Annotated in this window: 40 protein-coding genes and 2 pseudogenes (1 of these 42 only partly in view); 22 read left to right on the forward strand and 20 right to left on the reverse strand. The window is 70.5% G+C overall.

Annotated elements, in window-relative coordinates:
• Positions 1 to 555: 555 nt before the first annotated feature.
• The 3 genes and pseudogenes from ACZ32T_RS31270 to ACZ32T_RS31280 form a co-directional block, all read right to left on the reverse strand.
• A pseudogene (locus ACZ32T_RS31270) lies at positions 556 to 1296 on the reverse strand (ISAzo13 family transposase); the annotation flags it as partial.
• A 207-nt stretch (positions 1297 to 1503) separates the two neighbouring features.
• On the reverse strand, positions 1504 to 2616 hold the full coding sequence (gene tal, locus ACZ32T_RS31275) for a transaldolase (RefSeq protein WP_467267691.1): 1113 nt from the start codon (positions 2614 to 2616) through the stop codon (positions 1504 to 1506).
• 260 nt (positions 2617 to 2876) lie between these two features.
• Complete coding sequence (locus tag ACZ32T_RS31280; RefSeq protein ID WP_467370420.1) at positions 2877 to 4832, reverse strand: helix-turn-helix domain-containing protein; 1956 nt, start codon at positions 4830 to 4832, stop codon at positions 2877 to 2879.
• 252 nt (positions 4833 to 5084) lie between these two features.
• Here ACZ32T_RS31280 and ACZ32T_RS31285 point away from each other — a divergent pair, with 252 nt between their 5' ends.
• The 18 genes from ACZ32T_RS31285 (at position 5085) to metF (ending at position 25013) form a co-directional block, all read left to right on the forward strand.
• Entirely contained in the window at positions 5085 to 5831 is a 747-nt protein-coding gene (locus tag ACZ32T_RS31285; RefSeq protein WP_467370422.1) for a methyltransferase domain-containing protein, read from the forward strand.
• A gap of 90 nt (positions 5832 to 5921) precedes the next feature.
• On the forward strand, positions 5922 to 8096 hold the full coding sequence (pabB, locus tag ACZ32T_RS31290) for an aminodeoxychorismate synthase component I (RefSeq protein WP_467370425.1): 2175 nt from the start codon (positions 5922 to 5924) through the stop codon (positions 8094 to 8096).
• Positions 8097 to 8388: 292 nt separating this feature from the next.
• Complete coding sequence (locus ACZ32T_RS31295) at positions 8389 to 9606, forward strand: IS701 family transposase (protein ID WP_467370427.1); 1218 nt, start codon at positions 8389 to 8391, stop codon at positions 9604 to 9606.
• Between the two features lie 145 nt (positions 9607 to 9751).
• On the forward strand, positions 9752 to 10804 hold the full coding sequence (locus ACZ32T_RS31300) for a hypothetical protein (RefSeq protein WP_467370429.1): 1053 nt from the start codon (positions 9752 to 9754) through the stop codon (positions 10802 to 10804).
• A 255-nt stretch (positions 10805 to 11059) separates the two neighbouring features.
• The gene (locus ACZ32T_RS31305) at positions 11060 to 11554 is read left to right on the forward strand and encodes a PhzA/PhzB family protein (RefSeq protein ID WP_467267682.1); all 495 of its coding nucleotides are present in this window, start codon (positions 11060 to 11062) and stop codon (positions 11552 to 11554) included.
• 52 nt (positions 11555 to 11606) lie between these two features.
• Entirely contained in the window at positions 11607 to 12779 is a 1173-nt protein-coding gene (locus ACZ32T_RS31310) for a 3-deoxy-7-phosphoheptulonate synthase (protein ID WP_467370431.1), read from the forward strand.
• Between the two features lie 34 nt (positions 12780 to 12813).
• Positions 12814 to 13437, forward strand: a complete 624-nt coding sequence (locus ACZ32T_RS31315) for an isochorismatase family protein (protein WP_467267678.1) — start codon at positions 12814 to 12816, stop codon at positions 13435 to 13437.
• Complete coding sequence (locus ACZ32T_RS31320; RefSeq protein ID WP_467370433.1) at positions 13434 to 15416, forward strand: anthranilate synthase family protein; 1983 nt, start codon at positions 13434 to 13436, stop codon at positions 15414 to 15416. Before ACZ32T_RS31315 ends, ACZ32T_RS31320 begins: the two co-directional genes overlap by 4 nt.
• 88 nt (positions 15417 to 15504) lie before the next feature.
• A complete protein-coding gene (locus ACZ32T_RS31325) occupies positions 15505 to 16341 on the forward strand; it encodes a PhzF family phenazine biosynthesis protein (protein ID WP_467267675.1) in 837 nt (278 codons plus the stop codon).
• A gap of 130 nt (positions 16342 to 16471) precedes the next feature.
• Positions 16472 to 17107 (forward strand): phenazine biosynthesis FMN-dependent oxidase PhzG, encoded by a 636-nt coding sequence (gene phzG, locus ACZ32T_RS31330; protein ID WP_467267674.1) that lies wholly within the window; start codon positions 16472 to 16474, stop codon positions 17105 to 17107.
• Positions 17108 to 17295: 188 nt separating this feature from the next.
• Entirely contained in the window at positions 17296 to 17676 is a 381-nt protein-coding gene (locus ACZ32T_RS31335) for a nuclear transport factor 2 family protein (RefSeq protein ID WP_467267672.1), read from the forward strand.
• Between the two features lie 93 nt (positions 17677 to 17769).
• Entirely contained in the window at positions 17770 to 18180 is a 411-nt protein-coding gene (locus tag ACZ32T_RS31340; RefSeq protein ID WP_467267670.1) for a YybH family protein, read from the forward strand.
• A gap of 48 nt (positions 18181 to 18228) precedes the next feature.
• Positions 18229 to 19041, forward strand: coding sequence for a methyltransferase domain-containing protein (locus tag ACZ32T_RS31345; protein ID WP_467267668.1), 813 nt, complete (start codon positions 18229 to 18231; stop codon positions 19039 to 19041).
• An 85-nt stretch (positions 19042 to 19126) separates the two neighbouring features.
• Positions 19127 to 20359 carry an MFS transporter gene (locus ACZ32T_RS31350; RefSeq protein ID WP_467267666.1) on the forward strand — a complete coding sequence of 411 codons (1233 nt, stop codon included), beginning with the start codon at positions 19127 to 19129 and terminating at the stop codon, positions 20357 to 20359.
• 196 nt (positions 20360 to 20555) lie between these two features.
• Complete coding sequence (locus ACZ32T_RS31355; protein ID WP_467267664.1) at positions 20556 to 21641, forward strand: transposase; 1086 nt, start codon at positions 20556 to 20558, stop codon at positions 21639 to 21641.
• Between the two features lie 195 nt (positions 21642 to 21836).
• The gene (metK, locus tag ACZ32T_RS31360; protein WP_467267662.1) at positions 21837 to 23060 is read left to right on the forward strand and encodes a methionine adenosyltransferase; all 1224 of its coding nucleotides are present in this window, start codon (positions 21837 to 21839) and stop codon (positions 23058 to 23060) included.
• Position 23061: 1 nt separating this feature from the next.
• On the forward strand, positions 23062 to 24099 hold the full coding sequence (locus ACZ32T_RS31365; RefSeq protein ID WP_467370436.1) for a carbohydrate kinase family protein: 1038 nt from the start codon (positions 23062 to 23064) through the stop codon (positions 24097 to 24099).
• Entirely contained in the window at positions 24096 to 25013 is a 918-nt protein-coding gene (metF, locus tag ACZ32T_RS31370) for a methylenetetrahydrofolate reductase [NAD(P)H] (protein WP_467370439.1), read from the forward strand. Before ACZ32T_RS31365 ends, metF begins: the two co-directional genes overlap by 4 nt.
• Positions 25014 to 25339: 326 nt before the next feature.
• Here the strand turns inward: metF and ACZ32T_RS31375 are convergent.
• The 7 genes and pseudogenes from ACZ32T_RS31375 to ACZ32T_RS31405 form a co-directional block, all read right to left on the reverse strand.
• A pseudogene (locus tag ACZ32T_RS31375) lies at positions 25340 to 25519 on the reverse strand (hypothetical protein); the annotation flags it as partial.
• A 109-nt stretch (positions 25520 to 25628) separates the two neighbouring features.
• Positions 25629 to 26708 (reverse strand): Rieske 2Fe-2S domain-containing protein, encoded by a 1080-nt coding sequence (locus ACZ32T_RS31380; RefSeq protein WP_467370441.1) that lies wholly within the window; start codon positions 26706 to 26708, stop codon positions 25629 to 25631.
• Positions 26705 to 27760, reverse strand: coding sequence for an MDR family NADP-dependent oxidoreductase (locus ACZ32T_RS31385; RefSeq protein WP_467370444.1), 1056 nt, complete (start codon positions 27758 to 27760; stop codon positions 26705 to 26707). The genes ACZ32T_RS31380 and ACZ32T_RS31385 overlap by 4 nt, the downstream gene beginning before the upstream one ends.
• On the reverse strand, positions 27757 to 29400 hold the full coding sequence (locus ACZ32T_RS31390; protein ID WP_467267963.1) for a phytoene desaturase family protein: 1644 nt from the start codon (positions 29398 to 29400) through the stop codon (positions 27757 to 27759). The genes ACZ32T_RS31385 and ACZ32T_RS31390 overlap by 4 nt, the downstream gene beginning before the upstream one ends.
• A gap of 11 nt (positions 29401 to 29411) precedes the next feature.
• Positions 29412 to 31097: a phytoene desaturase family protein gene (locus ACZ32T_RS31395; protein WP_467370446.1), complete on the reverse strand. Its 1686-nt coding sequence runs from the start codon at positions 31095 to 31097 to the stop codon at positions 29412 to 29414.
• Positions 31084 to 40407, reverse strand: a complete 9324-nt coding sequence (locus tag ACZ32T_RS31400; protein ID WP_467370449.1) for a non-ribosomal peptide synthetase/type I polyketide synthase — start codon at positions 40405 to 40407, stop codon at positions 31084 to 31086. Before ACZ32T_RS31400 ends, ACZ32T_RS31395 begins: the two co-directional genes overlap by 14 nt.
• 137 nt (positions 40408 to 40544) lie before the next feature.
• Entirely contained in the window at positions 40545 to 41450 is a 906-nt protein-coding gene (locus tag ACZ32T_RS31405) for a sterol desaturase family protein (RefSeq protein WP_467370490.1), read from the reverse strand.
• Positions 41451 to 42124: 674 nt separating this feature from the next.
• On the opposite strand from ACZ32T_RS31405, the gene ACZ32T_RS31410 reads away from it, so the two are divergent.
• The gene (locus tag ACZ32T_RS31410) at positions 42125 to 42805 is read left to right on the forward strand and encodes a hypothetical protein (RefSeq protein WP_467370452.1); all 681 of its coding nucleotides are present in this window, start codon (positions 42125 to 42127) and stop codon (positions 42803 to 42805) included.
• A 568-nt stretch (positions 42806 to 43373) separates the two neighbouring features.
• On the opposite strand, the gene ACZ32T_RS31415 is transcribed toward ACZ32T_RS31410, so the two are convergent.
• The 4 genes from ACZ32T_RS31415 to ACZ32T_RS31430 form a co-directional block, all read right to left on the reverse strand.
• Positions 43374 to 44900, reverse strand: coding sequence for a TIGR04141 family sporadically distributed protein (locus ACZ32T_RS31415; protein WP_467370454.1), 1527 nt, complete (start codon positions 44898 to 44900; stop codon positions 43374 to 43376).
• Between the two features lie 144 nt (positions 44901 to 45044).
• Entirely contained in the window at positions 45045 to 45677 is a 633-nt protein-coding gene (locus ACZ32T_RS31420) for a hypothetical protein (RefSeq protein WP_398087538.1), read from the reverse strand.
• An 8-nt stretch (positions 45678 to 45685) separates the two neighbouring features.
• Entirely contained in the window at positions 45686 to 47185 is a 1500-nt protein-coding gene (locus ACZ32T_RS31425) for a hypothetical protein (RefSeq protein ID WP_467370458.1), read from the reverse strand.
• A 14-nt stretch (positions 47186 to 47199) separates the two neighbouring features.
• Positions 47200 to 47679, reverse strand: coding sequence for a hypothetical protein (locus tag ACZ32T_RS31430; protein WP_467370460.1), 480 nt, complete (start codon positions 47677 to 47679; stop codon positions 47200 to 47202).
• Positions 47680 to 47783: 104 nt separating this feature from the next.
• On the opposite strand from ACZ32T_RS31430, the gene ACZ32T_RS31435 reads away from it, so the two are divergent.
• Complete coding sequence (locus tag ACZ32T_RS31435; RefSeq protein ID WP_279626903.1) at positions 47784 to 47915, forward strand: hypothetical protein; 132 nt, start codon at positions 47784 to 47786, stop codon at positions 47913 to 47915.
• A gap of 449 nt (positions 47916 to 48364) precedes the next feature.
• On the opposite strand, the gene ACZ32T_RS31440 is transcribed toward ACZ32T_RS31435, so the two are convergent.
• The 3 genes from ACZ32T_RS31440 to ACZ32T_RS31450 all read right to left on the reverse strand — a co-directional run bounded on the left by ACZ32T_RS31440 (position 48365) and on the right by ACZ32T_RS31450 (position 51077).
• A complete protein-coding gene (locus tag ACZ32T_RS31440; RefSeq protein WP_467267640.1) occupies positions 48365 to 49894 on the reverse strand; it encodes a helix-turn-helix domain-containing protein in 1530 nt (509 codons plus the stop codon).
• Between the two features lie 203 nt (positions 49895 to 50097).
• A complete protein-coding gene (locus ACZ32T_RS31445; protein WP_467267638.1) occupies positions 50098 to 50295 on the reverse strand; it encodes a DUF4236 domain-containing protein in 198 nt (65 codons plus the stop codon).
• A gap of 83 nt (positions 50296 to 50378) precedes the next feature.
• The gene (locus tag ACZ32T_RS31450; RefSeq protein WP_467370463.1) at positions 50379 to 51077 is read right to left on the reverse strand and encodes a GNAT family N-acetyltransferase; all 699 of its coding nucleotides are present in this window, start codon (positions 51075 to 51077) and stop codon (positions 50379 to 50381) included.
• Between the two features lie 292 nt (positions 51078 to 51369).
• Here ACZ32T_RS31450 and acnA point away from each other — a divergent pair, with 292 nt between their 5' ends.
• A complete protein-coding gene (gene acnA, locus ACZ32T_RS31455; RefSeq protein WP_467267634.1) occupies positions 51370 to 54084 on the forward strand; it encodes an aconitate hydratase AcnA in 2715 nt (904 codons plus the stop codon).
• Between the two features lie 69 nt (positions 54085 to 54153).
• A complete protein-coding gene (locus ACZ32T_RS31460; protein WP_467267633.1) occupies positions 54154 to 55383 on the forward strand; it encodes an ROK family protein in 1230 nt (409 codons plus the stop codon).
• 71 nt (positions 55384 to 55454) lie between these two features.
• On the opposite strand, the gene ACZ32T_RS31465 is transcribed toward ACZ32T_RS31460, so the two are convergent.
• The 3 genes in view from ACZ32T_RS31465 to ACZ32T_RS31475 are tightly spaced (each overlapping or abutting the next) and all read right to left on the reverse strand, a layout consistent with a single transcriptional unit that may run on beyond the window.
• Positions 55455 to 56282 carry an endo alpha-1,4 polygalactosaminidase gene (locus tag ACZ32T_RS31465; protein ID WP_467267632.1) on the reverse strand — a complete coding sequence of 276 codons (828 nt, stop codon included), beginning with the start codon at positions 56280 to 56282 and terminating at the stop codon, positions 55455 to 55457.
• The gene (locus tag ACZ32T_RS31470) at positions 56279 to 56941 is read right to left on the reverse strand and encodes a spherulation-specific family 4 protein (RefSeq protein WP_467267630.1); all 663 of its coding nucleotides are present in this window, start codon (positions 56939 to 56941) and stop codon (positions 56279 to 56281) included. The genes ACZ32T_RS31465 and ACZ32T_RS31470 overlap by 4 nt, the downstream gene beginning before the upstream one ends.
• Positions 56938 to 57671: the 3' portion of an NAD-dependent epimerase/dehydratase family protein gene (locus tag ACZ32T_RS31475; RefSeq protein WP_467370465.1), read on the reverse strand. Its footprint extends 193 nt past the window's final position; only the last 734 of its 927 coding nucleotides appear in the window; the start codon falls outside the window, past its right edge; its stop codon occupies positions 56938 to 56940. The genes ACZ32T_RS31470 and ACZ32T_RS31475 overlap by 4 nt, the downstream gene beginning before the upstream one ends.

Here is a 57671-nt window from a genome sequence, read left to right on the forward strand (position 1 = left end):
GCTCCTGGTTCGAAGCCCCAGAAAAGTCCCAGGGAATCCGTCACACCCCGCCTAAACTCGCATTTGTGCAGGTCAGAAGGGGTGTGACGGTGCCATTTTTGCGGGCTTTCAGATGTCCCGGAAGAGACCAGTCGCTCAGCTGACCTGCAGGAACGATCAACCATCAGCCTCTGACCTGGGGAAATGGCCTTTCGATTGTTTCACGCTTGTGCCCTTTGATGCGGCCGAAAGTCCCAGGAAAGTCCCAGAGGGCTCCCAAGGAGACCAGGCGTTCTTTCCAGGTCATGCGGGCTGTGCCGCGCGGCGTCTGCCGGCGTGGCGGCCGCGGCAGCGGGGCGCAGCAGACAGCGGCGGCAGGAAGACCTGCTGCTCCTCGTCGTGGGCGAGGCCATGGCCATAGGGGCGGTGTCGGCGGTGCTCTCCTGGCGGGTGACGAACTGGTGGGTGCTCGTCGTACTGGGAGCGTGCGCTGCGGTGGGCTGGGCCTGGTGGTTCCACCGGTTCCTGCGGCAACAGGCTTGGGAGCGGGTACAGCAACAGCCCTGCGCGACGCGCTGCCGCAGCTGGATGCCCTGCATCGGTGCCGATGCTGACCCAGTCGGTGTTCGCCGCCATGTCGTAGATTCCGTAGGGAATCGCCTTCTCGGCCTGGCCGGGGAAGTCGCGTGTCTTGACCCTCACTAGCTGTCCTGCGGGCTGCCATTCGTGCCCGGCGTTCCTGTAGTCGCCGATCAGCTCCTCCTTCTTGCTGTCCACGCTGATCACCGGGTCACCGGCGTCCCGGTGGTCTCGTGCCTGCTCGTTGAGTTAGCCGAACTGGGCGTCCCTGTCGGGGTGTTGGGACCCCTCGATGGTCTTGGCGTTGGCCTGCAGGCTGAAGCCTTCCTCTCGCAGCAGGCCGGCGACGGTGTCGGCGGAGACTCGATGGCCCTGGCGGGTGAGCTCCGCTGCCAGCTTCCGGGGCGACTTCGTCGTCCAGCGCAGCGGCGGCATCGGGTCGCCCCCCTCGTCGGGCTCGACCAGCGCCAGCAATGCCGGCCGCAGCCCAGAGTCCAGCTCGGCCGCCCTCTTCCGCCCTCCGCCGGGATGGCGCACCCGCCCCAACGGGTCCTGACCGGAGTCCAGCTCAGCCGCCCCACGCGAGACCGTGGCCTCCCGGGCTCCGGCTGCAGCGGCGACGATCCTGATGCCGCCATGCCCCAGCGACAGTGCTTCCGCCCCTATGGCCAGCCGACGCTGACGCTCGTCCAGATGCGGCAACAGCACCTGAAACTTCGCCGCCAGAACGGCCTCGATCCCCTCCGGTCTCCCCGTACCAGACCAACGAGCCCCACAGCTGGAAGCCACGACTTGTTTCCCGGCAAGCCCTTTGGGCGTATGCGTTATGCGCGCCGTGGGCGTTACGGGCGCTGTCTTGGCGTGTGAGGCGCGTTGCGGGCGACTTCTCCGCTGCCCGCGTGCTGCGGCGCCCCGGTAGACGGAGGAGTCGGTGCCGGAGTGGCTTCAGCGTGCGGTGAGGTACTCCTTCACAGCGGCGGCGACGACGTCGAGCAGGTGCTGCCACAACGCGAGGGAGTGGCGGTGTGCGGCGTCCTCGAGCCCGCTCGCGATCTCGGGCAGCGAGATGCCCCACACCGCCAGAGCGCCGAGTTCCCGCTCGTGCTCCTCGCCCGCCACCTCGTGCGGCAGGACGCGGCCGTGGTCGGCGATCGCCCAGAGCAACTGCTCGGAGACGATGCTGATCGTGTCGGGAGCGAACAGGCCGTCCGCATAGTGGGTGTCCCGGTAGCCGGTGTCGTTCACCGCCGTCGCGGCCCACGCGAGCTGCTGGCGCCTGGCTCCCCGCTGGGCGTGCGACTGCCAGGCATCGCCCGCGAAGGTCGCCCGGTGCCGTGCGAGTACCGTCCTGGCTACCGCCAGGGCCGTTCTGCCGCGCAGAGCCAGCGCGCGGTCCGAGCCGACGGCGGTCAGCAGCGGGTCCACCGCGTCGTCGATCGGGCTGACGTGGAACGACGCCACCGAATGGATGCGGGACAGCGGGAGGCCCGCCTCCGCGGCGAGGGAGAGACCAGCGAGATGCGCCTCGGTGACCTGCTGGTACCGCTCGGCCGAGAAGATCGAGGTCGCGTGAACGCTGATGCCCTCGGCCAGGCAGGAGGTGATCGCCCCCAGCCCCGCGTCGGTGGCCGGGATCTTCACCAGGACGTTCGGCCGGTCGACCGTTCGCCACAGCGTGCGGGCCATGTCAAGGGTCGCGTCCGGGTCGTGGCAGACCCGTGGATCAATGTCGGCCGACACCAGCCCTGCGGTGCGGTGCCGCGCCAGGTGGGCCGACAGCAGCACGTCGCAGGTCCACTGGATGTCGCGCACCGCCAGCTCCCGCACGGCCCGGTCGGGATCGCACCCGTGCCAGGCCAGGCTGCGCAGCTGCTCCGCGTAGGAGGGGCCGGTGGCCACCGCATGCTGGAGCAGTTCCAGGTCCGTCGTGGCCCCGGACACCTGCCAGTCGCGGACCAGCGCGGCGAGGGCGTCACTGCCCAGCAGGAAACGGCTGATCCCGTCGAGCCAGAAGGAGACGCCGTCCCTGTTCAGCTGAGCCAGCCGTACCGCCGTCATCGGGTGCGGCCGCGGCGGGCGGGGGAGGTTCGCGCGATGGGCGGTTCGGTAGGAGGTTGCGGCACGGTCACCGTTCGCTCATTGCTCCTTCGGTCGAGCGGTGGAGGGCGAGGTGCCCGGTTCGATTGCAGTCCGACCTTCGTCCACGATGTGGGAGATCGGAAGAGAGTTGCCAATACTTCGTCAAGTAAGCGACGTATCAGGACAGTTCGGCGTAAGCGCTGGTGTGATGGCCCCGTGGCGTGCGCCGCGGGGTCCCGTTATTCTGAGGCCGCCGACCGCGGCCCGGTGCCCAGCGTCGACTCCTGCTGATGACGCAGCACTCCGCGCGCCCGCAGTAGACGCAGTGCGAGCTGCACCTCCACCGCCCGCTCGCCCTTCTGCCAACCGGCGCCGAGCAGGTTCGTGATCCGGTCGAGGCGGCGGGCCACCGTGTTGGCGTGGATGTACAGGGCCTCGGCCGCCCGGGTAGGGCTTTGCCCCAACGCGAAGTACGTCTCCACCGTGGCGATCAGAGTGGTGCCGCGCTCCGCGTCGTGCTCCAGGAGCGGGCCGACGGTCGAAGCGACGAACCCGTCCACGTCCCGGTCGTCGGAGAGCAGCAGCCCGAGAAATCCGAGGTCGCTCATGGACGCGGAGGTGCCCGTCTCGCCCAAGACGGTCAGCGTGTCGAGACTCCGCTGCGCCTCAAGGTGCAGTCTGGAGACTGCGGAGAGCCCGGTGGCGGGACCCGCCGCGCCGACCGTGGCGGGTTCGGCCATCACGCGCGACAGCTCCTCGGAGACGGCGCGGGCGGTGGCCGAGGCGTCGGTGCCGGGCAGCAGCAGCACGATCCGGCCGTCCCGCACTGTCTTAAGCCCGCGGTGCCGGTGGCTGTACGACGACGCCCAGACGACGGCCTTGCCGTGCTCGCCGCCCTCGGGCCTCACCACCACGACCACGTACGGCTCTCCCAGGTCCACCTGGAGCCGCTGGGCGCGGTCGGCGAGCCTGTGCGGCACCCGCAGCGGCACAGCCAGCAGTTCGTCGAGGAACTCGTCACGGACCGGTCCGGCCGCGACCGCCGTGCTGCGCTGGATCACCAACAGCATCGCCACCGCCTGCCCGGTGAAGCGCAGGAACCGCAGGGTGGCGGCGTCCGGTTCGGCAGCCGAGTGCAGTACCACGATGCCCAGGTTCTCGGCCCCGGCGCTGACCGGAGAGGCCCAGACACCGGGGGAGAGGGCGACCGGGCCCCCCGCGGCCTGCGCCTCCAGAACCGCCCCGGCCGTCGTCACCTCGCTCAGCCCGCTCGCCTCGCCCGACGTCGCCAGAATCTGGCCGTAGGCGTCACTCACGGCCAGCTCGGCGTCGAGCGTTCTGGCCGCCGCGGCGGCGAGCTGCGAGAGCTCGCTTCCGTCGAGGACCATCGTGGTGAGCCGGGACTGGGCCTCCCCCAGGTCCGTCAGTCTCGCCACGGTGGCGCGGGACTGCGCGCTCAGGGACTCCAGGGCGGCGACCTGCGTCCGGGCGTGGTCGAGGAGTTCGGCCTTCTCCAGAGCGACCGAGGCGAAGTCGGCGAGCGAGCGCATCACACTGATCTCGTCCGGCGTGAAGTGCCGCACCACCCGGTTCGCCCCGTAGAGCACGCCGATGGTCTGGCCCGCACGCAGGATGGGTACCGCCATGATCGCGGAGAGTCCCTCCGCGCGGACGACCTCGTCGACTTCGGGCCAGTGCGGGATGCGGTCGTCGTTGAGGTAGTCCGTGCTCCAGAACGGTGCGCCCGAGGTGCGGACCAGCTCGCTCAGACCTCGTTGCTTGCGCACCACGAGGCCCGCGTTGAGAGCTGTGGTGTCGCCGTCCGAACTGTGGATGTACGAGTTGTCGTCAGCGTCGCGCAGGCTCACGTAGGCCATGTCGAAGCCGAGCAGTCTGCGGGCCCTGCTGGTGACGACCTTCAGCAGTGTGTCGGGACTGGAGGGGAGCGCCATGTCGTGGACGGTGTCCACGAGCCCGGTCATGAAAGTCTCGCGGCGGCGCAGCTGGCTCACCGACGCCTGGACGTCCAGGGCCAGGTGCGTCGCCCGCTGGAGTTCGGACAACTGGTCCGCCGACAGCCGCTGCTGTTGCTGGGCGTTCTGGAACATCTCGTGGAGCCGGCCCGGTGGGGAGTCCTGCGCCAGCAGTTCCAGAACGGCGAGTGCCGGGACGCCGATGGACTCCTCTCCCTTCACTGTCGCTTCTCCCCCGTAGACCTCCGACCGGCTGGCCGTTTGAACGTATGTGGCCCCACGGGTGAGGTCAAGGGAACGTCGTGCAAGTTCACACAGGACGTGTGCCTACAACATCATCCGGCGGCTGCGCAGTGTTGCGGCACCACCTTATGCGGCCCCACCGACTCGGCGATGATCATCGGAGGGGGCGGCGACGGGCCTCCCCCAGGGGGGCGTCGCACGCGCGACGCGCACTCGGAACACGGGGGCGTCATGTCTGCTGTCAAGCGTGCCATCAAGGACTACGAGCGCTCTCTGGAGCGCAGCAGAGCCTCTCTGCACCACGGAGACAGACCGTCGGCCTTTGCCCTGGCCGGTCGCGAATGGCATCTCCTGGACGGTGTGTTCGCGCCGCCGTTCTCCGCGTCGACCGGAGTTGCCATGGAACTGCTCGGCCTCACCGAGGCATCCCCGGCGACCTGGCGGGGCTCCTTCCTCGAAGTGGGCTCGGGCACTGGCACCATCGCGGTGGCGGCCGCGCTGGCCGGCTGCGACCGGGTCACCGCCCTCGACATCAACGAACAGGCGGTACGCAACACCGCCGCGAACGCGGAACGCCACTTCACGGCGGACCGGGTACGGGCCGTGCAGAGCGACCTGTTCGACGAGCTCGGGCCGAACGACCGCTACGACACCGTGTTCTGGCACTCGAACTTCGTCCTGGCGCCGCCGGAGTACCGCTACGCGACGGACCACGAGCGTGCCTACGTCGACCCTGGCTACCGGACCCACCGGCGCTACCTCGCCGAGTGCCTGTCCTACGTGACGCCCGGCGGACGGGCACTGCTCCACTTCAGCGAGCGGGGAGACCTCTCGATGCTGGAGACGATGGCCGCGGAGTGCGGCCGAGCCCTGCGGGAGGTGGACAGCCGCACGGTGAGTGAGGGCGCGGAGGACATCGGGTACGTGCTGCTGGAGATCACGGACGCCGCGACCCCGCGACGTGGAACGGCGTGCTGAACCGACCGCACGCGCGGGCCCCGCGGGTCCGGCGCACTCACCGACGAGGCCCTGCGAGCGGGCCGCCATCCCCGATGTGAGAGAAATTCCGTGCGGACTCTGCTGATAGACAACTACGACTCCTTCACCTTCAACCTCCATCACCACCTGGCCCGCGTCAACGGAGCCGAGCCCGTGGTGCTGCGGAACGACGACCCCCAGTGGGACCCGGCGATGCTCGCGGAGTTCGACAACGTCGTCCTGTCCCCGGGGCCCGGGCACCCCGGCCGCCCGGCCGACTTCGGCATCTGCCGGGAGGTCGTGGAACGCGGCAGGCTCCCGATCCTCGGTATCTGCCTCGGTCACCAGGGGCTGGCACTGGCGCACGGTGGCACGGTCTCCCGGGCGTCCGAGCCCCGACACGGGCGCCTCTCCACGGTGCGGCACACCGGGACCGACCTGTTCCGAGGACTGCCCGCGTCCTTCGACGTGGTGCGCTACCACTCGCTCGCTGTGACGGACCTGCCGGACGAACTGGAGCCGGTGGCGTGGACGGACGACGGCACCCTGATGGGGCACCGGCACCGGAGCCGCCCGCAGTGGGGGGTGCAGTTCCACCCCGAGTCGATACTCACCCAGTACGGGTACGAACTGCTCGCGAACTTCCGCGACTTGACGGACGAATGGCGATCCGTTCGCGGTACGGGACCGCGGGCGGTGACGCGTCCGGCCGCAGAACCCGGCCGGAGTGCCGTGCCCGCCGCCCTGGCCGACGCGGCGGGTTCGGGCGCCGGGGCCACCGCGCCCGCGCGGAGGGCCGAAGCCGCCGCACCCGTCGCCCGTCGCCTGCGGGTCCTCGCTGACCAGCTGCCGACCCGCTGGGACGACGAAGTCGTCCACCACCGCCTCTTCGGCGCCGCCGAGAACTCCTTCTGGCTGGACAGCAGTCGGCCCGACGCGGAGTCGGGCCGGTTCTCCGTGATGGGCGCGGCCGGCGGACCGCTCGCCCGGGTGGCCAAGGCCGACGTGTGGAGCCGCACGGTCACGGTCGTGTCGGCCGACGGGGTGGAGATCGTTTCGGGCGGGCTCCTCGACTGGCTCGACCATGATCTACACGCCACGCGCACGGAAGTTCCCTCGCTGCCCTTCCAGTTCGCCCTGGGCTGGGTCGGCTATCTCGGGTACGAACTGAAGGCGGAATGTGGTGGCGAGCCCGTGCACCAGGCGGAGGACGCGGACGCCGCCATGGTCTTCGCCGACCGCGCGGTGGTCCTGGACCACCGCACCGGCCTCACCTACCTGCTGGCCCTGGCGGAGGACGACGACGAGACCGCCGCCCGCGACTGGCTGGCCGCCACCGCGACGGAGCTGGAAGCGCTCGCGGGCATAACGGCCGAAGAGCCAGTTCTGCCTGCGGAGCCCCTCGTGGGGATACAGCTGCGCCACAAGCGCGACGACTACCTACGGCTGATCGACGCCTGCCAGGAGGAGATAGCGGCAGGCGAGTCGTACGAGATCTGCCTGACCAACCTGGCAGCGGCGGACCACTCCCTCGATCCCTGGGAGGGCTACCGGGCGCTGCGCCGCTTCAGCCCCGCCCCCTACGCCGCGCTGCTGCGCTTCGGTGCGCTCTCCGTGCTCAGCTCGTCACCCGAGCGGTTTGTACGGCTGAGCGCGGAGAGGGTCGCCGAGTCCAAGCCGATCAAGGGCACCCGACCGCGTGGCATGACCGTGCAGGAGGACGCGGAGATCGTCGACGGCCTGCGCAGGAGCGAGAAGGACCGGGCCGAGAACCTGATGATCGTCGACCTGGTGCGCAATGACCTCGGCTGCCATGCCGAGACCGGCTCCGTCGAGGTCAGCGGGCTCTTCGAGGTGGAGACGTACGCCACCGTCCACCAGCTGGTCAGCACGGTCCGGGCCAGGCTGCGCAGCGACCGCAGCCCAGTCGACCTGGTCCGGGCGGCGTTCCCCGCCGGTTCCATGACGGGTGCGCCGAAGACCCGCACCATGCAGATCATCGACCGGCTGGAGGCCGGACCGCGCGGCGTCTACTCGGGCGCCATCGGCTATTTCTCCCTGTCCGGCGCGGTCGACCTGAGCGTGGCGATCCGCACCGTGGTGGTCACCCCCGGACGCGTCCGGTACGGCGTGGGCGGGGCCGTGGTGGCGCTTTCGGACCCGGAGGCGGAGTTCGAGGAGACGGCCGTCAAGGCGGCACCGCTGCTGAAGCTCACCGGCGCCGATTTCCCCGGCAGGCGTAGCACGGACCCCGTGCGCGGCTGAAGCGCGCGCCCGCCTCCGCCGGCCGGGGCCGGGGCGGGCACGCACCGTCCCGGTGGGCTCTGTGCGCGGCCCGAGCGGGTGTGCGTATCTACCTGCTGGTCGCTCGCCCAGGTGGTCCCAGCACCGTCGCGAGTCGCTCCGGGCGGGTGCAAGCGGCCGACGGCGCGTCCGAGGGGTGGTGGGACCACCACCGGAGGTTGCGGGGAGAGAGCCGCCGCACCTCGTGCGAGGACACCCGACCCGGCCATGCTCGATGACGGCAGAGGGATGACAGCAGCAGAGGGGGAGACCCGTGAGTGTGACCGTCAGTGAAGCACGTGCGGTGCACGCACCACAGTCCTGGTCCGCTTACCGCCTCGGCGAGTTGTCGGATCTGCGCGAGTCGGTGGCTTCAGGAATGGGCGAAGTGCTGTTCACCTCGTTCGCACGTCGGGACCAGCGCCGCAAGGGCGAACAATACCTGCGTGGGCTGCTGTGCACACAGGGCCGCAAGTCGATCCGCAACATCGCAGCCCAGGTGGGCGGTTCGGCCACCGAGCAGAGCCTGCACCACTTCATCAGCAGTTCCACCTGGGACTGGCGGCCGGTTCGCGAGGCCCTCGCGGGATACCTGACGGAGTTCACCACACCTCAGGCATGGGTGGTGCACCCGCTGTCCATCCCCAAGGCGGGCGACCAGTCGGTGGGCGTCGACTACGGCGTCGACCCCTGCACCGGTGTCTTCCGGGGACAGCGGGCCTTCGGCGTCTGGCATGCAAATGGGAGGCTCAACACCCCGGTCAACTGGCGACTGTTCCTGCCCGACCCGTGGCTCGGCGATGAGGAGCGGCGACGCCAGGCGGAGATCCCGGAGGAGACGGGGCGGGAGACCCTGGAGCAATGCGCCACGAACGCCGCCCTGGAGATGCTGCTGTCCTGGAAGGTGCCCGTTCGCCCGGTGGTGCTCAATATCCATATCAACCGGATTGCCGAGACCATGGAGCGGTTCACCGCCGCCGGAGTCCCCGTCGCCGCCCGGGTCCGGGGCACCGCCCGGCTTCTGATGGGCGAACCTGCGCTACCCGGCTACGACGGAGGAGTCCTGGAGGCCCAGCGGATCCTCGAAGGCGTGCGCGGACTGCGCCGCCCGGTCAGGGTCCCCGGTCAGGACGGTGGCACACTGGCCGCCGCGGTGCGGGTGGCGTGCCCCGGCGAGCTGCCGCTCTCACGCAGGGTGGGTGCGCACGAAGCCGTCGGCGGTCTCACCCTCGTCGGGGAGTGGCAGGACGCCCGGGGACCGCTCAGCGCCCTGTGGGTCACCAACGCCACCGCGGTGCCCGCCGAGGCGCTGAGTCGGCTCACCAGGCTCGGCGGAAGGGCCTGCCAGGACCTCGCGGGAGCGGGGGAGGACGTGGGGCTGAAGGACTTCGAGGGGCGTTCCTTCCGCGGCTGGCATCGCCACATCACTCTGGCCTCCGCCGCGCACGCCGTGGCGGCCCTGGCGGGAACCGACGCAAGGTTCCGGCGGTGACCCCGCGATGACGACTTGACGGACTCCGGGCCACCTGACGTAGTGCCCGCCGCGCCATTGGCTGTGCCTCGAGAGTCCCGCACGATTCAAGCCATGGGGTACTGGGTCGAGACGACCGAAGAGACCCGAGGGGGGGAGTACGACCGTGACATTCACCGGCAGGCCGGGTGGGGCCGTCCAGCCAGAATCCACGAGCATCGAGAGAGTCCCGATAGACCGACTGAGACCGTCCGACTCGCCCCGCGGCGGGACCTGCGACGAGAGCCACGTCCTCGCCCTGGCCGGCTCGGGCCGGGAGTTCGAGGCGCTCCTGGTGCACCGGCCGACGATGCGTGTCATCGACGGGATGCACCGGCTGTCCGCCGCCCGGATCCGGGGCTATGACACCGTCGCGGTGCGCTTTTTCGACGGCAGCCAGGCGGACGCGTACGTCCTGTCCGTCCAGCTGAACGTCCGGCACGGACTGCCGCTCTCGCGGGCCGAGCGGCGTACCGCCGCCGAGCGCATCGTGCGCACTCACCCCCACTGGTCCGACCGCGCAATCGCGGAGCGCACCGGACTGAGCGGCAAGACCGTGGGCAAGCTGAGGGAGGGTGCGAGTGAGGAAATTCCTCAGCCACACGCCCGGGTCGGCCGCGATGGCACCGCGCGCCCGCTCAGCAGCCTCGACGGGAGACTGCGCGCGGCAGATCTGATCGCCGCCGACCCCACCGCGTCGCTGCGCGACCTCGCCCGCAGGTCGGGTCTCTCCACCGCGACGGTACGAGACGTACGCGACCGGCTGCGGCGCGGCGAGGCCCCGGCGCCCGAAAGTGTGTGCAGGGTCAGGCCCCCGCACCGGGAGACCCCGGCGAAAGCGCCGTGCGCCGGGGAGCCGGCCGCCACCCCGGGACGCCCTGGCCCCCAGCCCGCCCCGGGGACCGGCAGAGACAGGGGCGAGCCCCACCACGACTCCGTCGACGAGGCTGTGGGCAAACTGCTCAGGGACCCCTCCCTCAAGGGCAGTGAACCCGGCCGACAACTGCTGCGCGCCCTGGTCGCCACGGACCTGACCCCGCACCAGTGGCGGCGGCTCGCTGCAGTCCTGCCCGAACACTGCGCTCCGCTGGTGCGCACCGTGGCCACCCGGCGCGCCGCCGAATGGAACGCCCTCGCGAACGCGGTGAAGCCCGAGCGAGGGCGCCGGATGTCCGCCTGAGCAGCCGTCCTCCGCCCCATTCCCCTTCTCTTTTCCCCTTCCTCTTCCCCTTTTCTTGCCGGAGTATCCCGTGGCCGCGAGCTGCTCCGGCACGCCTGAACATCTGGTCGGGCGCCGAGAAAACTGGGTGTTCAATTTTCTTCCGTGTGTAGTGGCCGGTCATTAGGCTGCATCAAGTCCACTGCTGATCCAGGCGCTTGTTCCGGGTGAAAGCCTCCGCGCCTCCGTCCGTCGCCCGCCGAGAAAGGGACCACCATGTCCGAAACCGTGACCGAGGTTGTCGAGGGTTTCACCGACGCGACCGAACTGCGCCGAAAGCACCGGGCCGTCGTCGAGCAATACATGAACACCAAGGGGCAGGATCGACTGCGTCGCCACGAGCTCTTCACCGAGGACGGCAGCGGTGGCCTCTGGACCACCGACACCGGAGCCCCGATCGTCATCAACGGACGCGGCCGGCTCGCCGAACATGCAGTGTGGTCGCTGAAGTGCTTCCCCGACTGGGAGTGGTACAACATCCGCGTCTTCGAGACGGACGACCCCAATCGTTTTTGGGTCGAATGTGACGGGCATGGACTCATTCGATTCCCCGGTTACCCCGAGGGCTACTACGAAAACCACTTCCTGCACTCTTTCGAGCTGGCGAACGGGAAGATCAAGCAGAACCGTGAATTCATGAACCCATTCGAGCAGTTGCGTGCACTCGGAATTCCGGTGCCGGAGATCAAGCGCGAGGGAATACCCACCTGAGGTCTCGTCGGCAGTCGAGTCCGCTTCCTCCCACTCTTGGAGAGAGAACAGCATGGAAAATGCCCTGCACGCCGATGAGTCCCGGGCCGCCCTCCACCAGCCGCAATGGGGCGACCCGCTCCAGGTCCAACGAGTCCGGGAGACCCTGGAGGCCCGCCCGCCGCTTGCCCGGGCGGACGACATCCGCGTGCTGCGCGCACTGCTGGGCCGGGTCGCCGCAGGAGAGGCGCTGATGGTGCAGGCGGGCGACTGCGCCGAGGACGTCAACGAGCACACTCCCGGCTACGTGGCGCGCAAAGCGGCACTCCTCGACCTGCTTGCGGGCACCCTTCGGATGACGACGCACAAGCCGGTCGTGCGGGTGGGCAGGATCGCGGGGCAGTTCGCCAAACCGCGCTCCAGCCCCACCGAGTGGATCGGCGGAAGGGAACTCCCCTCCTACCGCGGCGACATGGTCAACGGCCCCGAGCCGGACGCCGAGAGCCGCCGCCCGGACCCGCTGCGCATCCTGGCCGGCTACATGGCCGCGAACGACATCGTGGAGAACCTCGGCTGGAAGTCTCGCACCGAGGGCCAGGGCATCGAGGCTCCGGTGTGGACCAGCCACGAGGCCCTGCTGCTCGACTACGAAATCCCGATGCTGCGCCGCCACGGAGGTGGCGGCACCTACCTCGGCTCCACCCACCTGCCGTGGATCGGGGAACGCACCCGACAGGTGGACGGCGCACATGTCGCTCTGCTCGCAGGCGTGTTCAACCCGATAGCCTGCAAGGTAGGCCCCGGAATGACGCCCGCGGAGCTCTTGGCCCTGTGCGAGCGGTTGGATCCCGCGAGGGACCGCGGGCGGCTCACGCTGATCGCCCGTATGGGGGCGGACCGCGTCGCCGACCGGCTGCCCCCGCTCGCCGAGGCGGTCCGTGCGGCAGGGCACCCGGTGATCTGGCTGACAGACCCGATGCACGGCAACACCGTCACCGCCCCTGGCGGCAACAAGACCCGCATGCTGGCGACGGTCGTGCGCGAGGTGCGCCAGTTCCAGCAGGCCGTGCTCGCCGCCGGGGGCGTCGCCGGCGGCCTGCACCTGGAGACCACCCCGGACGACGTCACCGAGTGCGCCACCGACGAGGCCGCCCTGGCCTTGGTCGGCGAGAGGTACACCAGCCGCTGCGACCCGCGGCTCAACCCCGGCCAGGCCGTCGACGTGGTCTCGGCCTGGGTCGGCTGACCCCCCCACCCCTCATAGCCTGGAGGCCAGGGCCATGCCCGGCATACCGTCCATCGAACCGTACGCGTTGCTCACCGTCGGCGAGCTGCCCACCAACACCGCCCGCTGGACCGTCGACCCCGAGCGCGCGGTCCTGCTGGTCCACGACATGCAGCGGTACTTCCTCAAGCCCTTCCCTTCCCCCTTGCGCGAAGGACTCGTCGCCCACGCCGCCCTGTTGCGGCAGTGGAGCATCACGCACGGCGTCCCGGTGGCGTACACCGCCCAGCCCGGTGGCATGGACGACGAGCAGCGCGGACTCCTGAAGGACTTCTGGGGCCCGGGGATGCGCACCGACCCCGCCGACCGGGAGGTCGTCGACGAACTGACCCCCGGACCGGACGACTGGGTGCTCACCAAGTGGCGCTATAGCGCCTTCTTCCGCTCCGACCTGCTGGAGCGCATGCGTGCCGCCGGACGCGACCAGCTGATCGTCTGCGGCGTCTACGCACACGTCGGCGTGCTCATGACGACGGTCGAGGCGTTCACCCACGGCATCCAGCCGTTCCTGGTGGCCGACGCCGTCGCCGACTTCTCGGCCGAGTACCACCGCATGGCCGTGAGATACGCCGCGGAGCGCTGTGCCATGGTGCTCACCACCAAGGAGGTCGTCGCATGAGCGCCCGGCCGACGTCGCTGCGGGGCGACGGCTCGACGGGGCCGGGGCTCCTCGACCGGATTCTGGGCGTCGCTCCGGGGCCGTTCGCGGTGCTGCACCGCCCCGAGGCGACGGGTGCGGGGTACCTCGACGTTCTGGTCGGCGAGGTCTCTCAGCCGGACACCCTGGCCGAGATCCCGTTGCCCGACGGGTCGCCGCCCGGCGGGGGAGTGCGGCACGACGTGCTCGCCGTCGTCCCGTACCGGCAGATCGCAGAGCGCGGATTCGCCGCCCCCGACGACGGCGCACCGCTGATCACGCTGAGCGTCACCGGCCAGGAGACCGTACGCGTGGAGGACGCGACCGCACGTATCCCCGATGTCCCCACCGAACTGCTCGACCCGCACTTCGACGTGAGCGACGAGGAGTACGCCGACACCGTGCGCACCGTCCTCCACGACGCCATCGGTACGGGTGCGGGCGCCAACTTCGTCGTCAAGCGGTCTTTCGTCGCCGACATCAGCGACTACGGACCGCACCGGGCACTCGCGCTCTTCCGCCGGCTGCTTGCCCGGGAGTCCGGCGCCTACTGGACGTTCGTCATCCACACCGGTGACCGCACCTTCGTCGGCGCCTCGCCCGAACGGCACCTCAGCGTCCGGGACGGGACGGCTGTCATGAACCCGATCAGCGGCACGTACCGTTACCCGCTGTCCGGACCCGAACTGCCCGGCATCATGGACTTCCTCGCCGACCGCAAGGAGACCGACGAGCTCTACATGGTCGTCGACGAGGAACTGAAGATGATGGCCCAGATATGCCCCGAGGGCGGCCGGGTCGTCGGTCCCTACCTCAAGGAACTGGGCAGCGTCGCGCACACCGAGTACTTCATCGAGGGGCACACCGACCGGGACGTCCGCGACGTGCTGCGGGAGACGCTGTTCGCCCCGACCGTCACGGGGAGCCCGCTCGAGAGCGCCTGCCGGGTCATCGAACAGTACGAGCCCCGGGGCCGCGGCTACTACAGCGGTGTCGTCGCCCTGATCAGCCGCGACGACCGCGGCGCTCGGCACATGGACTCGGCCATTCTGATCCGCACCGCGGACATCTCCGCGGCGGGCCGCCTGAGCATCGGCGTCGGGGCCACCCTGGTGCGCCACTCCGATCCCCTCGCGGAGGCCGCCGAGACCCGGGCCAAGGCCGCGGGCCTGATCGCCGCCCTTCAGACGCCCGCGGTCAGCCGCTTCGCCGAACACCCCACCGTCCGCGCCGCCCTGGGCAGCAGGAACGACACCATCGCCGACTTCTGGCTGAGCGACGTCGGGCAACGGATGCGACCGGCCCCCGACCTCCTGGGCCGCCGGGTCCTGGTCGTCGACGCCGAGGACACCTTCACCGCCATGATCGCCGGCCAGCTCCGTTCGCTGGGGCTCGTGGTGGCGGTGCGGCGCTTCGACGAGGACTACTCCTTCGACGGCCACGATCTGGTGGTCATGGGTCCGGGACCGGGCGACCCGAGCGCCGACGACCACCCGAAGATGCGGCATCTGCGCGCAGCCGTGGACTCCCTGCTGCGCGAGCGGCGGCCGTTCCTCGCCGTCTGCCTCAGCCACCAGACGCTCAGTCGGCGGTTGGGCCTACGACTTCGCCGCAGGGACGTCCCCAACCAGGGCGTGCAGAGGACCGTCGACCTGTTCGGCGCGGTGGAACGAGTCGGCTTCTACAACACATTCGTCGCCGTCAGCGACGACGGCTTCGTCGAGGTCGACGGGGTCGGCACGGTCGAGGTGAGCCGGTCCGCGGACACTGGCGAGGTGCATGCCCTGCGGGGGCCGCACTTCGCGTCCATGCAGTTCCACCCCGAGTCCGTGCTCACCCGGAATGGTCCGGACATCGTGGCGCGTGCGATACGCGACGTGCTCTTCCTGCCCGGAGACAGCGACGTGCTCACCCTTGCCGCGGAAGCGGAACCGGCGGACGCGCCGCGCGTCACCGTCTGACCGTGGTCCACCGCGTACGGCACCGCGGCACCGCAACCGTCTGGACCCGGAGCGCCACTCGCACTTCACCCGAGGAGAGAGACCCGATATGCACAGGTACGTCGTAGTGGATGCGTTCGCCGAGGAGCCCCTGCGCGGCAATCCCGTCGCCGTCTTCTTCGACGCCGACGACATCCCCGGCGAGCGCATGCAGAAGATCGCCAGGGAGATGCACCTGTCCGAGACCACCTTCGTGCTCACACCCCAGCACGACGGGGACGCGCGCATCCGCATCTTCACGCCCGTCAACGAACTGCCCTTCGCGGGGCACCCGATGCTGGGCACCGCCATAGCACTGGGCGCCGAGACCGACCGGGACAAGCTCCTGCTGGAAACCCAGATGGGAACCATCCCCTTCGAGCTGGACCGCGAGGCCGGCCAGACAGTCTCCGCCCGCATGCAACAGCCGGTCGCCACATGGGAGTTGTTCGATCAAACCGGTGAACTCCTGGCGGCGCTCGGGGTACGGGAGTCGACCCTGCCGGTGGAGATCTACCGCAACGGCCCCCGGCACGTCTTCGTGGGACTCCCGAGCGTCGAGGCGCTGTCCCGCCTGCACCCCGACCACCGGGCGCTCGCCGCGTTCGAGGACCTGGCCGTCAACTGCTTCGCGGGAGAGGGAACGCACTGGCGCAGCCGGATGTTCTCACCAGCCTACGGAGTGGTGGAGGACGCGGCCACCGGTTCGGCCGCCGGACCGCTCGCCATGCACCTCGGCCGCCACGGACTGATCGCGTACGGGCAACCGGTGCAAATCCTCCAGGGCGTCGAGATCGGCCGCCCCTCCCTGATGCTGGCCCGCGCAGAAGGCGAGGGAGAGCGCTTCGTGTCCGTGGAAGTCGGCGGCAGCGGCGCCCTGTTCGCACAAGGCACGGCACTCGTCTGACCGGCGCGGACGCGAGGCGCGCGCCCTATGGCGCGGCCCGTCTCGGCCCCGTGGGGGCCGGCCATCTCATGTACGTCCGCCACGTGATGCCCGCCATTCACCCGACCACCACATGACAGCGGAGGCAGCAATGAGTTCAAACAGGTCGGAAACGCTCACCGGAACCGTCGGCATCAGTTTTCCCGAATACGACGCGCCGCCGCCCGGTCCGGTGGGGATCGTCCGGGACTGGTGGAACACCGCCGTTCGGCTCGATGTACGGGAACCGAGGGCGCTCGCCCTCGCCACTGCCGACGAACGGGGGCGCCCGTCGACCAGAATCGTCGCGGTGAACGAGATAACCGACGAGGGCTTCGTCTTCGCCACGCACCTCAACAGCCAGAAGGGCCGCGAACTCGCTGGGAATCCCTGGGCGTCGGGGGTCCTGTACTGGCGCGAGACCAGCCAGCAGATCAGTGTCAGCGGATCGGTGGAGGTGCTCGGGCCCGAGGTGGCCGACGCCAAGTGGCTGGAGCGCCCCCTGTTCACGCACGCCGCTTCGGTGACCTCGCGGCAGAGCGAGGAGATGCTCGACATGGTGGCGTTCCAGGCCGAGGTCGCACGCCTCGCGGAGGTCGGCCCGCTGCCGCGTCCGGAGACCTACGTCGCCTGCCTGCTGCGCTTCGACAGCGTTGAGTTCTGGGCCAACGGTGAGAACCGTGTGCACCAGCGGCTGCGGTACGACAAGAACGGTGACGGGTACGCGGTGCGACGCCTCCAGCCGTGACCCCCGGAGGACCCCTGTGCGGGGCGTCCGACCAGGTGCCGCTCCGCTCTCCGGTGGAGCGGCACCTTTGCGCTGTCGGAACACTTCGGAGGTGGGCTCGCCCGCGCCGACCGGACCGCTGGCGATGACTTGACATAGTGCGGTGCGACCCGTCGCCAGAATCCGGCAGCCTGCGCACAATTCATTGAGTGAGCGAAGAGTTCGAGGAAACAGAGAAGCCCGAACCGGACGACGCCCGGAAGATAGCAGCGGCTTACATTGCGGCTTGGCGGGACAAAGAATTCGACGTCTTGAGGGAACTCCTGGCCGATGATTTCTCCTACGTCGGTCCGTTGGCGACGCTGGTCGACCCAGACGAGTGCAGGAAATCACTGGAGCGCATGGCGCCGGTGACGACGGACCTTCTGGTGGAACGGGTTTTCGCCTCCGAGTCCGACGTCGTCACATGGTTCACCCTGCACACCAGTGTCGCCCTGCCCACTCCCGTCGCGAACTGGATTCACGTCGAGGACGGAAAGATCAACAGAATTCGGGCCGTCTACGACCCGCGCGCGCTGATCGCCGACTGACTTCTGAGCGGTTCTCCGACCGCGATCCGGTCCGTCCCTCCACGGCACAGCAGCCTGCCTCCAACACCCACGACAGACGAGGAGCCGATCCCGATGACCACAGAGCGCGAGAGAGCCCACGAGCCCGACACACTGGTGACCGCCGAGCGCGAGCGGGCGTACGAGCCCGAGGCACTGGCCCGCCTGTGGGTGGAGTGCGCGAACGAGGGCGATGCCGAGGGCATGGCTGCCCTCTACGAACCGGACGCCGTCATGGCCTTCCCGATCGGCGAGGAACACCACGGACGCCAGGCCATACAGCGGGCGTTCGTCGGGATGCTGGAGAAGTTCTCGTACTTCCCGATGGAGAAGTCGCTGCCCACGCTGCTTCTCGGCGACATCGCCCTGACATCGAGCGTTCCGCAGGACAACAGCCGCGGCCGGTACCAGGTTGCCCGACGACAGCCCGACGGCAGCTGGCTGCGGGTCCTGCACTCGTCCGGCTACTTCGGCGAACCCGGCTGACCTTCGCCCAGCGCCTGCTGGCACCCCCTCGGAAAGGAAAGCAGTGCCATGAGCACAAGCGTTGTGCCTGCCGATGCCTACACGACAGGTCTGCTGAGCAAGGACCTGCCCACTGAGCTGGAGCGGCTCCGACTCCTGGAGAAGACCTACGACCCGGGCACGGTGGAGACACTGGGCCGGCTTCCGATGCGAGCCGACTGGCGGTGCTTGGAACTGGGCGCGGGCGCGGGTTCCATCGCGTACTGGCTCGCCGATCGGGTGCCCGACGGCTCGGTCCTCGCGCTGGACATCGACCCCCGGTTCATCGACGCCGACCACGAGGGCCCTCTGGAGGTGCGCCGGTCGGACGTGACCACCGACGACTTCCCGGCCGGCTCCTTCGACCTGATCCACGCCCGCGCGGTGTTCATGCACCTGCCACAGCGCGAGGAGATCGTCGAGCGGGCGATGCGCTGGCTGGCCCCCGGCGGCTGGCTGGTTCTGGAGGACGTGCACTTCCTGCCCGCGGCCGGCTCCGCGTACCCCGCATGGCGAGAGGTCCACGGCGCGTACCTGACAGCGCTCGCCGGGCAGGGCATCGACCTGTCCTGGGCGAGGCGCATCCCGGCCCAGCTGGACGCGGTCGGCTGCGACTCCGTGGGCGTCTCCGTCACTCCCGGCGGTCTCGGCGTGGACCCGGTGCAGGACCAACTGCTGGCCATCCGGCTCGTCCAGAGCGGCCCGCGACTGGTCGAGGCGGGCCTGGTGACCGCCGAACAGGTCGAAGCGGCCCAGGCGCTGGTCGCCGAAGCACCGGCGCCCGATGTATCGACGTTCGTCTATTCCGGGTGGGGAAGAAAACCTTTCCACCCCGTCGGCTGAACGATTCCCCCCTCGGCTCCGGTGTCCTCGCCGACACCGGAGCATCTCCCTTGAAGCGATTCCCCTTGACGGCGGTGCGAAAGACATGAGTTCCACGCAAGAAAAAGCAGGCGCAGAAAACCCTGTGCCCCTGGTGGCGAAGAAGGAGTCGGCCACGGTAATCGCCTGGCTCTCGTTCGCGACCATGTTCGTGATCGGAACCGACACCTTCCTGGTCGCCCCGATGCTCCCCACGCTCTCCCGCAGTTTCGACGTCTCCACGAGCATGTCCGGCTGGATGGTCAGCGCCTATGCCCTCGGGTTCGCGCTTTTCGCGCTGGTGGCCGGGCCCCTCTCGGACGGCAGGAACCGGCGCAGCGTCCTCCTCCTCGGATTTGCCGGATTCACAGTGGCAACCGCACTCTGCGGCGTAGCACCCAACTTCTGGTCCATGATCGTTTTCCGGGTGCTCGCTGGTATGTCGGCCGCCCTGGTCACCCCCCAGCTGTGGGCGTCCATTCCCGTACTGGTCCCGGCCGACGCCATCGTGAAGACCATGGGACTGGCGGGTGCGGGCATGTCCATCTCCCAGGTCGTCGGCGTCCCCATCGGCGGCTGGCTGGCGGCCAGCTCCTGGCACGTGCCGTTCTTCGCGGTCGCCGGGCTCTCCGTCGTCGTCTGGCTCCTGCTGTTCCGGGTCTTCCCCTCGGTGCCCGCCGCGTCGTCGACCGGAGGCTTCTTCTCGGTGTACGCGGGACTCTTCCGCTCCCGCGCTTTCACCTGGTACCTGGTGGGATATCTCGCCTATCAGACCGGCGTGTTCGAGACCATCTCGTTCATCGGGACCTGGCTCGCCGAAGACTTCGGCCTCGGCGTCACCGCCATCGGCGCGGCGATGATGGCACTCGGCGTCGGCATGGCGATCACCTCGATCTTCGGCAACCACCTGATCAAGCGGTTGGGCGAGGAGCGCACGCTCGCCTATGCGTTCGTGGCGCTCATCCTCATCTACGGCGCGGTGCCGTTCGCCCCCAACCTGGCCACCGCGATCACCGGGCTGGCCCTGGGCTCCGTGGTGCTCGGCCTCAACTATCCGATCTTCATGGCCATGCTGCTCTCCCAGACCACTGCGGCACGCGGCACGGTCTCCTCGCTCGCCACGACCGCGCTATACGTCGGAACCATGATCGGCGGTTTCGTGGGCGGCGTCCTGCTCTCCTCGTTCGACGGCTTCCACGGCGTCTCCGGATTCACCGTTGCCTGCCTCGTGGTCGCCGGGCTCGTCTTCGCCGGCACCGGGGCTTTCCGGTCCAAGAAGCCGGAACCCGCCGCCGCCTGACCGGCAACGGCCGGATCAGCAGGGAAGCCCGCCTCCACGCATACGGCGGCGGGACCCCGGCCCGCCGACCACCGCCCGTGGTTGCGGGGCGCGTCCTTCGCACAAGAAGGACGCGCCCCGCGGCCATGGGCCTGCCGGTTGTGGCCGCGGAGCGCCGGTGGAAATACGTTCATTGTCCGGGAACCAGGGGGAGTTCATGAAGAGTGCCGTGCGGCGCGAAGCCGCCGGGGTCCAGCACGCCGACGAGGAGACGACAGGAGGCTTGTGCGAACTGCTGTTCGCCTCGCTCGCCCGCAGTGATCAGCGGACCCGCGCCACGGAGTACGTCAAGGGACTGCTCGTCACCGAGGGCCGCAGATCCTTCCGCAACATGGCGCTCTGCCTGGGCGATGGGGCCGCCCTGGAGCAGCGGCTGCACCACTTCGTCAGTTGCTCCACCTGGGACTGGATGCCGGTCCGGCATGCCCTCGCAGCCCGGGTGGCCGCCCGCGCACCGATCGACGCATGGGTACTGCGACCCATGTTCACGCCGAAGGAGGGGGACGACATCGTCGGCGTCCACCGCCAGTACCTCCCCGACCTCGGGGTGGTGCGCAGCGTGCAGTACGCCTTCGGGCTGTGGGTCGTGTCCGGGGGGCTGTGCCAGCCCGTCAACTGGCAGTTGCTGCGGCCCCGCACCACGCAGGGCTGGACAGGCCGGCAGGGAGCGCCGCCGCCCCCCGGCCGGAACCGAGGTCAGACCCCCACGGAGTGCGCGATCGAGGTGTACCTCGACCTGCTGGGCGACTCGTTGCGCCACGGGCCGGCCAGGCCGGTGGTGGTGGACGTCGACGGAATCGACGTGGTCGAGGCGGTCGGGCAGCTGCGGGCCGCCCGACTGCCATTCCTGGTCAAGGTCGGCCGGGCGGCCCCGCTCGGCCTCCTCTCCTCGGCGCTCCCCGCACGAGCCGGTCACCCCGCGACGGAGGACCTGCTGCTCTTCGGATGCGGTACGGACGAGGGCGCGGGCCCCGAAGAGGTCTGGCTCACCGACCTGTTGGACGCCGTACCCGCCGAACTGGCCGCGCTGGCCGCGTCGGCACGTACGGCGGAGGAATCGTTCGCGCGCATCACCGACCCGGCCGGCGCGCGCGACTTCACCGGCCGCACCTACGACGGCTGGCACCGCCACCTGACGCTCGTGTCCGTGGCGCATGCCGCCCGCGCGACGGCCGCCCACCCCTCGGTCATGACAGAGTCCGTGCTCGTTCCTGGTGCAGTCGAGCGAGTGCGTCTAGCGTGATCCCGTACGCGGCGCGCGGCTCCCGCCGCCGGCCGGAACGCGCCCGCCCGTGCCTCCGGGCCGAAGCGTCGGCGCCCGTCCCGCCGCAATCGGACCGCATTCCGTCCTGGCCTGTCCGCCGGGGCCGCCCTCGCGTGATCACCGCCCCCTTTTCGCTGGTTTGTGCCGGTTCTGCCGGACCGCTCAAGGAGTGCCATGTCCCGCCGTCTGTTCACCTCGGAGTCCGTGACCGAGGGCCACCCCGACAAGATCGCTGACCAGATCAGCGACACGATCCTCGACGCGCTCCTGCGGGAGGACCCGGCTTCCCGGGTCGCCGTGGAGACCTTGATCACCACCGGCTTGGTGCACCTCGCCGGCGAGGTGACCACCGAGGCCTACGCGGACATCCCCACGCTCGTACGCAACAAGATCCTCGAGATCGGCTACGACTCCTCGAAGAAGGGCTTCGACGGCGCCTCGTGCGGCGTCTCGGTGTCCATCGGCGCGCAGTCCCAGGACATCGCGCAGGGCGTCGACACGGCGTACGAGACGCGGGTCGAAGGCGCCGCCGCAGGTGACGAAGGGGACGAGCTCGACCAGCAGGGCGCGGGCGACCAGGGCTTGATGTTCGGGTACGCGTGCGACGAGACCCCGGAGCTCATGCCGCTCCCGATCCACCTCGCGCACCGCCTGTCCCACCGTCTGTCCGAGGTCCGCAAGAACGGGGCGATCCCGTACCTGCGTCCCGACGGCAAGACCCAGGTCACCATCGAGTACGACGGCTACCGGGCCGTCCGTCTCGACACGGTCGTGGTCTCCTCGCAGCACGCGGCGGACGTCAGCCTCGACGGATTGCTCGCGCCCGACATCCGCGAACACGTGGTCGAGTACGTCCTCGCCCAGCTGGCCGCGGACGGCATCAAGCTGGACACGGAGGGCTACCGCTTGCTGGTGAACCCGACCGGGCGTTTCGAGATCGGCGGCCCGATGGGTGACGCCGGCCTGACCGGTCGCAAGATCATCATCGACACGTACGGCGGCATGGCCCGCCACGGCGGCGGTGCCTTCTCGGGCAAGGACCCGTCGAAGGTGGACCGTTCGGCCGCGTACGCCATGCGCTGGGTCGCCAAGAACGTCGTCGCGGCCGGGCTCGCCGCCCGCTGCGAGGTCCAGGTCGCGTACGCGATCGGCAAGGCCGAGCCGGTCGGTCTCTTCGTCGAGACCTTCAACACCGCCACGGTCGGCACCGAGAAGATCGAGAACGCCATCAGCGAGGTCTTCGACCTCCGCCCGGCCGCGATCATCCGCGACCTCGACCTGCTGCGTCCCATCTATGCCCAGACAGCGGCGTACGGCCACTTCGGCCGCGAACTCCCCGACTTCACCTGGGAGCGCACCGATCGCGTGGACGCCCTGCGTACCGCCGCAGGAATCTGACGTGCGCATAGCCATCACGGGATCGGTCGCCACCGATCACCTCATGACCTTCCCTGGACGCATCAGCGACCAACTCCTGGCGGACAAGCTGGAGCAGATCTCCCTGTCCTTCCTCGTGGACACCCTGGAGATACGGGACGGCGGTGTCGCCGCCAACATTGCCTACGGCCTCGCCCGACTCGGCCATCGCCCGCTGCTCGTCGCGGCGGTCGGCCGGGACTTCCACGACTACGGCCGCCGACTCGCCGGGCTGGGCGTGCGCACCTCGGGCGTGCACGTTTCCGACACCCGGCACACGGCCCGCTTCCTGTGTACAACGGACCCGGCCGGCAACCAACTCGCCTCCTTCTACGCGGGCGCGATGGCGGAGGCCGCCGACATCGACCTCGCCAAGGTGACGAACAGGTCCGGCGGGATCGACCTCGTACTGATCGGGGCCGACGCCCCGGCGGCGATGCTTCGCCACACCCGAGCCTGCCGCGCCCTCGGGATACCCAACGCCGCAGACCCGGCACAGCAGTTGGCCCGTCTGGAAGGCCCGGAAATCCGGGAACTCACCTACGGGGCCCAGCTGTTGTTCACCAACGAGTACGAACACGAACTGCTGCTGCGCAAGACGGGCTGGACCCGCACCGAGGTGCTGGAGCGAGTCGGCACGTGGGTGACCACGCTCGGTGAGAAGGGCAGCCGCATCGAAAGCGCGGGCAGCGCGACAGTGGACGTCTCCGCCGTTCCGACGGACGCCGTCGTCGACCCCACAGGCGTCGGCGACGCCTTCAGAGCCGGCTATCTGGCCGCCCTCGCCGCGGGCGGCACCCCCGTGCAGTGCGCGCGGACGGGTTCGGCGATGGCCTCGCTCGCCCTGTCGGCCGTGGGCACCCAGACGTATGAGGCCACGCCCGAGCAGATCCGTGAACTGCTCCATGACACCTACGGCATTGACGCGCAGGACCACCAACCGACGGCGGCCACGGCCGGGGAACGGGAGCGGCCGGCCGTGCCCGCCCAGGGCTCCACCGACTCGGGGGCCCGCCGATGAGCAGCTCGACACTGTCCCGGACGAACCCGGGGCCCGCCGCCCTGATCTCGGCCGGCCACCGCTCGGATTCCTTCGAGTTCTTCCCGCCCAAGACGGACCAGGGCGAACGTGCGCTCTGGCAGGCACTGCGCCGGGTCGAGTGCGTTGACCCGGCCTTCGTCTCCGTCACGTACGGGGCGGGCGGCTCCTCGCGCGAGCGGACCGCCGACCTCACCCAGCGGATCGCGGAGAACACCACCCTGCGGCCCGTCGCCCACCTCACCGCCGTCGGACACTCGGCAGCCGAACTCCGCCGGATCATCGGACGATACGCGGACGCCGGCCTTCGCGACCTCCTCGTGCTGAGGGGGGACCCACCCGGCAACCCACGCGGACCGTGGCACCCACACCCGGACGGCCTCGACCACGCCGTGGACCTGGTGCGGCTCGTGAGGGAACTGGGCGACTTCAGCGTCGCGGTCGCCGCCTTCCCCGAACGCCACCCCCGTTCACCCGACTGGGACAGCGACATCCGGCACTTCGTCGCCAAGTGCAGGGCGGGTGCCGACTACGCCATCACCCAGATGTTCTTCCGTGCGGAGGACTATTTCCGGCTGCGCGAACGGCTGGCCGCCGCCGGATGCGACACCCCGGTCATCCCGGAGATCATGCCCGCCACCCGGTACGACCAGATCCGTCGCTTCGCCGAACTGAGCGACGCGACCTTCCCCCAGGACCTCGCCCGCCGACTGCACGCCGCCCGGCACGACCCCGCCGAAGCCCACCGGATCGGTGTCCGGCACGCCACCGCACTGGCGCAGCGCCTGCTGGACGAAGGCGCCCCGGGGCTGCACTACATCACCCTCAACCAGTCGACCGCGGCACTCGACATCCACCGCCGATTGAGTCTGCCCCCGCACCCCGAGAACCGGTAGGAGGGGCCACCTCGACCGTCCGCACGATCCGAGCCCGTGATCCTGAGCCATGGAGACGTTCTGCCCATGCCCACCTCAGCCCCGTTGATGAACTGCACCGGCCCGGTGCTCACCGCCCTTCCCCGTACCCGATGCGAGTGGACCGAATGGGACCAGCGGGCCGTAGAATCCGCCCGCATCCTGGCCGCGGATGCCGTACAGGCTGATGTTCCTCTCATGAGAACCATCTGACCCTCTGTCAACATCTTCTGCATCTCGGAGGAACCTCAGGTGCGCCGGGGCCGTCAGGGCAGCGTCCTCCGGCGGTCCTCGACCACCTCACGCGGTCAGTCGATGTCCGGATCGCGGGTCTCTTCGAGTAAACGGTCTGCCAGGTCGTCGGCGCATTCCAGGGCTCAGGTGCGAAGCGCGGTGATGGTGGAGTCATCGAGCCCGTAGGCGGCGAAGGCTTCGTCGACGGTCCACTCCGCGCCGGTGAGATGTGCCTGCAGGTCCTCGCGCTCGAAGAGCACCAGGCGCGACGGAGCGCCTGACGCCCCGCCGTCATCCGAATCGCCCCGTCCTCCCGTCCGGCGAAGCCCCCGCCCCCCGGCTTCTCGGAGCGGCCAGGCTACGTCACCCTGCTCTCCGCTTCCCCCGCACCACCGACGACGGCACCCGCGCCCGCAGGCGGTCCGGCGGGTAGAACTGCCGGGCCCATTGGCGGAACGGGCCGATCGGGCCGTCGCCGCGGGCCAGCCGGGGCGGAGACACGTACCGCTTCGTCGCCCAGACCGGGAAGTCCTGGGACACGAAAGCGCAGTTGCCCCGGAACATCACACCCGCCAGCAGCCGGTGTACCGAGCCGCTCACCCAGCGGGCCAGCGGTGCCGGGAGGGCGGCCGGCTCGGCCACCTCGAAGCGGCTCGTCTGGCGCAGCTGGAAAGCCGCGGGCGCGATCATCGTGGTCGTGTACACGGCACAGGTGCGCACCCCGAACCGAGGGAGGGCCGTGCACACGTGCACCCGGCTGATCCCGTTGCCCTCCAGCGTCACCTCCAGCGGACTCGCGCCCAGCAGCGGCACCCGCTCCTCGGAGCGCACCGAGATCCGGAAGGACCGCCCCTCGAAGACCGCCGGCTCGGCTACCTCCGACGCGCCCCAGCCGTGCAGCGGCGTGAAGTGCCCGATGTCCACCGTGTTCTCGACCACGTCCTGGCTGTGCCCCGCCATCTCCCACGCGGCCAACCGCGGCGCCCGCGTCCCGAGCGTGTGCCAGGGCGTGAGCTCCCAGTCCGGCGCCCGCCCGTCGTGGTGCCGCCACACGAAGACGGCGCCGTCGACCTCGCGCACCGGCAGCAGGGTCAGGTCCGAGGACGGCGGCGGGGGCGTGCCGTACCCCGTCCGCGTGCAGGCGCCGTCCGGGCCGAAGGCGAAGCGGTGGAAGGGGCACAGCAGTTCGTCGCCCTCCAGCGCGCCGAGCCCGAGGTGCGCCCCCAGGTGCGGGCAGTACGGGCGGACCGCCCGCACCTCGCCGTCGCGGAGCCGGTAGAGCACCACGTCCTCGCCCTGGAGCGGCCGGGTCAGCAGCGCCCCCCGCACCACCTCCGAGGAGAACGCCACCGAGAACCAGCCGTCGGGGTACGGCAGGACCGGCTCGTGCGCGTCGGCCGGGCTCGGGCCCTCCGTGAGCGCCCGGGTGTGGCCGCGCCTCACAGCTCGACCAGCACCTTGCCGAAGGACGCCGCGCGGTCGGTGTACAGGCTGCGGTAGGCGGCGGGAAGGGAGTCGAAGCCGTGGTGCACGGTCTGCTGGTACCGGATCTCGCCGGCGCGCACCAGCGGCCCCAGCTCGGCGTGCAGCGCCGCCCAGTTGTCCTCGGTGAACCACTCCAGCGCGAAGATCCCGCGGATCGTCGTGCGCGGGAACATGATGTACGGCAGCAGCCGGGGCCCGGTCCACTCGCCGCCGACCTGGCTCGCCCACTGCCAGCACACCGCGACCCGGCTGTCCACGGTGAGCATCGTGAAGACGGTGTCGGTCATGACCCCGCCGAGGTTGTCGAAGTACCGGTCGACGCCGCCAGGAGCCGCCTGCGCCAGGTCCTCGCGGAGTTGCGCCGGGTCCCCGCCGTGCCGGAAGACGACGACGGCGTCGAAGCCGAGCGCCGTCAGCCGCGCCGCCTTCTCCGGCGAACCGGTCGTGCCCACCACCCGCGCGCCCGCCCGCTTCGCCAGCTGCCCGACCAGCGTGCCGATCGCGCCGGACGCGCCGCTGATCAGGACCGTGTCGCCGGGCCGTACGGCCAGGAAGGTGGTGAGGGCGCCCCACGCGGTCATCCCGGCGCCGCCGAGGATGCCGAGCGCGGTGCTCAGCGGCAGCGCCTCGTCGTAGTGGGCCGGGTCCAGCTTCCGGTACGCGGGGAAGACCATCGGGAACGTGCCGGTCTGCCACAGCGCCCCCGCGCCGTTACTGACCAGGTGGGTGCGCCAGCCGCCGAAGCCCTGCACGAGGTCCCCGACGCCGAACATCGCCCGCGGCCCGGCCGCCAGCACCTCCATGATCGAGTCGGCGCCCATGTGGTCGCCCACCGGGGTGTCCAGGGCGATCCCGTGGAGGTACGGGTCGACGGAGACGTACCGCGTGCGCAGCAGCATCTCGTCCTCGGCCAGGTCGGTGTCGAGCTCCTCCACCACCTTCACGTACATCCGGTCCACGTCCGGCACGCCGTCGTTGTGCTCGCTGACGATCCACTTCTCGGTCTTCACGGGGTCGCTCCTGCGGGTTCGATGAGTTGTACGGGGAGAGGGGCGCTGTCGTCGACGGAGGCGGTGAACGGCCGCCCGTCGTCGCGGCAGACGAAGTGCATGACGTGCCGTCCCGAGGCCGCGGCCCGGATCAGGCCGCCGGTGGTGGCCCAGACGCCGGACAGATAGAAGTCCGCGAGCCCCGGCAGGCCCGGACCGTGTCGCTTGACCTCCTGCTCCACGGTCTCGCCGCTGTCCACGAACGGCTGCCAGCCGAGCACCGTGCCGTCGTAGTTACCGGTGTAGCGGACCTGGGTGAGCGGGGTGGACACGTCCCGCACCACGACCGCGTCCCGCAGCCCGGGGTGCCGCTCGTCGAGGAAGTCCACGATCGTGTCCCGCACCTGCCGCTTGGCCCGCTGGTAGTCCCGCCCGCGCCCGACCGGCAGCGTGTGCAGCTCCTCGCCGCGGCGGATCCGGGTGAACTGCTCGGGACCGGTGCTCAGCTCCCGCCACGGCGCGATGTCGCAGAAGTACGTGGCGTACACCACGGAGGTGCCCGGCGGCGACAGCTCCGGGTAGTGGCGGCTGCGGAACTGCACGTTGACGCTGGGGTGCCGGATGCCGGTGAGCCGTTCCGCGACCGCGTCCTCCAGGAGGTACGTGGTGCAGGGCTCGCCGTCCGGGAAGGGCCGGCGCAGCCCCAGGAAGACCGTGAGGTAGCCGGGGAAGACCATGTCGGGTTCCGTGATGGTCCGGGTGTACAGCTCCCGGTACGTGTCGGTGAGGTAGCGGCCCTTCAGCAGGTCGAGGAACGTGGTGCGCCCGTCGCAGGCGGAGACCACGATGTCCGCCCGCAGCTCCGTGCCGTCGCTCAGCCGGACCCCGGCCGCCCGGTCGTTCTCCACCAGGATCTCCACGACCCTGGCGTTGTACATGACCTCGCCGCCGAGCCCCCGGTAGCGCTCCTCGACCGAGCGGGCCAGGCCCAGCGAGCCGCCCTCGGGGACACCGGCCGAGGCGCCGGCGTGCGCCGCGAGCTGGAAGTAGAACGGCAGCACGGGGAAGTTGGGATGCTGCTCGTACAGGATGAAGTTGAACGCCTCGCGCAGCAGCGGGTCCCGGAAGCGCTGCGAGTAGTCCCGCATCAGCGTGCCGATGGAGCGCCGGATCACGTTGAGGTAGGGGACCAGGGACGCCAGCATCCGCCAGCGCTCCAGGCGGCCCATGAGCCCGACCGGGGTGAGGAACGGGTAGCGGGCCAGTGCCTTGCGGAAGGTCCGCAGCCCGGCGCAGAAGTCGCGGATCACCCGGGCGTCGCCGGGGGAGAGGGCGAGCAGGTGCGCTTCGAGGCGGTCCGGATCGGAGTAGAAGTGGACCGCCCGCCCGTCCCGGCCGCGCACCGTGTTGAACACGTCGAAGTTGCGCATCCGCTTGCCCTGGAGCGCGCCGAGCTCCAGCCAGATCTGGTGCATCTCGTTGCCCGGCCCGCTGCCGAGCAGCCAGCTCACACAGCAGTCGAGGGTGAAGTCGCCCCGGTCCCAGGCGGTGCAGGAGCCGCCCGGGATCTCGTGCATCTCCAGCACCCTGCTGCGGTAGCCGTTCATCTGGGCGTAGCAGCCGGTGGAGAGTCCGCCGAGCCCTCCGCCGACGATCAGCATGGTCCTTCTGGTCATTCGGCCACCGCCGCCTTTCCGGCGTCGCCCTGCTGTTCGAGTTGTGGCAGCCGGCCCAGCTTCCCGGGATGCCACGGCCCGGCACCCTCGCTCGGCCAGGCCCGGAACTCCCGGCCCAGCTCGTCGCAGAGGAACTGGACCGCGTACCGGCCGCTGGTCGCGGCCCGGATCAGGCCGCCCATCCCGGTCCACTGCCCGGCCATCGAGAAGCCGCTCAGCCCCGGCAGCCGCATCCGGTCCCGGTCCACCAGTGCGCTCGACACGTCGTCGGCCTCGGAGAACGCCTTCCAGGCCAGGATGCTGCCGTAGGTGTTGCCGGTGTACCGCTCCGTCGTCGCCGGCGTCGCCACGTCCACCAGCTCGATCCGCTCATCGAGGCCCGGATGACGCTCGGCCAGGAAGCTCCGCAGGAAGTCGACGACCCCCTGCTTGCGCTCCCGGTACGCCCGCCGGTCCGTCTTCCGCAGTTCCTGCCAGGACCGGTGGTCGGTGAAGTACGTGCAGTGCAGCACCGACTTCCCGGCCGGTGCGAAGCCGTCGGCGTAGTCGGACCGCCGCTGCACCACCAGACTGTGCTGGAGGCTCCCCGGCAGCGCCGCGCCCCGCTCCGGACCGAGGAGGTACGTGGTGCTGTGTGGCTCACCGGCGGGCAGCGGGCCGTCGATCCCGACGAACGCGGAGACCACCGCCGGGTACAGGTTGTCCGGCCGGTCCAGCAGCTCCGTGTACAGCCGCTCGGTGCGCGGGCTGCTCCACCGCCCCTCCAGCAGCCGGTCCAGCACCGTCGGCCCGTCGCAGGCGGCGATCACATGGTCGGCGAAGTGCTCCTGCCCGTCCCGCAGCCGTACGCCGACCGCCCGCCCGTCCTCGACGAGGATCCGCTCCACCCGGGCGCGGTAGCCGATGTGCCCGCCGAGCCCCGTGTACCGCTCCTCCACCGACCGGGCCAGACCCAGCGAACCGCCCTCCGGGAAGCCCGCGTTGCCGATGAAGGCGCAGGACATCGTGAAGAGGAAGGGGAGCAGCGGGAAGCCGGTCAGTTCCTGGAGGAACATGTTCGGGAACGCCTGGCGCAGCAGCGGGTCCTCGAAGCGGTCCGCGAACCGGCGCATCGGCGTGGCCGCGGTGCGCCAGTACAGCCGGAACGCCGGCAGGATCGCGAGCAGCGTTCGCGCCTTCTCCGTCAGGGACTTCAGCGGCGGCGGCTTCGGCTCCCAGGGCGGGGTGAGCCCCGCGAAGCGCCTGAGGTCCCGGCAGAACGCCCGGATCAGGCGCTCGTCGCCGGGCGAGATCTCCAGCAGGTGCTTCTGGAGCCGGTCCGGGTCGTTGTAGAACGTGACGGACCGGCCGTCCTCCGCCACCACCCGGTTGAACTGGTCGAAATGGGTGATCCGCTTCCCGTCCAGCGCCCCGAGCTCGCGCCACACGTCGTTCGCCCCGGTCCCGGGTGCCGTGCCGACCAGCCAGTCGATGCAGTAGTCGAAGAGGTAGCCCTGCCGAGCCCAGGCGGTGCAGCAGCCCCCTGGCAGCACGTGCTTCTCGAAGATCCGGCTCTCCAGCCCACTCATCTGCGCGTAGCAGCCGGCGGCCAGACCCGACATGCCCGCGCCGATGATGATCACCCGGGGCCGCCCGCCGGGAGGCCGGGCCTCCCAGCGGGGCCCGCCGTCACGCACGCCCATCCGCGGCACCTCCCGCCAGCAGCGCCCGGACCAGCTCCGCGTTCCCGTCGAGGAACGAGCCGTCGAGCATCTCGGCGTGCCGCCCGTGCCCCTCGCGTACGGTGCACCCGGCGGCGGTGACCTCGTGCCAGCCGCCGGGCTCGTCCGCCGCGAAGCGGAGCAGCTTGTCCTGGTCGGAGATCACCGCGATCGGCGCGCCGAGCACACCGAGCGACGGGTGAGCACCGCAGTGCGCCAGGTACTCGCGGGCCTGCTCCACGGTCTCCCGGGCGACGATCTCGGAACCGGTGTGCCGCCGCAGGTGCTCCGCGAGCTCCGCCTCGAACTCGGCCAGGTGCTCCTCGCCGAGGGCGACGGCCTCGGCGATCCGGTACGAGTCCATGATCAGTACGAGGTCCACCGCGCGGCCCCGCCGCTCCAGCTCCCCGGCGATCTCGAACGCGAGGTTGCCGCCGAGGGAGTAACCGAACAGCGTGTACGGCCCGCCCGGGTGCAGCTCCTCGGCCAGATCCGCGTACCCGGCCGCCTTGCCCGGCCCCGGCAGGTAGTTGAACGCGGCGAAGCGGTGCTCGGGCAGCCGCGCCGCGAGCTGCCGGTACACCAGCCCGTGCCCGCCCGCAGGCGGCAGGCAGAACACCGTCGCCGCCGGGTCCGCGCCCGGGTTGAACCACAGGTACGGCTCGGCGCCGGGCAGCCGCCCGGTGACGACGTCCTCCAGGGTGCGGGCCATGCCGTGCAGGGTGCTGGTCCGGAACAGCCGCCCGACCGGCACGGACGCGTTGAACTCGGTCCGCAGGTGGTGGATCAGTTCGATCAGCTTGATCGAACTGCCGCCCGCCTCGAAGAAGTCGTCCCGCAGCCCCGGCCGCTCCAGCCCGAGCAGCGACCGCCAGTGCGCCGCCATCCGCGTCTCGTACAGCGTCACCGGCGGTTCGTACCTCTCCGGTCCCGCCTCCGCGCGCGGCTCCGGCAGCGCGCCGGGATCGACCTTGCCGTTCGCGGTCAGCGGCAGCGCGGACAGCTCCGTGAAGTGCGCCGGGATCAGATACGTCGGCAGTTGCTCCGCGAGGTGGCGGCGCAGCTCCCGGGCGTCGGCCACCGCGCCCGGCGCGGGCACGCAGTAGGCGCACAGCACGTTCTCGCCCGTCTCGTCCCGCCGTACCGTCACGCACACCTGCGCCAGCTCGGGCCGGGCGGCCAGCCGCGCCTCGATCTCCCCGGTCTCCACCCGGTGGCCGCGCACCTTCACCTGCCCGTCGGCCCGCCCGAGGAGGTGCAGCACCCCCTCCGCGTCCCAGTGCCCGAGGTCCCCCGTCCGGTACAGCCGTACGGGTTCGCCGCCCGGTTCGAGGGTCACGAACCGCTCGGCCGTCCGCTCCGGATCGCCCAGGTAGCGGTCGGCGACGCCGGCGCCGCCGATCCACAGCTCACCGGCCACCCCCGGCGGCACCGGCTCGCCGTGCCGGTCGAGGACGTACAGCTCGCTGTTGGGCAGCGGCCGGCCGACCGGCACCATCCGGCCCGGCTCCAGCCCCTCCGCCGGCCCCTCGTAGTAGGCGCTGTCGATGGTGGCCTCGGTCAGCCCGTACGAGTTGACCACCCGGGTCCCCGGCCCGCACAGCGCGACGAGCCTCCGGTGCTCGCCCGCCCGCCAGGCGTCCGAGCCGACGATCACCAGGCGCATGAACTCCAGGCCCAGCCCCTCCCGCTCGCAGTGCGCCAGCAGCCCGCGCGCCACCGACGGCACGAACTCGCCGCAGTCCACGCCCTCCGCGCGCATGGTCCGGTAGAGCCGCGCAGTGTCGAAGAGGAGGTCCCGGTCGACGAGGACCAGCGTCCCGCCCGAACACAGCGCCCGGACCAGGTCCCCGGTGAACACGTCGAAGGAGACGCCCGCCATCTGCAGGTGCACCCGGACGTCGGTGTCCAGCCGGTACTCCTGCTGCCAGGCGACGAACACCGAGGCCAGGTTGCGGTGGCTGACCCGCACCGCCTTGGGGCGGCCGGTGGAACCCGAGGTGTGGATCACGTATGCCGTCCGGTCGAGGCCCACGGCCGGCTCCGGCCGCTCCTCGGTCCCCGGCCGGTCCAGCTCGTCGAGGGTGACAGGCCGTCCCGGCAGCCGGGCCGCCCGGCTCCGCCGCCCGTCGGTCAGAACCAGCGTGGCCCCGGCGGTCTCCATCAGCTCGGCCAGCCGCTCCACCGGGTGGTCCGGGTCCAGCGGCAGATACGCGCCCCCGGCCCGCCACACCGCGAGCAGCGCGATCACCAGCTCCGGCGACTTCGCGAGACGCACCGCCACCACCGTCCCGGCGCCGACGCCGCGTTCGCGCAGCGAGGCCGCCACGCGCCGCGAGCGCTGGTCCAGCTCCCGGTAGCCGAGCCGCCGCCCGCCCGGCACGGACACCGCGACCGCCTCCGGGAACTGCGCGGCGATCTTCCCGATCAGCTCGTGCACCGGCACGTCGTGGTCGATCCGTCGGCCGACGCCGCCGAACCCGGTGACGATCCGCTCCCGTTCCCCGGCCCCCAGCATCGGCAGCCGTCCCGCCGGGCGCTCGCCCTCCGCGCGGGTCAGGCCGTCGAGGAGGTTCCGGTAGTGCGCGGCCATCCGACGCACCGTCGCCGCGTCGAACAGGTCGGTGTTGTACTTCAGCACGCAGTGGAAGCGCCCGTCGGACCGGTCCTCGTACGCGGACAGCGTGACATCGAACTGTCCCTCTTCCTCGGGGAGTTCGATGTACTCCAGGGTGTACCCGAAGCGCTCCACGGCCACCTTGTGGGTGAGCAGGATGAACATCGCCTGGAAGACCGCCGAGCGGCTCGGGTCGTGCTGGAGGCCCAACTGCTCCACGAGCAGCACGAACGGGTACTCCTGATTGTCGAGGCCCGCGAGGACCGTGTCCCGCACCCGGCCCAGCAGCTCGGCCACCGACGGCTCCCCGGCCAGGCTCACGTGCAGCGGCAGCGGATTGACGAAGTAGCCGTATACGGAGGCGAACTCCTCCTCGGTGCGCCCGGTGACGGGGCTGCCGACCACGATCTCGTCCTGCCCCGACCAGCGGTGCAGCAGCAGGTAGTACGCGGTGAGCAGCACCGTGAACACGGTGACGTTGTGCTCCCGGGCCAGCGTCTGCACCCGGGCGCTGAGCTCGTCGTCGAGCTGGAAGAACTCGGAGGCGCCGTTGTCGGTCTGCACCGGCGGGCGCGGCCGGTCGGTGGGCAGTTCGAGCGCCGGGACCTCCCGCGGCAGGTGCTCCCGCCAGTACTCCAGCATCCGCCGCGCCTCGGGCCCGGCCAGGAAGCGGTTCCCCCGGTTGAGGAAGTCCAGGTAGCGGGCCCGGACCGGGGCCAGCTCCGCCGGCCGGCCGGTGCGCAGGCCGTGGTAGACCTCGAACAGCTCCTCGATGAAGGTGAAGGTGGAGATCGCGTCCGAGACGATGTGGTGGACCGCCTTCATCAGCACCCAGCGGTCCGGGGCCCGACGGAACAGCCGCAGCCGCACCAGAGGATCCCGCTCCAGGTCGTACGGCCTGCGGTACTCCGCCACCAGCCGGGCGCGGACCTCGTCCCAGGGCAGCCCGGACACATCGAGAAGACCGGTGTCGGCGACGGCCTCGGGCCGCACCCGCTGGACCGGACGCCCGTCCTCGGTGGTGATGTTGACGCGCAGGCTCGGATGCCGGGCGATCAGCGTCCGGAAGGCATCGAACAGCAGCTCCGGGTCGAGCTCCGCGCGCACCTCCACCGCGCCGCCGATGTTGTACGCGAAGCCGTCCGGATTGAGCTGCCGGAGGAACCACAGGGCCTGCTGGTTGTGGGTGAGTGGGTAGCACGCCTCGTCGGTGAACAACTCCACCGCCGTCTCCGCCACCGGACCCCCGGCCGCCGCGAGCTCGGTCAGCCCCGCGTACAGCCGCTCGGTCAGCTCGCTCACCGGCCCATTGCTGAGCAGCGCCACCACCGGCAGCGAGACTCCCAGCTCGGTGTGGGTCCGGGCCCGCAGCTCCATGGCGAGCAGCGAGTCCAGACCGAGCGAGCCGAGCCGGGCGTCCGCGTCGATCAGCTCCGGCCGCACCCGCAGCACACCCGCCGCGAGGGCCGCGAACCGCTCGGCCACCAACGCCGTACGCGCCGCCTCGTCGGCGGCGCGGAACGCGTCGAGCAGACTGCCGCCCTGCCCCGCCGGGACCTCCCGCGCCGCCGCGGCGGCGAGCGCCGACACCAGCGGCGGCGGGGTGGGATACCAGGACAGGAACACCGGCCAGTCCACCACCGCGGCCACCAGCAACTGGGCCCGGTCCTGCCCGATCACCCGCTCCAGGACCGCCATGCCCGCCTCCGGCGCCAGCGAGCTCATCCCGCGCGCGTCCCGGTAGTGGGCGACCAGCCCGAGCTCCTCGATCATGCCGGTGGCCCACGGTCCCCAGTCCAGGCTGAGCGCGGGCAGACCGAGCGCCCGGCGGTGATGGGCGAGCGCGTCCAGGAACGCGTTCCCGGCCGCATAGTTGACCTGACCGGCCGTGGTCAGCAGCGAGGCGACCGACGCGAACAGTACGAAGTGCTCGACCGGCTCGTCGCGCAGCAGCCGGTGCAGCAGGTACCCGCCGTGCACCTTCGGCCCGTAGCCCGCGTCGAACGCTTCGCGGTCCAACGACGGCAGCAGGACGTCCCGCACCTGTCCCGCGAGGTGGAACACGCCCCGCACCGGCGGCAGACCGGCGGCCCGCCGCCCGGCCAGCCAGCCCTCCATGGCCGCCGCGTCGGTCACGTCCACCGCGGCGACCAGCACCTCTGCGCCGAGCGCTTCGAGCTCGCGCAGGAACGCGACCCGCCGCCCCTCGGGGCCGCCCGGATCGAGCCCCCGCCACGCGCCGCGCTCCGGCACGCCGGTGCGGCCGAGCAGGACCAGGCGCCGGGCCCCGCGCCGTACCAGGGTGCGGCAGAGCAGCCGTCCCAGCGCCCCGAACGCGCCCGTGACCAGATAGGCGCCGTCCGCGCGCAGCCGCAGCGGCAGCGGACGGGTCAGCCCCGCGGGCGGACGCAGCCGGCTGAGGTGCCGCCGCCCGGACCGCAGCGCGATCTCGCCCTCGCCGTCGTCCGCCGTGAGCGCGCGCAGCAGCACCTCGGCCTCGCCGGGACCCCCGGCCGGGTCGAGATCGATCAGTTTGCCGCTGTGACCGGTGAGCTCCTGCTGCCACAGCACCCGGCCGATGCCCCAGGCGGGCGCGCCGAACGGCTCCACCGGCTCGCCCGGCACCACCGCCTGGGCGCCCCGGGTGACGATGTGCAGGCGCCCCTCCGGGCACGCCTCGGGCAGCACCTGGGCGAGCAGGACGAGCGAGTAGCCGCCGACTGTGCCGATCCCGCCGAGGTCCGCCGCGCCGACCGTGTCCAGCGGGGGCAGATCGAGGTTCCACAGATGCACCACGGCTCCGAACCCCGGCCCGAGTTCGTCGAACAGCCTGCGCAGATCGGCCGCCGAATCGGGTCGCACGGTCATGTGCCGGGCCCCGCTCCGGTACCGGCTGCCCGGGCGGACCAGCCGGCACCGCCCGCCGCGCGCCACGACCGCCTCGGCCATCCGCGCGCCGAGCCCGCCCTCGTCGGCGAAGACCACCAGGTCGGGCGCGGGGGGGCCGTCGGGACCGTCCCCGGTTCCCTCGGCGGTCCCGCCGCCCTCCGGAGCCTCGGTGGGCGTCTCCTCCCAGACCACCTCGGCCAGCCAGCCGTCGATGGTGCCGAGCTTCACCGAGGAGGCCACCCGGTCCACCGCCGCCGCGCGGAAGCCGCTGATCCGGCCGAGCGGCGTCCCGTCCTCGGCGTACAGGGCGAGGTCGCCGACCAGTTCCTCGTCGCTCTCCGCGGTCACCGTCGCGTGCGCCCACAGGGCCCGGTCGCCGACCACGTCCAGCCGCAGCTCCGCGATGCCGACGGGCAGCCGGATCCCGGCGGACCGGCCGTCGTCGGGCGTCATCGCGGTGAGCATGGTCTGGAAGCAGGCGTCCAGGAGCACGGGGTGCACATGGCAGTCCGCGGCCCCGTCGCCCATGCCCGGGGTGGGCCGGATCAGCGACAGCGCCTCGCCGGGCGCCGTCCACACCTCGTCGATCGCCCGGAACGCCGGGCCGTAGTGGTAGCCGAGCGCCGCCAGCTCGCCGTAGCACGCCTCCCGGTCGAGCCGACGCCCCGCCCGCGCCCGTACCGCAGTGTCCAGCGGTTCCGCGAGCCGGCGTGGCTGCCCGGTTCGGACGACCCCGCTCGCGTGGACCGTACGGTCCGGAGCCCCGGTCCCGGAACCGGTGAGGGAGGCGATGGTGAACCCGGCCTCCTCCGGCGCGAAGGCCAGCTGGACGGTCGTCGTCTCGCCGTCGGGCAGGAACAGGGCCCGGGAGAACTCGACGTCGGCCAGGGTCGCCGTGTCGCCGCCGGTCAGCGCCCGAACCGCCTGCGCGGCCATCTCCAGGTACCCGGCGGCCGGGAAGACCGTGCTGTCCTCGATCCGGTGGTCGGCCAGGTACGGCAGCCGCTCGGTGTCCAGACGGCTCTCCCAGGTCGGCTGCAGCGCGGAGGTCCGCCGGCCGAGCAGCGGGTGGTCCAGCCGGCCGAGCCGGATCTGCTCCACCGGCGCGGGCTCCACCCAGTACCGCTCCCGCTGCCACGGATAGCCCGGCAGCGGCACCGGCCGCCCCACGGGCTGGAGCACCGACCAGTCCACGTCGACGCCCAGCGTGTACAGCTCCGCGAGGGAGCGGGCGAACCGCTCGGGCTCGTCCTCCCGGCGCCGGATCGACGGCAGCGTCACCCCCTCGACGGCCCGGCCCTCCAGGCACTCCCGGATCGAGTGGCCGAGCACCGGGTGCGGACCGATCTCCAGGAACAGCGTGTACCCGTCGTCGACCAGCCGGTCGACCGCGGCACGGAACCGGACGGGCCGCCGGACGTTCTCCCACCAGTACGCGGCGTCCAGCTCCGGCCCCCGCGCACGCCCCTGGCGGGCGGTCAGATACAGCGGGAGACCGGCGGCGCGCGGCGCGATCCCGGCCAGCGCCTCGTGCAGCTCGGCCTCGATCGGGTCCATCCGCACGCTGTGGTACGGCACTTCGACGTCGAGGAACCGGGCGAAGACCTGCTCCCGCTCCAGCCGCCCGGCGAGCTCCCCGAGGGTGCCCCGGTCCCCGGACAGCGTCACCGACGCCGGGCTGTTCACGGCGGCGACCGACACGTGGTCCCGGTACGGGCGGACGAGGCGCTCGGCCTCCTCCTCGGACAGGTTCGCCGCCAGCATCACGCCGGTGCCCGCGAGCCGGTGCTGGAGGGCGCTGCGCGCCAGCGCGATCCGGACGGCGTCCTCCAGGCCGTACACCCCGGCCTGGTGGAAGGCCGCGATCTCGCCGGTGCTGTGCCCGACGACGGCGTCCGGCCGCACCCCGTGGTGTTCCCACAGCGCCGCGAGCCCCGCCTGGACGGCGAAGTTGGCGGGCTGGGCGAGCCAGGTCTCGGCCATCCGGGACTCCGCCTCGGGCCGGGTCAGCTCGTCGAGCAGCGACCAGCCCGCCTGGCGCCGGACCTCCCGGTCGCAGCGCTCGACCGCCTCCCGGAACACGGGCTCGGCGTCCAGGAGCTCGCGCCCCATGCCCCACCACTGCGGCCCCATGCCGGTGAACACCCACACCAGCCGCTGCGCCCCGGGCTCCCGGGGGCGGCCCCGCACGGCCCGGGGGTGCTGCTCCCCGCGCTCGCAGGCGGCCAGTACCTCGTCTAGGGAGCCGGGCGGGCCGAGGGGGGAGTGGACGACGGCGAGTCGCTCCTCGAAGTGCTGGCGGCGGTGGGCCAGGGTGTGCCCGAGGTCCGTGAGGGGCACTCCGGCGGCAAGTTCGCGGCGGACGCCCGCGGCCAGTTCGGCCGGGCCCGACGCGTGCCGGGCGCTCAGCGGGAGGACCGAGCGGGCGGGCGTCCGGGCCGTCGCGCGCGGCTCCTCCGGCGGGCGGGGCGGCGCCTCCTCCAGCAGGACGTGGGCGTTGGTGCCGCCGAAGCCGAAGGAGTTGACGCCTGCCCGCGCGGGTCCCTCGTGCTCCGGCCAGTCGACCGGTGCGGTCGGGATCTCGAAGGGCAGCGCGGCGAAGTCGATGGCGGGGTTGGGCTGTTCCAGGTTCAGGTGCGGTGGGATGCGGCGGTGCCGGAGGGCCAGCGCCGTCTTGATCAGGCCCGCGACGCCGGCGGCGGCCTCCGTGTGCCCGATGTTGGTCTTGACCGAGCCGACGTAGCACCGCGCCCCGGGCGCCCGGCCCTGCGCCAGCACCCGGCCCAGCGCCCGCGCTTCGATCGGGTCGCCGACGGGGGTGGAGGTGCCGTGCGCCTCGACGTACTGGAGGCTGCCCGGTGTCACTCCCGCCTCGGCGCAGACCCGCTCGATGAGCGTGGCCTGGGCGTCGGCGCTGGGCACGGTGATGCCGTTGGTGCGTCCGTCCTGGTTCACCCCGCTGCCGATCACCACGGCGTGCACCGGGTCGCCGTCGCGCAGCGCGTCCGAGAGGCGCTTGAGCGCCACGACGGCGACGCCCTCGGCCCGTACGTAGCCGTCGGCGGAGGCGTCGAAGGCGCGGGAGCGTCCGTCGGGGGAGAGGAAGCCGCCCTTGGTCTCGGCGATGGTGTACTGCGGCGCGAGGTGCAGCAGGGTACCTCCGGCCAGGGCGAGTTCGCTCTCGCCGCGCTGCAGGCTCTGGCAGGCCAGGTGGACCGCGACCAGGGAAGAGCTGCACGCCGTGTCGATCGAGACGCTGGGGCCGCGGAAGTCGAGGCAGTGCGAGATGCGGTTCGAGACCATCGTCATCATCGTGCCGGTCGCGGTGTGCGCGGCCAGTGTCTCGAAACCGAGGTCGGCGAACTGCAGGATCTTGTAGTCCAGGGTGAAGGCGCCGATGAAGACGCCGACGTCCCGCCCGGCCAGTTCGGCGGGCCGCTGCCCGCCGTCCTCCAGCGCCTCCCAGGACACCTCCAGGAGCTTGCGCTGCTGAGGGTCCATGTGCTCGGCCTCGCGCGGGCTGATCCCGAAGAAGTGGGGGTCGAACTCGTCGAAGCCGTCGATGTAGCCGCCCCGGCCGCCGGTCAGCCGGCCCGGCTTGGCCCGGTCGCGGCTGCCGAGGGTCGTGGTGTCGTACCGGTCCGCCGGGGTGGGGACGAGACAGTCCCGGCCTTCGATCAGATTGCGCCAGAAGGACCGGTGGTCACCCGCGTGTCCTGGGAGCCGGCAGCCGATGCCGATGATGGCGACCTTGTCGCGGTGGGCGGCGCTGGGTGAGTCCATCATGGTCCAATCCGGTGGAGACGACGCCTCGGTACGGGCCGGGCGGGGGCGTATGGGGGCACGACGCCGGTACGGTGCGGGACTGCGCGGTACGGGGCGGGGAGGTCGCGGTACGGAGCGGGTGTGCGCGGTACGGGGGACTACGCGGTGTGGGGCGGGCGGCGCACGGGGTGGAGCAGGCTGGCGACGATCGAGCCGGTCTCCGGGAACGTGGCGGGGTCCTTGACACCGACGAGCGCCGGGCGGCGGTCCGGTCGCCAGGTGAAACTGCCGAAGAGGCGATCCCAGACCGAGAGGTCCACGCCGAAGTGACCGGCCTCGGCCAGGTCGGCGCTGTGGTGCAGCCGGTGTTGCTCGGGGCTGGCCAGGACGTGGTGGAGCGGACCGAGTCGGACGTCCACGTTCGCGTGCACGAAATAGCCTTGGACAAGGGTGAAGAGCGCCACCGCGAAAAGGCAGTCGGCGGAGAATCCGAGAAATCCCAGTGTCAATTGGACCGTGCCCTGTTTGAAGGCGACATCCAGTAGGTGGTTGACGCCGTTATTGGCGACGTTCACTTTTCCCGGGACGTGATGAATTCCGTGTACCTTCCACAGCCACCGATTCGAATGCGCCCAGCGGTGGACGAGATAGCCGGTCAGTGAGGAGGCCAGCAGCGCGAGGGGCACCTCGGCCCCGAGCGCGAGCCCCGGTCCCGTGACGGGGGTCGCGGCCAGAACGGCCGCGACGACCGACTGGCCGAGCATGGCGCCGGCCATGGTGAACCCGAAATAGGCTGCGTACCAGCACAGTTCCCGGCCGCTCGGGTGCCAGTCGGTCCGGTGCGGGATCAGCCGCTCCAGCGCCGCGAGATAGACGATGGTGCCGATCAGGAAGAGCTGGACGGCCCGGCCCCGGTCCCAGTCGAAGCGCAGAACCGAGGTGAAGAGCCAGACTGCCGACAGGAGCAGAATCGGGTACGCGGCATAGCGGAGAAACTCGCGGGCGGACGCGCCGGTGGTCCACGCATTCGCCGGCAGCGACCCCATATCAGGTCGATCATCCATGCGGAGAATCTCCATCACATCCGAATAGGGAGTTCGCAGAGTAGCAGCGGACGTGAGGGGTCGTGAATGAGTGAACGGCGTTTTTTGGCCAGCGCGGTAAGGGGGGCGCGCGAGGGTAATTTATAAGAAGAAGTTCTTTTCATTGTTCGGTGCCCGTGGGGCGGGGTGGAGGGCACGGGGTGCCGGTGACCGGAAGTAACGATTCCGCACTCGCGTGGGCGGCGCCGGCCATGCCGGTCGCCACCCGCGTAGAGAGCGGTTACCGCGGGGTCCGGGCCCGGCGGATATGCCCGAAACCATCGCCCTGTGGGGGCGCGTGTGGGGCCACGGGCGGAACACGAGCCGTACAACTCGGGCGGCCGGACCGCACAGGAGCTCGCAAGGAGAGAATTGCCCGGGTATACAGGCCCACCCAACCTGGCGGCCCGTCAACGTTGCAGCGATCGAACGAGGGACGATCCCCGGCCGCCGAAGACTCCCGTGTGGGAACCGTCCAGAGAGCATGGGTTTCACGTCCTGCGACACTTCTACGCCTCCGAGCAGCTGGAGGCCGGCGAATCGGTGCTCTCCCTGACGCCGTGGCTCGGCCACACCGACCCGGGGTCTACCGTGAGAAAGTACGCCCACTTTCTGCCCAGGGCCGGAAACCGCGGTAGCGGCGCCATCGACGCCAGTTGTCGCGCGCCCAGGCCGCCGGAGACACGGCCGCCGAGCTCAAGGCACTGCAGAGACGTGTCCGGCAGCTCGAAGAGGATGCCACGTCCTGGGAGGACATGGCACAGAGCTGCATGGAGGAACGCGACAAGGCGCGAGGCGATGCCGCCACCGCTGAGGTCCTGCGTCAGGACCGGGACTATTGGAAGAACGAGCACCTGGGCCTGTCGAAGGGTGGGAGCGGGCGGGCGGCCACATTCGATGCCTGGAGCGAGATCCCTCTTTTGGGATCGGATGCCGTGCTCACTTTCGAAGCTCTCGCCAATGCGTCGGAGGGGCACATCGTGTTCACGGCGAGAGCGGCGCGCGGCTGGAAGGACTCCCGCTACCCGTACCCCCAGGAGATGACCGACCGGCTGACCGCCCTCGCGCAGGCTGCGATGGACCCGTACTCCCATTCCGGCAAGATGCCCAGGCTGGCCCAGTGGTGCTACGACGACCACGGACTGAGATTCGCGCCCAACGACGAGAAACTCAGCAAGGACAAGCGTTACTTCACGTTCAACGGGAAGCGCTGGGACGGACTGCCGCACATCAAGGTACGGGACGCCGTCTCGCCCAACGAGGTCGGACGCATCTACTTCGCCCTCGACTCCGAGGAGAAGCGGTTCATCGTGAACCATGTGGGACTGCACCTGTAGCCGACCTCGGCGGGCACTTTGGCGGCCTGTGCACCGACTGTCGGCTGTGACGCTCGTTTGACGCTCCAGGTACCCACACGCAGGATGGCGAGCCGAGAAAATGGTGTCTGACCTGAGCTTTTCCGTGACCCGCCCAGGCCGACATCTTTCCGATGACTCATCACGTGAAGAGCGCGGTGCACGTCGTCGCTCCTGGCCCAAAGTCCCAGAAAAGTCCCAGAGACTCCGTCACACCCCGCCTCGACTCGCATTTGTGCAGGTCAGAAGGGGTGTGATGGTGCTATTTTTGCAGGCTTTCAGATGTCGCGGAAGAGACCCGCCGGCGCGGCGACCCGCCACGATGAGGAGGGCTTGGTCGCTGACCTGCATGAATTGTCGCCAGTTGTCGCATTTTCATGACAGTTGGTCGAAGCCCCAGACGAGTCCCGGGAATCCCACGACAGTGCAGATCGATCAGCGCAGCAGGTCAGTGGCAGTCACAGGCCGGCAAGCCCAAGGCGCGCTGATGAGCGGGTCATAGAAGTCCGGGCAGGCAGAGATGGAGGCTGCCCGTGCGCCCGTACATGCATCACGACACCGGCCCGCAGAACTGTGCGGGCACCCGCACATCGCCGTCCGCCCGAGATGAAGGCGGAGGACAGGGGCTGGCGCCGCCCTCAGGGATGTCGACCACCTCGACCGTCACCCCACGTGCTGCAAGTGCCTTCGCGGTCTGGGCCATGGTGATCTGCGAGAAGCCGAATACGGACTCCGGAGTGAGGTCGTCGCGATTCTTGAGCTGCATCGCCAGGACGATCCGCCGCGGCGTGTAGTCCTCCGGAAGTACCAGCGCTCCGCCGCTCAGCCGCCCCACCTTCGCGGTGAAGTCCGCCCGGACCTGAGGGGACTCCTGGAGCAGTTCCACCGCCACCCTGGCCTGGCTGAAGAGATGGCTCAGCGGGCCGGATCCCCCCGCGCGCTTGACGAGGATCAGGGTGCCGTCCGGAGTGAGGAGGTCGCAGATCTCGACCTGGTCCCGTGGGCGAAGCGGGTTGGGGACGTTCTTGGTGTCGAGACAGAGCCAGCCAGGCCGGTCATCGGCCACCCTGTTGTTGTAGGTGTTCTCGGTCTCCCCGTCCGACCAGGACGGAAGGGACACGGACGGGGTGGGCGAGAACAGGGCTCGTACTGTGGCACGGCATTCCTCTACGTAGGCGGCTCCTGCCTCGTACCACTCGCCTTCCATCAGGAAGAACCGCTTGGGGCCGAGTGACATGCTGGTCTCCAGCCAGCTCAACGCGCTGGTGACGGCGAGCGTGTCGGTGACTCCCGCGCGACGGTCCCTGGCCAGCGTCACTGTTCCGTCGCGCAGCGCCTTGAGGCCTCGGCCGGGGGGCGCCAGTCGCGCCCGGGTGAGCGTGTAACCGAGGTCGAAGTCGCCGGAGACCAGGGCGCCCGGACTGTTGATCTGCGTCCGATACGTCGTGGCGTCCCCGTACGCCACGTGGTGTTCGGAGGGGACGGAGACGGAGACGAGCGCCTCGGCGCGCCCGCCGAGGCGCTCGTCGAAGCCCTGATCGAGTTCGTCGAGAGTCATCGTGTCGGTGACCGGAACGATGTGGTCGACGAACTCCAGCTCCTGGTGCGGGATGTCCTCACGGCAGATCCTCGCGATCGTACGCAGGTCGGAGATCAAGGCATCGGGCTCGACGCCGAGAGCGATCCTCAGTCCGCAGCCTCCCTGGGCGCTGACCGCCCTTCCACGTTTGTAACGCGACCGGGTGAGTGGCAGGTCGTCGAGGTAGCCGCCGAGACTTCGCACGATGCGGGAGTGATCACGAATGCCCAGCAGCGGAACCGGAGCACCTCCCGGAACCAGCGAGATGTCGGTGCGCGCCCGCCCGAGTGACCTCGATACGGCGCCGCGGATCATGTTCGGGTCCATCTGGCGGATGGCGAAGGAGAGACCGAACCGCTTGTCCTTGAGGTGCTCGGGGGTCAGCCGGTACCCCTGGTCGCAGCCTATGGCGTACACCGCATCATCGACGGCGAGCAGGAGCAAGGCAGCGGTACGGCGGACGCTCTCGCTGACCGTGATGCCGGTGGTGCGTGACATGGGCATGCAGCCGATTCGGATATCCTGACGGATCTCGGCCTGCTCGGGAATGGGCCCGGATCCACCGGACGACGCACCTCCGAAGAGCCGAGGCCGGAGGTTGCTGCCCCGTCTCCTGGGGGTTGCTCAGGGCCGCGCGCACGCCTACTGCCTGTTGCCCGCCGGCGGCGGCTTCATCGACGGTTCGATGGTCGACCGGACGTATATCCGCGTTGTGCCCGGCTTGTACTCGTGGACGAACAGGTCGATGCAGCGCTGAAGCTGTGCGCCTTCAGGGGTGTCGAGCCCTTCGGGGCAGAGGCTGGTCCTCCGAAGGTCCTGGGTGAATGTTTCCGGCTCCGGCAGCCCGAGATGAGTGAACGTAGCCGCAGGGCGGTAGTCCTTCCCCTTGATGAGGGTGTTTCCAGACATCTTGATGTTGCCCGGGACGAGCCGGTCCGTGTAGGTCTGCGCTTCTGCACTCGGCAGCACGAAGGAAAGCAGTCCCGTGTCGTAGCGCTGCCCGACCTTGTAGCCAGCGCGCCGGTCCGATGCCTGCTCCGGGAAGCGGATGCCCACTTGTTTGCTCATCCAGGCCGGGGTCGCCCCCTCCTCCCAGCAGCAGTTCATCTCCTGGTCCAGCAGATCCGACTCCGCGCGGTCGGCCACCCACCACAACCCGCCGGCCACGGCCGCGCCACCGACGCAGAACACCAGAGCGACGATGACGATCGGGACCCACAGGCGACGCGGAGGCTTGGGCTGTCCACCCTCGACTTCATGACCGGGACCATTCATACGAGTCTCTATCGCCCTTCCTGTTGCTCACGACCGGGATCTGTACGATCGCCGGCACGTCCGGGCTCGTCGGGCTGCGGCAGCGGGCCTTGGTGCGGGTCGGACACGCCCAGATCGTAGTGCTTGACCGAACTGCTGCCCGCCATGTCGAATTCGCGGGCAATGCCGGTGGTGTGGAAGCGTGCCATCTGACCATCAGGGACGCTCATGTCGTCGACTCCCGGGACGGGGATTGTCACTCCCTTGTCCTCGTCCCAGTTGTAGCGGTCCCACGCGTTGGCCTGATAGTCCAAGCCGACCACAGGCTTTCCGTTCGCATCGGGCTCGACCGTGACGACTCCGGTCACGTTCGACCTGGTCGAACCCACCGCGTAGAACCAGTTCTCATTGACATCCGGGGTGAAGCTGAAGTCCCGGTTTTCGGTCTCCACGGGTATCGACACGGGCTGCCCACCGTTCCTCCTGAACTCTGCCAGCGCCTGGTCACGCCATGCGTCCTGGTGATCCGTGACAGTGCGGTCGATGTGCGAGCGGAATTCGGGTACCTCGGACATCATCTTGTCGATGGGCAGGTCCATGTCCGTCCCGCTATTGCCCAGGTAGTGCGCCATGTGCCGGGCGGCGTCGTTGTCACCCTTCCAGTCGGCCAACTCGGCTACCAGGTTCATCTTCTCCAGGTTCCTGCGCTCCTCCGCGCCCGGCTCCTCGACGGCGTACGGGCCGGAGCCCCGGTCGGCAGCGGCTTGCTTGACCGAAGGAGCGAGCAACCCGGCGGCCAGAAGGTCGTCCCTGTGTCCTGCCCACAACTCCCCGCGAGCCTGGGGGCTCAAGGACGTCCACAGCCGCCGTAGCTCGGCACGCTGCGCGGCGTTCGCGTCGTCGCCGAGCGACGCGAGTTTCGTGGCACGGGGCAGCTGGTCCTCGTCCAGCGAGGTGTATGCCGCATGCCCTGCGTTGTGCGGGTCACCGCCGTGGCTGCGCTTCAGTGCGCGAGTCACCGCTGCGTCGACCTCGGCCGCATGAGCCACCAATCCTGTGAGGGTATCCGCGTACCACTGCATCAAGTCCTTGGTCCGCTGTGAGGTTCCATCCGCATCACAGAAGGCCTCTGTCACCTTTACCGTGCCGTTGGGGCCGTCCGTCACCATCAGGCCAGGATCTGGGCCCGCCCTGCGAGCGGGATTTCCCTGACGTGCTTCCGCGGAAAGGTCTCGGGCCTTCTTCTGGATCTGTGTCAGTTCGGCGTGGGCGTCTTCGAGCACCGCGGAGACGCTGGTGGCCTCCAGGTGCAGATCCGCGACCTCTTTCGCCGTCTTACGGACGAACTCCTTGGTGACCGAGGCGTTCTCGCCTGCCCACTGAGCCCCGTCCGACAGTAGGAGAAGGCCGCTGTAGACCTCGGCCCTCAGCTTTGCCAGGCTCGCGGCCGTGGACTTCCAGTCGGTGGCGGCGGTACTCAGCCTTCCGAGGTCGACTTCGACGAGATCTGTATAGCTGAACGGTCCCATGGGGTCCGACCTGCTCACTTCACGTACTTGAGTAGCTCGGACACCGGGACTGCGGAGCCATCCCTCCGCGTGAGGGTGGCGAGGACCTCCGCCTCGTCCTTGGCGTGCCTTTTCTTCGAGTAGTCCAAGTGGTTGGAGATGTGGGCACACATCTGCAGGACGGTCTTGACCTGCGAGGTCCAAACCTCGAGCGTGGTGTACAGCTCGGTGCCCAGGTCAAAATTCCGACTCTTCAACTCCGCCGCGGCGCGGGCCGTAGTCCCGGCACCCGACTTGTCCATCCCGGCTCCGGCGATATCGGCGCTCTTCTGCAGCGCCCCATGGACCCGAAACGCTTCATTGCCAACAGCGCCCAGGTCGTCCTGGTGGACCACCAGGTCCCCGTGAGTTCCGGACCCACTCGGTGTCGTCCCGGCTGCATTCAGTCGCATCTGTGCGGACCGGCGATCCCGTGCATCTGATGTGAGCTGTGCCCACTCGTCTTCGAACGTCACCGTTCCCCCTGTTTCGGTGTGAACCACAGAGCCTACGAGCGGAGTTGCTGACGCGTCGGAGGGTTCGAGCTCTGCGCGCGGCAGGCATCCGACTCCCGCTCACCGTGCGACCGCTGATCTGGGGACCCGCGCCGGTCTGTGCCACCGCGGCCCTCAAGGCCACCCTCGTCACCCCGACGGCTCCCAGCGGCCTGCCGCTGCGTGCCGCCCGCACATTCACCCAGCGCTTCAGCTGACGAATCCCCGGGTGGGCCGAGTGCGTCTCCTGCCCCCAGTCGCTCACGGCCCTTCTGAGGCTGCGGCTGCACATGGTGTGCACTCTGCGCGGCCTGCCCGACGCGTTCGCACTGACCGACCGAAAGCCGACAGAGTGCGAGACGCTCGTGGCACTGTTCGAGGTCGAGCCCGGGCTGCTCACCAGACGCAGGCGAATAGCGACCCGACGTGACACGAACGGCATCGGACGTGGCGAGGCCGCTTCGGCGACAACCCTCCGTAAAGACTGACGGGAACTCAGATTTTTTTGATGTGCCGCCTCTATTCAAGATCATCTTGCACATGCATTGCACAAGGTGCTGAAAGGCAACAGTGATCTGTGGGGGGTTGCGAAGGTAGGTATCCGCAGGTCAGCGGGCGCATTGGGCTGTCGTGCCCCTTGCCCTCAAGGGGCACGACACCCCGCCGGTCAGATGTCGCGGAAGATCTCGATCTGCGCGCCCACCGAGTTCAGCCGCTCCGCCAGCTCCTCGTAACCCCGGTTGATGACATAGACGTTGCGGAGAACGGACGTGCCCTCGGCGGCCATCATCGCCAGCAGCACCACCACCGCCGGCCGCAGGGCGGGCGGGCACATCATCTCGGCGGCGCGCCAGCGGGTCGGGCCCTCGACCAGGACGCGGTGCGGGTCCAGGAGCTGGAGCCGGCCGCCGAGGCGGTTGAGGTCGGTGAGGTAGATCGCGCGGTTGTCGTAGACCCAGTCGTGGATCAGGGTCTTGCCGTGCGCGGACGCCGCGATCGCCGCGAAGAACGGCACGTTGTCGATGTTCAGCCCGGGGAAGGGCATCGGGTGGATCTTGTCGATGGGCGCCTCCAGCTTGGAGGGCCGGACCGTCAGGTCCACCAGCCGGGTTCGGCCGTTGTCGGCGGCGTACTCCGGCGTGCGGTCGCAGTCGACGCCCATCTCCTCCAGGACCGCGAGCTCGATCTCCAGGAACTCGATCGGGACCCGGCGGATCGTCAGCTCGGACTCCGTCACCACGGCGGCGGCCAGCAGGCTCATCGCCTCGACCGGGTCCTCCGAGGGGGAGTAGTCGACGTCCACGTCGATCTCCGGCACCCCGTGCACCGTGAGGGTCGTCGTTCCGACGCCGTCGACGCGGACGCCGAGCGACTCCAGGAAGAAGCACAGGTCCTGGACCATGTAGTTGGAGGACGCGTTACGGATGACTGTCGTGCCGTCGTGCCGGGCGGCGGCCAGCAGTGCGTTCTCGGTCACCGTGTCGCCGCGCTCGGTCAGGACGATGGGGCGGCCCGGACGGACCTCGTGGTCGACCTGGGCGTGGTAGAGCCCGTCGGTCGCGGCGATCTCCAGGCCGAAACGGCGCAGCGCGATCATGTGGGGCTCGATCGTGCGCGTGCCGAGGTCGCAGCCGCCGGCGTACGGCAGGGTGAAGCGGTCCTCGCGGTGCAGCAGCGGGCCGAGGAACATGATGATGGAGCGGGTCCGGCGCGCGGCGTCGGCGTCGATGGACTCCAGCTCGAGCCGGTCGGGCGGCAGGATCTCGAGGTCGACACCGTCGTTGATCCACCGGGTGCGTACGCCGATGGAGTTGAGGACCTCCAGCAGCCGGAAGACCTCCTCGATGCGGGCCACCCGGCGCAGCACGGTGCGGCCCTTGTTGAGCAGTGAACCGCAGAGCAGCGCGACGCAGGCGTTCTTGCTCGTCTTGACGTCGATGGAGCCCGAGAGCCGACGGCCACCCACGACACGCAGGTGCATGGGACCGGCGTAGCCGAGCGACACGATCTCGCTGTCGAGGGCCTCGCCGATGCGGGCGATCATCTCAAGGCTGATGTTCTGGTTGCCGCGTTCGATGCGGTTGACGGCGCTCTGGCTCGTCGCCAGCGCCTCGGCGAGCTGACTCTGTGTCCAGCCCCGATGCTGGCGGGCGTCACGGATGAGCTTGCCGATACGTGCGAGGTAGTCGTCTTCCATGGCTGCACGCTATCTCAGATATGAGATGAAGCTCGTGTCGGGGGTGTGGGATTGAGGTGACGGTCAGGTGCCCGGCCGTGTGGAGGCGCCTGTTTGAAGGGTCGGACGCCCCCGGCTCCCCGGCGTGCGGAGCTCGGCCGAACGGGTGAGCCCGGCCGAGCCCGCGAGGGTGAGGTGAGGCGGGCCCGCGACGGTGGGTGAGGTCAGCCGCGGCGGCGGCGCGTCGTCCGGCGCCAGCCGAACGGGCCCGGCAGATCCATGGAGGTGGTGCGCCGGCCGGTGCTGCTCGTGGTGCGCCTCGGTCCGTGCCGTCCGCCGGTGGTGACGGACCACGAGCGGCGGTTGATGTTCAGCCGGACGCCCGGGAGGATGTGGAAGCTCTTTCGGAAGGTGAGCGGCATCTGTGCCTCCTCTGTCAGGAGTACGGGTATCCCGAAGTCGCCGGGTCATGCGCGCCGGACCACCCGACAGGCCGCGGGCGTCGTCAGCGCCGCGCCGGGTCCGGGCCTCGCAGGGCGTTGGCCAGGGGCGCCGATATGGTCCATCCCGTGCTCTCGTACAGGGCCCGCCCCTCCGCCGACGAGGCCAGCAGCCCGACCGTCGCGCCCTGCTCGGCGGCCGCGTCGGTCAGCGTGCGCATGATCAGGCGGCCGAGACCGCGGCGCCGGTGGGCGAGGTGGGTCTCGACCTTGTCGATGACGGCGATGACGGCGGTGACGGCGGTGGCGGCGGTGGTGCCGGTGGCGGCGGTGACGGCCGCCTGGCCCCGTGCGGCACACGTGCCGTCGGCCGCGCACACCCGGGCGTGGGTGACGCCGTCGTGGATCCAGGTGCGGAGCCGGTAGCCGTGGGGGAGGGGGGCCGGGGTGCGGGCGGGGTGGAGCGGGGCGGACATCAGGTAGCCGGGTTCGTCGGCGACGGACCAGCCGGGCGCGATCCAGGACGCGAGCGACTCCGTCCGCACGAAGGCCTTCAGCCGGACGCCGGGCACGGCCGGGGCCCCGGTGATCTCCCGCACCGTCGTCGCGTCGGCGGCGGTCAGGACGTGGCTCGTGGCGTGTGCGGGAGGTCCTGTGCTCACGGTGAAGCCCCACGGTGAGGGGTCCGGTTCACCCGCTCCCCGCGAGAGGGCCCAGCCGTGGACCCATGCCCGTACGGCTTCGGAGGTGGTGGTGACGTGCACGGCGCCTTCCCGGGCGGAAGTGGTCGGGGGTGATCGGCATCGAAATGCACCGGTCCCGCCCGCGTGCTCTCTCGGTGCGGCACAGGACACGGGCGCCCGGGCATGACCGCGCGGCGGCTATGTACTAGAGTTATCTCGACATCGAGATATCTGCCGAGGCGCACCGCAGCCGCCGCTCGGTAAGGGTTACCTAACTAATCCTTACCTTAGCGGATGGTGGGGGCCGCAGGCGGCGCCGGCCGCACATGAGGCGCGGCGCGGTTGAACGCGCACATTGAAGAAGGAGACTGTCGTGTCGGCGAACAGCTTCGACGCCCGCAGCACGCTGCGCGTGGGTGACGAGTCGTACGAGATCTTCAAGCTGGACAAGGTCGAGGGCTCCGCGCGCCTCCCTTACAGCCTGAAGGTGCTGCTGGAGAACCTGCTCCGCACGGAGGACGGCGCGAACATCACCGCCGACCACATCCGGGCGCTCGGCGGCTGGGACTCCCAGGCCCAGCCCAGCCAGGAGATCCAGTTCACGCCGGCCCGCGTGATCATGCAGGACTTCACGGGTGTCCCGTGTGTCGTGGACCTCGCCACCATGCGTGAGGCCGTCAAGGAGCTCGGCGGCGACGCCACGAAGATCAACCCGCTGGCCCCGGCCGAGCTGGTCATCGACCACTCCGTCATCGCCGACAAGTTCGGCACCAACGACGCGTTCTCCCAGAACGTCGAGCTGGAGTACGGCCGCAACAAGGAGCGCTACCAGTTCCTGCGCTGGGGCCAGACCGCCTTCGACGAGTTCAAGGTCGTCCCCCCGGGCACCGGCATCGTCCACCAGGTCAACATCGAGCACCTGGCCCGCACGGTCATGGTCCGTGGTGGCCAGGCGTACCCCGACACCCTCGTCGGCACCGACTCGCACACCACGATGGTCAACGGCCTCGGCGTGCTGGGCTGGGGCGTCGGCGGCATCGAGGCCGAGGCCGCGATGCTCGGCCAGCCGGTCTCCATGCTCATCCCGCGCGTCGTCGGCTTCAAGCTGACCGGCGAGCTCCCGGCCGGCACCACCGCCACCGACCTCGTGCTGACCATCACCGAGATGCTCCGCAAGCACGGCGTCGTCGGCAAGTTCGTCGAGTTCTACGGTGAGGGCGTCGCCGCCACCTCCCTCGCGAACCGCGCCACCATCGGCAACATGTCGCCGGAGTTCGGCTCCACCGCCGCGATCTTCCCGATCGACGACGAGACGCTGAAGTACCTCCGCCTCACCGGCCGTGACGCGCAGCAGGTCGCGCTCGTCGAGGCGTACGCCAAGGAGCAGGGCCTCTGGCTCGACCCGGCCGCCGAGCCGGACTTCTCCGAGAAGCTGGAGCTCGACCTCTCCACGGTCGTCCCCTCCATCGCCGGCCCGAAGCGCCCGCAGGACCGCATCGTCCTCGCGAACGCCAAGGCGCAGTTCGCCCAGGACGTCCGCAACTACGTCGCGGACGACGAGGAGGCGGGCAAGGAGTCCTTCCCGGCCTCCGACGCCCCCGCCGCCTCCAACGGCGTTCCGTCGAACCCGGTCACCGTCACCGCGCCCGACGGCACGACGTACGAGCTCGACCACGGCGCCGTCACCGTCGCCGCGATCACCTCCTGCACCAACACCTCGAACCCGTACGTCATGGTCGCCGCGGCGCTCGTGGCGAAGAAGGCCGTCGAGAAGGGCCTGACCCGCAAGCCGTGGGTCAAGACCACCCTCGCCCCGGGCTCGAAGGTCGTCACCGACTACTTCGACAAGGCGGGCCTGACCCCGTACCTCGACAAGGTCGGCTTCAACCTCGTCGGCTACGGCTGCACCACCTGCATCGGCAACTCCGGCCCGCTGCCGGAAGAGGTCTCCAAGGCGGTCAACGACCACGACCTGGCCGTGACCTCGGTGCTCTCCGGCAACCGTAACTTCGAAGGCCGGATCAACCCCGACGTCAAGATGAACTACCTGGCGTCCCCGCCGCTGGTCGTCGCGTACGCCATCGCCGGTTCGATGAAGGTCGACATCACCAAGGACGCCCTCGGCGTCGACCAGGACGGCAAGCCCGTCTTCCTCCAGGACATCTGGCCCTCCGAGGCCGAGGTCAACGACGTCGTCGCCAACTCCATCGGCGAGGACATGTTCAACAAGTCCTACCAGGACGTCTTCGCGGGCGACGCCCAGTGGCAGGCGCTGTCGATCCCGACCGGCAACACCTTCGAGTGGGACTCCGAGTCCACCTACGTGCGCAAGCCCCCGTACTTCGAGGGCATGACGATGGAGACGTCCCCGGTCGAGGACATCACCGGCGCCCGGGTTCTCGCCAAGCTCGGCGACTCGGTCACCACCGACCACATCTCCCCGGCCGGCGCGATCAAGGCCGACACCCCGGCCGGCAAGTACCTCACGGAGCACGGCATCGAGCGCCGTGACTTCAACTCCTACGGCTCGCGCCGTGGTAACCACGAGGTCATGATCCGCGGCACGTTCGCCAACATCCGCCTGCGCAACCAGATCGCGCCGGGCACCGAGGGCGGCTTCACCCGGGACTTCACGCAGGCCGACGCCCCCGTGTCGTTCATCTACGACGCCTCCCAGAACTACCAGGCCGCGGGCACCCCGCTCGTCATCCTGGCGGGCAAGGAGTACGGCTCCGGCTCGTCCCGTGACTGGGCGGCCAAGGGCACCGCGCTCCTGGGCGTCAAGGCCGTCATCGCCGAGTCCTACGAGCGCATCCACCGCTCGAACCTCATCGGCATGGGCGTCCTCCCGCTCCAGTTCCCCGAGGGCCACACCGCCGAGTCCCTCGGCCTGACCGGTGAGGAGACCTTCTCCTTCGCCGGCGTGACCGAGCTGAACAACGGCACCACGCCGCGCACCGTCAAGGTCACCACCGACACCGGTGTGGAGTTCGACGGCGTCGTCCGCATCGACACCCCCGGCGAGGCGGACTACTACCGCAACGGCGGCATCCTGCAGTACGTCCTTCGCAGCCTCATCCGCAAGTAAGGGCTCAGGAAGTGAGCGAAGGGCCGCACCCCCGGGGTGCGGCCCTTCGCCGTTAGGCTCGAAGGTCTGATGAAGAACACCCTCACCTCGCCCGCGGCCAAGGCCGGACACGAGTCCGTGCGCCGCCACAACCTCAGCCTTGTCCTGCGGACCGTCCGTGACGAGGGCGAGGTCACCCGGGCCCGGGTGGCGAGCCTCGTGGGGCTGACCAGGGCCGCCGTCTCCTCGCTCGTCGAGGAGCTGCTCGCGCTGGACTGCCTCAGCGAGTCCGGCAAGACCTCCAGCGGATCGGCCGGCCGCCCCGGCACCGTGCTGAAGCTCTCCCGCACCGGCCCGGCGGGGCTCGGCGTGGAGATCAACATCGACTACGTCTCCGTGTGCGCCGTCGATCTCACCGGCACCGACCGGGTCCGGGTCACCGAGCACACCGACCACCGGGACGTCCCGCCCGCCGAGGTGCTGGCCCACGCGGCCCGGCTCACCAACCGGGTCATCGCCTCCACCCGGGAGCAGGAACTGCGGGTGGTCGGCGTCGAGCTGGCCCTGCCCGGCCTCGTCTCCGGCGGTGTGGTCCGGCAGGCGCCCAACCTCGGCTGGAGCAGGGTCGCGGCCGAGGGCATCTTCGGACAGGCGCTCAGCACCCTGCGTCCGGCCGGGCGGGCACTGGCCGTGGGCTCCGACAACGAGGCCAATCTGGCGGCCCTGGCCGAGCTGTGGTTCGGCGGACTCGGCGGCGTACGCACCTTCCTCTATCTCACCGGTGAGATCGGCGTGGGCGGCGCGCTCGTGGTGAACGGCGAGATGCTCCGGGGCGCCCACGGGTTCGCCGGGGAGATCGGACACGTCGTCGTCGACCCGCAGGGCCCCCTCTGCCGGTGCGGCGCGCACGGCTGCCTGGAGCAGTACGCCGGCCGGGCGGCCCTGCTGCGCGCCGCCGGGATCGACCCGGACACGGGCGTGCGCGGGATCGACGAGCTGGAGCAGCGGGCGGCGGCCGGCCAGCAGCGGGCCGTCTCGGCGCTCCGGGAGGCAGGGGACCGGATGGGCGTGGTGCTGGCCGGCGCGGTGAACCTCTTCGACCCGGAGGCCGTCGTCCTGGGCGGGATCTACCGCAACCTGATGCCCTGGCTGGAGGGGCCCGCGGACGCCCAGCTCACCGCACGGGTCGTGTCGGGCCGCTGGCACGAGAACGGCAGCCGGCTGCGCGCCTCGTCCCTCTCCGGCGACGCGGCCAGGGGCGCGGCGGCCCGGGTGATGCACGAGGTGCTGGAGAACCCGGCGGCATACGCGATGCGGTGACGGGTGCGGCGGCCGAAGGGTGGAGCCGCGCCGGGCCGCCGGGACGAAGGCCGCCGCACAGCCGCAACCGTTCAGCAGGCCTTGCGCCAGGCCCCCAGCTCCCACTTCTTCACCATGGAGGAGAGCCCCAGCCTCCGGGACTCGGGGCAGAAGCGATGGGCCGGCTCGGTGTACTCGACGTGGAAGACCGCCTTGCCGGCCTCGATGAACGGTGTGAGCCGCGCGCACTCGCCGTACTGGGCGCACTGTTCGTTGACCGCGAAGTCGAAGGCGTCCACCAGCTGCGGGATCTGCGCCAGATCGTTCTTCAGGCCCACCGCCAGGCCGCGTTCATGGGCGATCGAGGCGATCATACGGTTGTACTTCAGCTGGTCCCGCGCGGTGAGCGGGAAGCCGGTGTCGTCGGCGTACCCCTCCACCAGATCGGGTTCCACCGCGTCGAAGCCCTTCTCCCGGCACATGTCGAAGCGCCGTTCCATGATCGGCCGCAGCAGGGAGATCCGACGGATGTCGAGCCAGCGCTCACCCTGCCAGCCGTTCGGTCCGCCCAGTACCGAGGAGGGGAATGCGTCCCTGTCCGGCCGGTAGTCCTCCCAGGCGCCCACGTTGATGTAACAGATCACCTTGCGGCCGCCGCGGTGGAGCCGGGCGACGTCCGCGGCGTCGTTCTCGAAGCCGTCGATGTCGTAGACCGGTACGTCGGCTGCCGCGGCGTCGACCTTGCCGTCGAGCTGCCACTGCCAGGCCAGCCCCGGCCGGGGCTGCCACCGGCTCTGCGGCGGCTCGACCGGCGCCGCCTCCCGGCTGCCGTCCGGGGCGGAACAACCGGCCGTCGCGGCCGTCACCGAGACCGTCAGCACGGTCAGCAGGGCTGCCCACGTCCGGGCTCCGCGCCTCACCGCTCCGCTCCGGTCAGCACCGGTGTCAGCCGGGACCACGGGTTGGGCGGTCCCCCGGTCACCGGTCCCGACACGGCGGCGCCACGCTCGTGAGCGGTGCGCACGGCCAGCGGTGCCAGGGCTTCGGGCACGTCGTACACCAGATGGCAGAAGCGGTCGGGCGGGTGACGCGCTGTCCAGTCGGCTCTGCTGAACGCCGATACATAGGTGGACCAGGGGCCCTCGAAGGTGACGAGGAGATCGGCGATCCGGGCGTAACCGGGGGCGGGGTGCACGCCCGGGTTGAGGACCACGGGCGACGCGCCCTGCCGGCGTAGCGCGCGTACCAGCCGGCGGTAGGCGGGCAGCGCGCTGCCCGCCGCGCTCACCCGGTCCAGGAAGCAGCCGTCGGTCGCGTACCACTCCCGGTGCCGGGCGGCATCGGCGGTGACCTCCGCGGCGGGCCGGGCACCGTAGTCGGTGTCCACGTAGCCGAGCAGCCGGACGCCCGCTGAGCGCAGTGCGCCCGCCGCGGAGACGAAGGAGGCATCGGGGCCGCCGCCCGGCCCGTCGGCGGGATTGAGCACCACGGCGTAGGTGAGGTCGGCCGCCGTGGTGAGCCGCTGCCAGGCGGCCGGGTCCACGGCCGGGTGGACGTAGAGCGGGATCAGCAGGTTCACGACGGCAGTTCGCTTCTCTCACGCGAGGAGGGGACGGGGGCGCCGGCCGACCACAGCGCCGCCAGCGACTCCCGGAGCGTGTACGAGGGCCGCCAGCCGAGAGCCGTCCGGGCGGTGGAGATGTCGGAACACTGCCAGGACACCTGCCCCGACCGGACGGAGCCGGCGCCCTGTTCCTCGATGTGTCCCCCGAAGTCCGCGATGTCCGCGAGCGTGCGCACCAGGTCGCGCACCGGTACGGCCTCGCCGCCGCTGATGTTGAGCACGCGCGGCAGTGGCCCCGGCGACGTCACGGCCCGCTCCACGGCCAGCGCCACGTCGCGCGCGTCGACGAAGTCGCGGTAGGCCGAGAGATCCCCGAGGCGGAGCACGGCGTCCGGGGCCGTGCCCGCCTCCCGCAGCATCCGGGTGACCCTGCCGGGCAGCCCGGCGGGCGGCGCCCCCGGCCCCACCGGGTTGCCCACCCGGAGGACGAGCGCGTCCAGGCCGGAGGTCGAGACGGCGATGGTGCCGGCCAGTTTCGTGGCTCCGTAGGCGCTGAGAGGCCGGGTGGCCGCCGACTCCGTCACCGGGATTCGGCCGGCCCCGGGACCGTACTCGGCCGCCGAACCGAGGTGGACCAGCCGGGCCGAGGGGCAGGCCACGGCGATCGCCGCGCACAGGACGGCCGGCCCTCGGGCGTTGGCCTCCGCGAGCGTCACCGGGTCGCCCCCGGTCGCGCCGGCGCAGT

It is taken from the genome of Streptomyces sp. NPDC023573, assembly GCF_055559735.1.

Excerpts from the sequence above, each read along its gene's own strand:
- ACZ32T_RS31355 (WP_467267664.1), top strand. The coding sequence starts at position 20,556 with ATGAAGAGTGCCGTGCGGCGCGAAGCCGCCGGGGTCCAGCACGCCGAC.
- ACZ32T_RS31405 (WP_467370490.1), bottom strand. The coding sequence starts at position 41,450 with ATGGATGATCGACCTGATATGGGGTCGCTGCCGGCGAATGCGTGGACC.
- ACZ32T_RS31285 (WP_467370422.1), top strand. The coding sequence starts at position 5,085 with ATGTCTGCTGTCAAGCGTGCCATCAAGGACTACGAGCGCTCTCTGGAG.
- ACZ32T_RS31460 (WP_467267633.1), top strand. The coding sequence starts at position 54,154 with ATGAAGAACACCCTCACCTCGCCCGCGGCCAAGGCCGGACACGAGTCC.
- ACZ32T_RS31340 (WP_467267670.1), top strand. The coding sequence starts at position 17,770 with ATGACCACAGAGCGCGAGAGAGCCCACGAGCCCGACACACTGGTGACC.
- metF (WP_467370439.1), top strand. The coding sequence starts at position 24,096 with ATGAGCAGCTCGACACTGTCCCGGACGAACCCGGGGCCCGCCGCCCTG.
- tal (WP_467267691.1), bottom strand. The coding sequence starts at position 2,616 with ATGACGGCGGTACGGCTGGCTCAGCTGAACAGGGACGGCGTCTCCTTC.
- ACZ32T_RS31400 (WP_467370449.1), bottom strand. The coding sequence starts at position 40,407 with ATGATGGACTCACCCAGCGCCGCCCACCGCGACAAGGTCGCCATCATC.
- ACZ32T_RS31310 (WP_467370431.1), top strand. The coding sequence starts at position 11,607 with ATGGAAAATGCCCTGCACGCCGATGAGTCCCGGGCCGCCCTCCACCAG.
- ACZ32T_RS31425 (WP_467370458.1), bottom strand. The coding sequence starts at position 47,185 with ATGGGACCGTTCAGCTATACAGATCTCGTCGAAGTCGACCTCGGAAGG.
- ACZ32T_RS31415 (WP_467370454.1), bottom strand. The coding sequence starts at position 44,900 with ATGTCACGCACCACCGGCATCACGGTCAGCGAGAGCGTCCGCCGTACC.
- ACZ32T_RS31445 (WP_467267638.1), bottom strand. The coding sequence starts at position 50,295 with ATGCCGCTCACCTTCCGAAAGAGCTTCCACATCCTCCCGGGCGTCCGG.
- metK (WP_467267662.1), top strand. The coding sequence starts at position 21,837 with ATGTCCCGCCGTCTGTTCACCTCGGAGTCCGTGACCGAGGGCCACCCC.
- ACZ32T_RS31345 (WP_467267668.1), top strand. The coding sequence starts at position 18,229 with ATGAGCACAAGCGTTGTGCCTGCCGATGCCTACACGACAGGTCTGCTG.
- ACZ32T_RS31420 (WP_398087538.1), bottom strand. The coding sequence starts at position 45,677 with ATGAATGGTCCCGGTCATGAAGTCGAGGGTGGACAGCCCAAGCCTCCG.
- ACZ32T_RS31320 (WP_467370433.1), top strand. The coding sequence starts at position 13,434 with ATGAGCGCCCGGCCGACGTCGCTGCGGGGCGACGGCTCGACGGGGCCG.
- ACZ32T_RS31440 (WP_467267640.1), bottom strand. The coding sequence starts at position 49,894 with ATGGAAGACGACTACCTCGCACGTATCGGCAAGCTCATCCGTGACGCC.
- ACZ32T_RS31390 (WP_467267963.1), bottom strand. The coding sequence starts at position 29,400 with ATGCTGATCGTCGGCGGAGGGCTCGGCGGACTCTCCACCGGCTGCTAC.
- ACZ32T_RS31305 (WP_467267682.1), top strand. The coding sequence starts at position 11,060 with ATGTCCGAAACCGTGACCGAGGTTGTCGAGGGTTTCACCGACGCGACC.
- ACZ32T_RS31315 (WP_467267678.1), top strand. The coding sequence starts at position 12,814 with ATGCCCGGCATACCGTCCATCGAACCGTACGCGTTGCTCACCGTCGGC.
- ACZ32T_RS31395 (WP_467370446.1), bottom strand. The coding sequence starts at position 31,097 with ATGGGCGTGCGTGACGGCGGGCCCCGCTGGGAGGCCCGGCCTCCCGGC.
- ACZ32T_RS31350 (WP_467267666.1), top strand. The coding sequence starts at position 19,127 with ATGAGTTCCACGCAAGAAAAAGCAGGCGCAGAAAACCCTGTGCCCCTG.
- ACZ32T_RS31325 (WP_467267675.1), top strand. The coding sequence starts at position 15,505 with ATGCACAGGTACGTCGTAGTGGATGCGTTCGCCGAGGAGCCCCTGCGC.
- phzG (WP_467267674.1), top strand. The coding sequence starts at position 16,472 with ATGAGTTCAAACAGGTCGGAAACGCTCACCGGAACCGTCGGCATCAGT.